Source organism: Erysipelothrix sp. strain 2 (EsS2-7-Brazil), from assembly GCF_016617655.1.
In the GTDB taxonomy this organism is placed as follows: domain Bacteria; phylum Bacillota_I; class Bacilli_A; order Erysipelotrichales; family Erysipelotrichaceae; genus Erysipelothrix; species Erysipelothrix piscisicarius.
The window spans coordinates 1-57671 of record NZ_SCFT01000002.1 but is presented as its reverse complement, the minus strand read 5'-3'; the positions used below and the strand labels follow the sequence as shown (position 1 = coordinate 57671).

Below are 57671 nucleotides of genomic sequence, written 5' to 3'. Positions count from 1 at the left end.
ATGATTGGAGTCGTGAGATTTCCACAACAGATCCAGGTTACTACAAATGGACTCAATGGATCTTTACAAAGCTTTATGACATGGGATTGGCTTACGTTGATGAGAAACCCGTAAACTTCTGTCCTGAATTGGGAACCGTTCTTGCGAATGAAGAAGTCATTGACGGTAAGAGTGAAGTGGGTGGTTTTGATGTAATTCGTATGCCAATGCGTCAATGGGTCTTAAAAATTACGGAATACGCAGATCGTTTATTGGAAGATTTGGATTTAGTCGAATGGCCAGATTCAACAAAAGAAATGCAAATTAACTGGATCGGTCGCTCTGAAGGGTCGAATGTTATCTTTAAAATTGCAGATCATGATAAAGAATTTACAGTATTTACAACGCGTGCAGATACGTTATTTGGAAATACATATTGTGTTCTTGCTCCAGAACATCCTTTTGTTAAGGAAATTACAACGCCAGATAATATCGATGAAGTAAATGCTTATGTTGAGAAAGTGTTGCATAAGTCTGATTTAGAACGTACTGAACTCAATAAAGAAAAATCAGGTGTATTTACAGGAGCATATGCCATTAATCCTGTAAATGGAAAAAAGGTTCCAATTTACATCGCAGATTATGTTCTCGCAGCATACGGTACAGGTGCAATTATGGCAGTACCTGCACACGATACACGTGATTTTGAGTTTGCTAAGAAATACAATCTTGAGATTATTCCAGTGATTGAAGGTGGCGATACTTCTGTAGAAGCGTACACTGGAGATGGAATTCATATCAATTCTGGATTCTTAGATGGTATGGGTAAGGATGAAGCAATAGAAACAATGCAAGCGTGGTTGGTTGAGAATGGTTACGGAGAAGCGAAAACTACGTACAAACTTCGTGATTGGTTATTCTCAAGACAACGTTATTGGGGAGAGCCAATTCCAATTGTTCATTTAGAAGATGGAACCATGCGTACAGTTGAACTTGATGAACTTCCTCTTGAACTTCCTGAGGTTGAAAATTACAAACCAGCGAGTGATGGTCAATCGCCACTTGCGAATGCCGGTGATTGGTTGGACGTAACGTTTGCGGATGGCACAAAAGGACGCCGAGAAACAAATACAATGCCACAATGGGCAGGATCTTGCTGGTACTACTTACGTTATATTGATCCAGAAAATAATGATGCAATCGGTGATCCAGAACTTCTAAAACATTGGATGCCTGTGGATCTTTATATGGGTGGCTCGGAGCATGCTGTTCTCCACCTTCTTTATGCACGATTCTGGCATAAGGTCCTATATGACCTAGGTGTTGTGGATACCAAAGAACCATTTGGTAAACTTTATCACCAAGGGATGATTCTCGGTGCTAATAATGAGAAGATGAGTAAGTCACGAGGAAATGTTGTGAATCCTGATGATATCGTAGAAAGTCATGGTGCGGATGCTCTTCGTGTTTACGAAATGTTCATGGGCCCCTTAGATGGCGCTATTGCATGGAGTACACGTGGCCTTGATGGAATTCGTAAATGGCTTGATCGTGTCTACCGTTTAATGGTTGAGTCTGATAAGATTACGGAAACTAATGATGGTAGCCTTGATTTTGTATATAATCAAACGGTTCAAAAAGTTACACATGATATTGAAACATTTGGTATGAATACTGCAATTTCACAGTTGATGATTTTTGTGAATGAAGCATATAAAGCAGAGACATTGTATAAAGATTACGCTCTCGGATTTATTAAAATGCTTGCATGTTTTGCACCGCATTTGGGTGAAGAACTTTATGAAATTGTGTCTGGTAATGGCGATATTAGCTATGAACAATGGCCAAAGTTTGATCCAAGTAAATTAGTACTTGATGAATTAGAAATTGTTGTTCAAATTAACGGGAAAGTACGTGCTAAATTTATTGCACCTAATAATTTACCAGAAGATGAATTAAAAGCTCTTGTATATGATCAAGCACAAGTTCAAAAAAATCTTGAAGGTATGACCGTTATCAAAGAAATTGTGATTAAGAATAAGATTGTTAATTTGGTCGTGAAGCCAAACTAAAACAGACGAAAGTCTGTTTTTTTATTTTTAAAAGGGAAATCAATGATTTTGAATTAATTAGAAGTGGGTGATTTATGAAAGGTATTGTTTTAGCGTATGGCTATACTGTTGTGATGATGATGCTCTTGGCCCTGATGGTTTCCTATTCTGTCTTTAAGCGTGAATACCAACAAAAACGATTCCAATATCGCAATGCTTTAGAAACGTTAATGACAGAAATGCAACCCACTGATCATCTCGAGTCGAAGTTTTTAAATCTTATGAAAGATCAACAGGGGGAGGTTCTTGATATTACATACCATTTTTATCCAAAATTAATCCAAGTCATGTATAAAACAAAAATAGCAGGCTGGGAAGTTACCTTTGGAGAATTAATGATTGAGGAGGGATTTTAGTATAAAAAAACGAGTCTTTTTGGCGGTGCTATCTATTATTATGCTGGGGAGTTTGGTTGAAATTATGACGCGAATTCGGTGTCAATTTGAAAAAGTATATCGTCTTAATACGGATTTAGTGCAACGAGAAAAAATTGAAGCGCATCATTTGGAAGAAATATCAATTCCAAAGAAAATTCTTAATGAAACGATGATCCGTACAAAGGAAAATATCGTTGGACGATATGTACGTTTAGGTCATACTCTTTACAAAGGGCAAATTTTGGATCGTCGTGATTTTGAGCATTTTGATGATTCACAAGGTAAGCCGCTATTATTACTTGAACCTGAAGAGGTGCTAATGAGTGCGGAAGCATCAATGGTAAATACGGGTGGTAATCTCTTGAGGGCCGGTGATTACGTGAATCTAAGCGTACGAGTGCGAGAGTTTGATGGCTCAGGGAAGATAATTCCATTATTAAAAGGAGTGCGTATTGTGAATGTACGTGATCGTGATGGACATGAGATTGAAGCCGGAAAACAACCCAATGTACTCAGTTTTGCAATCCCGCAAAAATTAGAGAATATTGTTCATAAAGCATTGGAAATGGGTGACTTGTCAGTCGTTATTTGTAGCGGGATTCCTCACGTTATTAATGATCTACAAAAAGAGGTGGTTGAACATTTTAACATCAATCTTTGATTTTGGACCCTTAACCCCCTTTGTGGAAGATGAAAATATTACAGATATTAATTTTAATGGCGTTGATTTATGGATCGATGATCTTGTGAGAGGTAGACTCGTTCATCGTAATTTTTCCAGTCACGAAGTCATGTGGAGGATTTGTTCACGTCTGTCAAACATCGTTAATTTACCCATTAATCAGCAACACCCTGTCTTAGAAACGGATTTTAATCATTTGCGGATAAGTGTGATTCATCCAAGCATTACCCGATTTTTAAGCGTTTCGATTCGAAAGACAACTTATAAACTACGCTTAAGTGAAGCGTATATTGGGGCTTCCTCATATATGAGCATATCGGCGTTAAAATTTCTGAAATATGCAGTTCGGTCTAAGTGCAATATTTTAGTGAGTGGACTGCCTGGAGCTGGGAAAACAGAACTTATAAAGTTTTTAGCGGGATATATTAGTCGTGATGAACGAATTATTACAATCGAGGATTCTTATGAATTGCATCTTAAGCAAATCTACCCAACGCTCGATACTGTTGAAATTAAGGTTGATGAACGATTTAGCTATTCGCATGCAATTAAAGCGTGTTTGCGACAAAGACCGAATTGGCTATTATTGAGTGAAGTTCGCGGTGCTGAGATTGTTGATTTATTGAGATGTATTTCAACGGGTGCAAGTGTAATGAGTACAGTGCATGCTCGAAGTGCAATGGAAATACCAGATCGGATTCAGCAAATGACACCTGTTACAGAATACATCAATGAACAGAAAATATTTGACGCGATTAATATTGGGATTCATATTGATTTAAAAATATGCGCGAATGGCATTCAACGATTTATTCGTGAAATTGTAGTTTTTACACGAGAAGGTCACTATCGTCTCTATTCTTTTAAAGGAAAACGGCTTCAGGCCAAAATACCAGAGTTGATTAAAGAAAAAGCAGAATTGTATGGTGTCAAATGGTGATACTTATAGGAATCTTACTAATTTATATCTACAAAAATCGTAGTGATTTTAGTCAAGCAATAAAACGCATCACAAAACCACATCTTTATACCGGCATGGATAAAATGTGCACATTGTATCTTATGGGAGCGATTTTATTATTGTTGATTATTTATCTAGGGACGATATTCAAACTAAAAGCCACTCTCATTCTACTCCTAAGTGGATTCGCATTATGCTGTGGTGTGTTTCAACTTCACATTCTTTGCTGTTATCAAAATCAAAAAATTGCCTTTGAGTCGCTGTATCTATTTTTAAGTTCGAATGCATCTTTTTTTCGAAACTGGGAGAAAGCCTTGCCATGCTTAGAACACCTTGCAAGCATCGAACCTGAATTTCACTGCTATACCGAAGTTATTCTAGAGGCGATAAATTCGGGAGAATCATTGATACAAGCTTATAAACGCGTCTCTCCACATTACTTAGTTGTGACCCTTGCGGTGATCATGGAGATGGCTGAAACATATGGAAATGCGGGTCTTGATCACGCACTTCTTAGTTATGAGGAAGATCTCGATCAATGGAAGGTATACACTGAGAAGTTAAATCAAGAACTTTTGGGAATGCGATTAAAAGTTTTGCTTCTTATAGTAATGAGTGTAGGGATTGCTTATCTTTCAATTGGAATGCTACGTGAGACCGTACCCATTAATCATTCTTTGTTTTACCAATACACAGTGACTGGATTTCTTATCGTAATTTTAATTGTATTGATGGAAGCCATGAAAGGGATGAAGGCATCATGGATTTGTGAGGAAGAATGTATTGATTAGAACGTGTGTGAGTTTCGTTTATATTTTCTTTATTCATGCCGTCAAAGATCCTTTATTTGATGCGCTGTTGCTTCGTAGATATCATCGATTTAAACGGATAACACAAGAAAATCCATCAACGTACATGAAACTTCATAAGAACCTCATGTTTATACTTGTTCCATTTATTTTAGTTGGTGGAAAAGTTCTTTTGAGTGGTATCATAATGCTTCTGCTTTTAGAGGGAATGATTTACTTGAACGTCTATCGTCAGTATAAAAAACAACTTGAGCTGTTACTCTATGAGTTTCCAATGTGGTTAAGAGAACTGCAGTGCCTTTTAGCGTACAATACGGTTTATCAAGCAATTAAGTTGAGTTATCCCATTGCCCCAAAATCATTGCGCGGCTCGATTAAAGAACTTGTAAGAGGTATTGAGGTACAGCCATCTTCGATTGGTCCATATCATAATTTCCTAAAAGACTATGATAGTTTAGAGGTGAGAAAGGTTATGAAGGTGCTTCATCGCGTCAGCGTTTCAGGAACCAATGATGCAACCATACGGCTCAATGCCATGATTGTCGAGTCGCATCATTGGTTAATGTTTTCTCGAAATCAAAAAAAAGAAGTAAGAATAACCCATGTGAGTGCGCTGGGATTAATTCCACTAATTTGTGTAGGCTTATTGTTTTTACTTTTAATGGGACTTGTGGTTGTCTCACTTATGGAAGGGGGGTGAGTTGTATAAAAGCATTTTTTGAGGAATATGGTTTAGTCCTTGTGGTAACAGTCATTGCTACGGGGATGATCGTCTTTTCGAATGAATTTAAAGACGTGCTCAAAACCACACTACTTAACCAGTGGCAAACAATGACAACACGTAATTAATGAAACAAGCCCTTGAAGGATACCTACAAATCTTAATACTGATGCTTTCGATGTGTTTTTTTCTTTGTATTGTTGATTTGAATCGAAACCAAAATAACTTGGCGCTGTGTAAGGAACACGTGATTTCGAGAATGAACCATTTTCACAGTATAAAAATCAACACATCGGATTTAGAGATGTGCAAAGGCACCTCAATTCAAGTAGCACAAGAAGGTGAGCGATACCGGATCATACTGATGAAAAACATTTCTTTGTTCTTCATAGACTTACCGATGAAATTGGAAGATTTCGGGCTTACGTACATGATACAGACATGATTTTCTGTATCATGAATTATAGAATAATATGATGAAATGGTGTATGGTAATTATGAAAAGAGGTAAGGCTATGATCTTAACAATCGATGTTGGTAACTCAAATACTGTTCTAATTGGTTATGTTGATAACGAAAGCGTTTATAAAAAAAGAGTAATCACAGAAAAAAAAGATGTACTTAAATACTATACTTCAGTTTTTGAAACGATTGAAACGAAGGTTGATGCTGTAGTCCTTTCAAGTGTTGTACCAAGTATCACTCAAGCAATTATGGATGTTTTGGTAAAACAGTTTCAATGTGATATTCATTGTGTGTCAATCGAAAACACCAAAAACTTTAGGGTTAAATTAGATAAACCTCATGAGATAGGTGCGGATTTCATTGCGACGGCTGTTGGTGCTTATGCACAATATCAAGCGCCGATGATAATTGCAGATATTGGAAGTGCATCAAAATTAAGTGTGATTGACGCGGATGGTTCCTTTATGGGTGGTGCAATTATTCCAGGTTTACAAACATCACTGGATGCGTTAATACAATATATTCCCCACCTTCCGGAGGTGGCGTTGGACATCCCAGTCCATGTAATTGGAACCAATACAGAGCATTGTATTCAATCGGGGATTACATATGGATTAATAGCTCAAATAAGTGGACTTGCAATGATGATGGAGAAAGAATTGGGCATGGAATGCACCAAAATCATTACGGGCGGGTATGCTCAACTTATCCATAGCCAAATGAAAGAATTTATTTATAATCCTGATTTACTGAATGACGGATTGAGAATTCTGTATCAACGAAGGGATTTGAAATCAACAAGTATCATTAATGACAATGAATAGTGAACATGATATAGTTTGTTTCCGAACTTTCGATAAGTTTATGAATGGAGTAACGTATGGTATTTAAACTAATATTATTTATTTTAATCCTAGTCATAGTATTGATCGTTTATGGAATGATTGAGTACTATTGGCTTAAAACGAAACAGATTAATGTAAAAGACTTTAAAATTAAAAAAGAAATTCCCGAACAATTGCGTGGAAAGCGAATTATCTTCCTGTCTGATTTTCAATTCGATCATCGCGCCCGTAATTTTCTGGACCACGCAGCCCAAAACGTAGTCGATAAAACAAATCAGCTTGAACCAGACTTAGTCATTCTTGGTGGGGATTATATTCATCAAAAACATCGTAGAAACACACGAATTTTTGATTACTTAAAAGAAATTGAAGCACCTAAAATTGGAGTTCTTGGTAATCATGATTATCGTGATCTTGAAACATCGCTTGAAGGTTTGAAATACGCTGACGTTCAGGTGATTAAGAACGAAACAGTTCGATTTCATGGTATGAATATCATTGGTGTGGATGACTATAAACGCGGTAAAATAAAACTTCCTGAGTATGATAACAGTCTGAATCTTCTTGTTACACATAACCCTGATTATGCACCCAAACTCAGTAAGGGTGCTGATATTGACATCGCATTAGCGGGTCATCTCCATGGTGGACAACTAACATTCTTTGGTCTCTATGCTCCAGCTGCGAATCATAGTGAGTATGGACAGCGCTATCGCTACGGAATGGTCCATGATGATCATATGAGTATCTATATAACTTCAGGTGTTGGAGGAACGGTGGATGTCCTTCCGATGCGTCTCTTTGCTCGACCTGAAATTGTTGTCATCGATTTTTAAACAAGACCAATTGCATTCGCAGTTGGTTTTTTTTGTGGAGAATGGACAAAAATCACAAAACTACTTTACCTGTCGTAGTAGATGTGTTATATTTACTACGACAGATGAAGTAGAGGTGGTTTAATGTTAAGTAGTGATGTAATGCGTGGATACAACGATACGATTGTTCTTTATATCTTACGCACAAATGATTCCTATGGATATGAAATTGGTCAAAAAATCCAAGAGCTATCCAATCGAAAGTACATAATAAAAGAAACAACGCTCTATTCCACATTTGCGCGTCTCGAGAAAAATGGGTATATCAAATCTTACAGCGGTGGTGACGAAACCAAAGGACGCCAACGAACGTACTATCATATTACAGATTTAGGAAATCAATACTATCTAGAGAAGTGTGTTGAGTGGAATCTCGTAAAAGAAATTATTGATATTTTTACACAAAATCAGGAGGACACCTTATGAATCAAATATTAGATTATATCGAAGTGATGTTTAAATCACTGCCACAAACAGATGAAGTTGTAAAACTAAAAATGAACATAACCGACTCAATGGAATTAAAATTCAATCAGTATATTGAAGAAGGAAAAGGAGAGTCGGAAGCAATTGGTTTGGTAATTGGAGAGTTTGGCAGTATTGATGAACTGAAAGAGGCCTTAGATTTAAACATGGCTGATGATGAAGTGAATGTTTATCTGGAAGCTACACGAGTTGAAGCATATCTCAACTTTATTAAGCGATTCGCGATGATGATTTCATTAGGGGTTGCGGTCATTATGGTTGGTATAGGCGCAACAGCGTCTTTCAATAATTTAATAATTTTCTTTTTATCTCTGATTGTGGGCGTAACCCTCTTTGTATACTATGGCATGATCTATGCAACCTATGACGATATTACGAATAAAGGGATTGTGGACTCAGTTCAATATCAACGAATTGATCAAATCAAAAAAGACAATCAACCTACATTTATTCGTTCAATTGTTTTGGGTGTTGCCCTCTGTATCATCGCAGTGTTTTCAGTTGTGTATTTGGAAGAATATTTGTTTGTTAGCGAGTACGCCCCTTTAGTGTTTATGAGTATTACCGCAGTTGCGGTCGTATTATTTATTAATGCGGGTGTTAATAAAACTCATATTGATGCACTGACAACACGTTATGAGTGGGCTAAAAGTAAGGCGCAGTCTTCAAGTTTAAAAGAAACATTAGAACGGGAAGAGCGACTTGAAAACATAACGGGAATTCTAATGGGGTTAGCGTCAATGGTTTACCTTATTCTTGGCTTCACCATGAACTTATGGCATCCCGGTTGGATTATCTTTCCAATAATTGCCTTAGTTGGAGAATTAATTAAAAGCATAAAAAAAGAATAAACAAAAGTTTATTCTTTTTTACTAAGATATTGATCCCAAGCGTGTGAACCTCGTAAAACAAGAGCCTTAGTCTCTTCGAAATCTCCGGTATAATAAGGATCTGGAACCTCATGTCCTTTTAAGTCATCAACTTGATCCAAAAACAAATGAATCTTGTGTTCAGTACCTTTGGGTGCGATTTTTAAAAGATTTTGGATATTGCTTTTGTCCATTCCGATGATATAGTCATAATGATAGAAATCTTCAATTGTGATTTGTGAAGAGGTCATACCCTTACAGGAAATTCCCATCGCTTCTAAAATCGATGCAGTTCCGGGGTGGACCGGATTTCCATGCTCCCAAGAACTCGTTGCTGCTGATTTCACGACATACTTATCACCATATAAATCTTTAAAAATTCCTTCTGCCATCGGAGAACGGCAAATATTACCTAGACATACAAATAAAATATGTTTCATAATTCACCTCTACTATATTATAGCAGTTATAATTTTCAATGTTAGTGGACTCAACGCTACGGTAACAAGTCCTGTAAGAATGAGAGATAAAGTCGCCATTGTTCCTTGTAACTCACCCATCTCAATTGCTTTAGAAGTTCCTACTGCATGTGCGGCAGTTCCTAAAGCAAGACCTTGCGCTAAGGGATTATCGATGTGAAAGACCTTATTAAGAATTGGAGCAAGTGCGGCACCAAGGATTCCAGTCACAATCACAATGCATATTGTAAGCGTCTTAAGACCACCTAAACTCAGCGCAACATCTGCGGCGATTGCGGTCGTTACAGATTTTGGAATAACAGTTGCAATCATTTGAGAATCAAGATTTAAAACTAGAGATAAAATCAGAATACACACTGCGTGTACAATGACACCGGTTAGCGTACTTATCAAGACTAATTTTTTATATTTTTTGAGGAGATCAAGATTATTATAAAGGGGAATTGCGAGGGCTACAGTTGCGGGCCCAATTAACGCTGTTAAAAATTTTCCACCTTGGTTATAATTTTCGTAGTCAATACCAAATACCGTGAGCATTACAATAATTGCTAGGGAAGTGATAAGAAGTGGATTTAATAGCGGGGATTTAAACTTTTTTTGGAGTTTTTGAGAACCTAAATAAACACCGAAAGTGAGTACAAGACCAAATAAAGGATTGTTAAAGAGTGAATTCATCATTAATGCACTCCCTTCTTATTTAAAAACTCTGCGACGAGACCTGTAACGATATAGGTAATCAAGGTCGAACAAATTAAGATGATCGTAATATTTATCCATGATTTTTGAATAATATCAAAGTAAGGCATAATTCCAACCGTTGCAGGTACAAAGAGAAATGCCATATTATTTTTAAGCCACGAACCAGATTCCTCAACGTGCTTGACTTTAATAAGTTTAAATTGAAGTGCACCGAATAAAAGAAAAAGCCCAACGATACTTCCTGGAACTGGAAGATGAAGGAGGGTTGTAAGTGTTTCGCCAGCATAAGAAAATGCAAGGATTAAAAATAATTGACTAAGTATGTTCATAAGAAATCTCCTTAATAAAACTGCATACATTTTATCACTTTTCCGAAGTATTGTGTAAAAAAACATGATGTTATCGCTTTCTGTAGAAATTATTTGTATGGAGAAAGATGTGAGCACAAAAAAAACATCGAAAACGATGCTTATATTTTTAAATTAAATGGTGTCTCGTGTAGGACTCGAACCTACGACCCACTGATTAAAAGTCAGTTGCTCTACCACCTGAGCTAACGAGACATTATGGTGCCGACTAGAGGACTTGAACCCCCAACCTACTGATTACAAATCAGTTGCTCTACCAATTGAGCTAAGTCGGCAGTTTGAGCAAAAAAAAATGGTGGAGGTTAACGGGCTCGAACCGCTGACCCTCTGCTTGTAAGGCAGATGCTCTCCCAACTGAGCTAAACCTCCGAATTACTTCCTTAATGCTTTACTATATTAACAAACAAACTGAACAATGTAAAGCAAAAAAAGTGAAAAAATGAAATATTATGGTTAAATATTCAAAACGTGATTTATTCTCCACATATTGAGGATTAAAATAACCTTAACCTACAAATACTCACATAAGAACAGAACTAGAATGGTATAATAAAATCATGTAAGGAGATAATCATGAAGGACTATATTATTACACTAGATCAAGGAACAACAAGTTCGCGTGCCATCATTTTCGATAAAGAATACAATATTATTGCGAAAGCACAGACAGAGACCACACAGATCTATCCCAAACAAGGGTGGGTCGAACAAGACCCCATGGAAATTTGGGCGACACAAAGTGGTGTTTTAAATGAAGTTTTAGCACGTGCGGGTATTGGACCCGAGCATATTGAAACGATTGGAATTACAAATCAACGTGAAACAACGGTTGTGTGGAATAAAAATACGGGGCGCCCCATCTATAATGCGATAGTATGGCAATGTCGTCGTACCGCTCCAATTTGTGAAGACCTCAAAGATCTCGGATTATCAGATTATATTAAAAAACATACGGGTCTAATTGTTGATGCCTATTTTTCAGGAACTAAAGTGAAATGGATTCTTGATCATGTTGAAGGGGCGCGGGAACAAGCAGATCGAGGAGAATTGTTATTTGGAACTGTTGATTCATGGCTGCTTTATAATCTCACGGGAGGCAAAATTCATGCTACAGATTATACAAATGCCTCAAGAACAATGCTCTATAATATAAGGGATTTAGAGTGGGATGACACCATCTTAAGTGCATTGGATATTCCAAGGTCCATGCTGCCCCACGTGTTTGACAGCAGTCATTTATATGGCTATACAAACATTCAAGGGTATCAAATTCCAATTTCCAGTGTTGTAGGGGACCAACAAGCGGCTTTATTTGGACAGACGTGTTTCAATTCGGGAGATGTGAAAAATACATATGGAACGGGTTGCTTCTTACTTATGAACACAAAAGAACGATTTGTAGAGAGTGAGAATGGCTTGCTTACAACCATTGCGATTGGGCTAAATGGGAAGATAGAATATGCCTTAGAAGGGTCGGTGTTTATTGCGGGCGCTGTGATTCAATGGTTGCGTGACGAATTGGGGATTATTGATGATGCCTCTGATGTGGAATACTTCGCCCAAAAAGTCCGTGATTGCGGGGGTGTTTACTTTGTTCCTGCACTCACTGGTTTGGGTGCACCTTATTGGGATATGGATGCAACAGGGACCATATTTGGATTGACCCGAGGTACAAACAAAAATCACATCATTCGAGCGGCGTTAGAATCAATTGCTTTTCAAAGCTATGATATTATGAAGGCGATGGAAGAAGACTCAAACATTAACATCACATCCCTTAAAGTTGACGGCGGTGCATCAAACAATAATTTCTTGATGCAATTTCAAGCTGACCTTTTAAATGTGAATGTACAACGATCCTTTACGTCGGAGTCTACATCCCTTGGTGCTTGTTTCTTAGCGGGCTTACAGACAGGTTTTTTTAAAGATAAAGCGGCATTTATTGATGTGCGCACAAAAAATACTTCGTGGGACTCAAGAATTGATGATGAGAAACGACAACTTAAATTATCAGAGTGGCATCGTGCTATCGGAAAAACATTAACAAAAAAACACACGCAATAAATGCGTGTGTTTTTATTTGTTCTTAAAAATCACCCAGGAAATATTTTAAAGGGAAATCTTAAAACTAAAATAATGGTCTTGTTCTCTAAAACCATTCGCTGTAGCGGCAGCAAGGGCGATAGCGTTTTCGGTATCTACGAAGAAGAGTATTTCTTCGATTCCTTGATCTGCGCAATACCTTACAGAACGGTTCAAGAATTCATATGCGGACTCCATGCTTGAATAAAACGAAAATACCTCTGCATAGATATGGTTGTATTTTTTTAATGTGATGGAACCTACCACGGATTGATTACTCATTTCTAGAAAAACAAACCATGGTTTCTTATTTCTAAATATTTTATCTGCAGACCAAAAAATATCGGGGTTTACCTGGTCGTGATGGTGCTTAAATCGCTGTTCGTTCGATTCAAGTAAAGGTTCCATATGCAAAGTAGCGTGCTTCAATTTTGGAATGCGTTCGACATCTAAGGTCATTACAGTACAATCATCGATTAGATTCGCATCGAAATCATCGTAAGCCTCTAAAGCGGTTTGATTTGAGATTGGAAAACCGCAAAGTAATTGATAGCTTGGGAACGCAGCTTTTAAATAATCAATAAATGCCCTTAACACTGCTTGGTAATCATTCGAAGCATAGATACCTGCTACGGTTTGCATAATGCAATCGTCTTCTGCAATTGCGAATGCACCAAATCCAACAATTTCCTGATGATCGTTGAATTTAGCAAGGCAAAGCGATTTCTTAATGATTTTTGAGAGTTCTGATTTTGTCTTATATTTTGGAAATGATTGAGTTAAAGGATTTGATTGATGAGACCATGCATAGTCTATTGCGTCGTCCAAATCCATTGCATCACATATACGTATCATATAAATCTCCTTTCGACTATTATAACTTGGATATGAAGTAAGTTAAAGGTAAAAAAAGCAGAACATGAATTCTGCTTTTGCTTTCGATCACATATCTTGAGCACTTTTATCATAACGAGTGAAAAATATGAAGTCAATCAGTTCTGGAATCTGAGCAATACTATGAGGATATTGGATCAGAATATATATAAAACGAATAAAAAACAGCAAAAAAAAACCGTACATACGGTTGTTATAAATATAATTGGAGCGGGTGAGGAGAATCGAACTCCCGTAGCCAGCTTGGAAGGCTGGAGTTTTACCATTAAACTACACCCGCAAGGATTGCTTGCTTAGTTATTCTAACAAATATCATCAAAATTGTAAATATGAGATGAATAAAAAATATGTTTTTTATTAAAAAAATTTAGAAATCTGATGAGACAAATAAAAAAATCGTCATAAACGATTTAGGTTTTATATAATTGGAGCGGGTGAGGAGAATCGAACTCCCGTAGCCAGCTTGGAAGGCTGGAGTTTTACCATTAAACTACACCCGCATTTTGAATGGTGTCTCGTGTAGGACTCGAACCTACGACCCACTGATTAAAAGTCAGTTGCTCTACCACCTGAGCTAACGAGACAAAAGAATGGTGGGGAGAGACGGATTCGAACCGCCGAACCCTAAGGAGATGATTTACAGTCACCCGCGTTTAGCCACTTCGCTATCTCCCCATTCTTATTCAAAATGGTGCCGACTAGAGGACTTGAACCCCCAACCTACTGATTACAAATCAGTTGCTCTACCAATTGAGCTAAGTCGGCAAATATGGTGGAGGTTAACGGGCTCGAACCGCTGACCCTCTGCTTGTAAGGCAGATGCTCTCCCAACTGAGCTAAACCTCCAGGTCTGTTGCGTTTGTTTGTATTCCTTAACGCCTTAATAATATACCATACGCTTCTTGATATAGTCAACACTAAAAGTCGATTTATTTCAAATATTTGAATAAAGTTTTTATTAAATGTGAAAAGGTTCTTTAAAAGGTACAATAAGCCCTTTTTAAAGCATTATTATGCATATTTATAGTGTATTTCTTATCTTAATCTGAGTCCACAAAAATAAAAGAACACTCCGAAGAGTGTCCGATATTATTTAATTAATGTTTGAGCTGCAGTAATAATTGCAAGTTTATAAACATCTTCTTCAACACATCCACGTGATAAGTCAGATACTGGTTTGTTTAGACCTTGAAGAATTGGTCCAATTGCTTCATATCCACCAAGACGTTGTGCAATCTTATATCCAATATTTCCGGATTGAAGATCTGGGAAGATAAATACACGGGCATTACCTGCTACACTTGATTCAGGAGCTTTTAATTGAGCAACTGTAGGCACAAATGATGCATCAAATTGCAATTCTCCATCAATTTGATATTCAGGCGCAAGCTCTTGAGCGATACGTGTTGCTTCCACAACTTTATCAACTTCTTCACTCTTTGCAGAACCTTTAGTTGAGAAACTTAAGAGTGATACAATTGGGTCGATATCAAAGAGTTCAGCTGTTTTTGCACTTTCAACAGCAATTTCTGCTAATTCTTGTGAACTAGGGTTGATGTTGATGGCACAGTCTGAGAATAAGTATGATTCATGACGTTTGAAAATAATAAATGCACCACTTGTACGACTCACACCAGGTTTTGTCTTAATAATTTGTAATGCTGGACGCACTGTATCACCTGTTGAGTGAATTGCACCACTCACCATAGCATCAGCATCTCCCATATACGTTAACATTGTTCCAAAGTAGTTTACATTTTTAATCCATTCGTAAGCATCTTCTTTAGCTAATTTACCTTTACGACGTTCCACAAGGGCATCAACCATTGCTTCTTTTTTGTCTTCAGGGTAAGTTTCTGGATCGATAATCTCTACTTTATCCATCAAGAAACCTAAATCTTGTGCTGACGATAAAATTACTTCTTTATTACCTAAGATGATTGGATGACAAAGTCCATCAGCTGCTAAACGTACTGCAGCACCGATAATTCGTGCATCAACACCTTCTGGAAAAACAACTTTAATGTCTTTTCCGGAAATCTTTTCTTTTAAACCTTCAAATAAATCCATTTGTAAGTTTACCTCCTATATACATTTACTTATTATACACCAAATGTTCACGAGTAAAAGAAAATGGCTTAAAAAGAAACCAAAAAGAACAATTTATAGAACAAGAAGATATGCTAAAAGCAGATCATCCAAATGACGTAATGATAATCCGGTCAATTCATGAAATTTATCAATACGGTAGTTAAGCGTATTTCTGTGTATAAATAGTGCTTGCGCTGAAGAGGTTACATTACCTTCGTGTTCCCACATGCAAATAATTGTTTCAACCATATCATCTTGTGACAAAATGAGTTGTCGCATGGAGGAACCAATTGAGCTGGAACGTATATGTGGCGTTACATATGCTTGAAGGTAAGTATTTGAAAAGTTATTAATACGTGCCGGGTAGCCTGACTTATGAAATAACAACGTTTCTTCTTTAAATAAAGCAATCAAGTCATCATTCATCATTCGATCGGAACCTATATATAAGGATGTGTTTGTAGAGAAATCATCATCCAAGGCAGCGATAAACCCTTTAAGCGATTCTAAGTCATAAAGTCGTGAATCTAAAACCACAAGACCTGAATGATTATTAATATAGAAAGCATCTAATGGGTTTTCAAAGAAGTGCTTAAACGTTTTCAACCACAAGTCATGATTTTGATTGAGATACTTCACATGAAAATGGATAAAATGATAAGACTTGGTAGATGCAAGCGTCAAGGCCTCACCGTTGATAAGATGCTGATACCACATTGATTTTTGATCTTTTTCTTTAAACATTAAGGATAATAAGTCTTTCTCTGTTTTGTTGAGAACAGAAACATTAATCATCAAATATTGATATCCGTCATAAAGCACAAACTCTGATTCGGAAGCATTATTAATTTGGCTTACCCGAGCACTGGGATAGAGTTTTTGTAGGTCGTTAAATGTCATATGGTCTCCTTGCACAATTTCTTTGTTCAACAATACTATATCATATTTGTAACCGCTTTATTATAATGTATTTAAGAAAGTAAAAGGGGATAATTATATGGCAAATATTAGCTTAAAGAGTATTTATAAACGATATGACAAAAATGATCACGATACCGTTGTTGATTTTAATCTCGAAATTCAAGATCAAGAATTTATTGTGTTTGTTGGGCCATCTGGATGTGGTAAATCAACGACATTAAGAATGATTGCAGGTTTAGAAGATATTACTTCTGGTGAATTATGGATTGGAGATCGTCTGGTAAATGATGTCGAACCTAAAGATCGTGATATTGCGATGGTTTTCCAAAACTACGCTTTATATCCGCATATGACAGTGTATGACAATATGGCTTTTGGTCTTAAGATTCGTAAGACACCAAAAGATGAAATCGATAAGGCGGTTAAAAATGCAGCTGAGATTTTAGGCTTGGATACTTATTTAGATCGTAAACCAGCAGCGCTATCAGGTGGTGAACGCCAACGTGTTGCACTTGGACGTGCGATTGTTCGTGATGCAGAAGTATTCTTAATGGATGAGCCATTAAGTAACCTTGATGCGAAATTACGTGTAGCAATGCGTGCGGAAATTACGAAATTACACCAACGTCTTAAAACAACAACAATCTATGTTACTCATGACCAAACCGAAGCGATGACAATGGCAGACCGAATTGTTATTATGAAAAAGGGAATTGTACAACAAATCGGAACGCCAAAAGAAGTTTACAATTCACCAAATAATGTATTCGTAGCTGGATTCATCGGATCACCGGCCATGAACTTCTTTAAAGGACGCGTTGAAAATGGACACTTCATCGCAAGTGAAAATCTAAATGTACCAATTCCAGAAGGAAAATACAAAGTCCTTCAAGATAATGGTTATGAAGGAAAAGATGTTATTTTTGGAATCCGCCCAGAAGATATTCATGATGAACCACTGGTTCTTGACTCACAACCGGAATCAATTGTTAAGGCATTGATTTCTGTATCAGAGTTATTAGGAGCTGAAACAATGGTTCATGCTTCAATCGACGGACAAGACTTTATTTCTCGTCTTGGGGTTAATGAAGCGTATAGCTCAGGTCAAGAAGTTGAACTCTCAATGAACTTAAGTAAAGGTCACTTCTTCGACATTGATTCAGAAAATATTATTAAGTAGGTTTTATTCAAGGAGACTCAGTCTCCTTTTTCCCTTATATATATATATATATAAGGAGAAACTATGAAAGAATATAAGAATATGATTTATATAGCATTAGGTTTGATTCTTTCCGCAATTACTTATGGATTAAGTTTTGTTCTACCGTTTCAATTTTATTCCATGTTAGAGTTCTTAGCGTCTTTAGTTTTATTGGGGATAGTCTTGGTTGGACTTGGAAATGTGATTCTAGGTCGTAAAGAGAAAAAACATCCTAAAAGTAATCATAAGAAACAACGTTCGGAGCTGATAAGCGTTTCTACAGATATGTTTTTTATTGTCTTACCGATGTTGATACTTATTGTATATCACTATGTGGTGCGATGATTATGCTGTTATTTGGCTTGTTAATCGTGAACGAAAATCACATTTAGAAGGTAATGTTTAAAAGTTTAAGAATTATATAAAAAAATGTGTTTTACCCCTTGCATTGCCTACGTGTTATGCTATAATAAACAAGCAAACACGGAAAGATATTGGGCCATAGCCAAGCGGTAAGGCATCACACTTTGACTGTGACATTCCCTGGTTCGATCCCAGGTGGCCCAGCCAATATGATAATCAAACAAACAATTTCATTGTTTGTTTTTTTTGTCTCATGGGTGAAGGATATTGTATTAGTTAGTAAATACAGCTTCTTCTCAAGCGCATTGTATGGATTCAAGGTCTTCATAATAGCCTTTATTAAAAATTTTACTTACGATGCCTCCTTGCAGGAAGGGTTGTAAGGATCAATCGCGTGTCATTAAAATCAAGAAGATTGAAGGGTAAGGCCAAAGATTTCATTAAAAAAAGATGAAAGTATTAAAACTAAAATGTTAAGTTTATGAATTAATTGAGAATTACGAAGAATGCGGTCAAACATTAAATGCGTTTGTATGAACACGTTTTCAAATCATAATTAGATTCGATTCGGTAAAGCGTAATCTAGGAATGCGACGCATTTGTAATAATATTTTATGAAAAAAAGCCAAAAAATGTCCGTTTATTACAAATTCTGACAGGATTGTGTCATATTAATCTTAATTTTCTTAACAGATGTTAAATTGAGAATACATCTAATAAAGGAGAATTAAGATGAAAAATTTAAGAAAACATATTTTAAGTTTTGTCTTAGTAACGATGTTAATGGTAAACGTCGTGAATATCAGCAGTGGTGTGAAAGCAGACTACAGTCCAGCGGATCTTTTGGGAAATCATAGTTCAAATATTTTATCACCATCATACCAGGTAGGATTTATCCCTGAGGTTACCAATCCATCAGCCTTATCCTATCCAATCGAATACGAACTCTATTTTGAATACAATACGGGTGTTCTTGAATTGATTGATACGGTAATTTGCGAAGATGAAGCTGATGTTATGGAGAAAGTTTATTTTAAATTAGTCGATAATGTTAATCTTGGCGTGGTCAAATCACATATCTTAATGGTTAACAAACAAGCAGGTGTTATAGCGAAGAGTACATTTGACACGGCAAATAGCTTCGTTGCAACATTTTCCGCAGAGGGCGGAACATTTCAAGACGGTACAGACACTTACACGATTACAACTTATTTGGATCAACTTTTAACATATGACCAAGGTTACCAAGAACCAGTTCGGCCAGGATTTACGTTTGAAGGATGGGAACTGGATAACGCGGGAAGTGGTTATATATGGGGTTTGGATAATCAATTAGTGGATTGGCATGAGAACCTATTTGCTATTTGGTCTGAGGATCCTGTGATTGTGGACTATTCCGTATCATATGATGGAAATGGGGCTTTAAGTGGTGATGTTCCAAATGGAACACGCGTTGAGGAGAACACGGTATATACCGTGCTCGATACGCTTCCAAATCTAGCAAATCCAGGCTATACATTTGATGGATGGAATACTGCACAAGATGGAACGGGTCAAGCGGTTCAACCCAATGCGCTATTTACTGTAACTGAAGATACAGTATTCTATGCACAATGGAAAAAAGCGATCGTTCCAGTCGTTGATTATTCAATTACATATAATGCGAATGGCGCTTTAAGTGGCGATGTTCCAAATGGAACACGCGTTGAGGAGAACACAGTATATACCGTGCTCGATACGCTTCCAAATCTAGCAAACCCAGGCTATACATTTGATGGATGGAATACTGCACAAGATGGAACGGGTCAAGCGGTTCAACCCAATGCGCTATTTACTGTAACTGAAGATACAGTATTCTATGCACAATGGAAAAAAGCAATCGTTCCAGTCGTTGATTATTCAATTACATACAATGCGAACGGTGCGACACAAGGGTCAGTTCCAAATGGATCAACGGTTACGGAGAACACGGTCTATGAAATCCTTGGAAACACAAATAATCTGACTCTTAAAAACCATAAATTTATGGGGTGGAATGATAAAGCAGATGGTACGGGAAACCATTTTGATGCGAAAGATAAATTGACAGTTACTTCGGATAAAGTACTCTATGCTCAATGGGAATTAGAACAAAAACCAATACCTACTGATCCAGAAATAACAAAACCAGAAGTAACGAAGCCTAATTTGAACATCGATGAAATACAGAATGACCATCAAGTGGCTGTTGGAAATGTACAAAGTGATGCAGTACTTCCAAGTACGGGTGTGAATGAGAACCTTCTTGTTCCAATTGTAGGATCAGGAATAATCATTATTGGTATTACGCTTGTTATTCTAAAGAAAAAAGAATCATAATGCAGTGTTAAGGATGAGGAAACCTCATCCTTTTTTTTATTTATTATTAATAAATAAATCATAGAAATTGTTGCTTGATTCATAAACTATATTTTCTTTATAACATAGATTTATCGATTAATGACATTTGAATAAATTTTTATTTGATAGAAAATATAATGATTGCATGGAGGTAAGGGTATGAAAAAACAAAGTACTTATGCTAAGAAATCATTGGTAATTATGTTATGTCTAATGCTCGGCGTGGGAACCGCTCAAGTTGCATTCGCAAATGAAGACCCGGAATTTATTTCGGAAGATTCCGTTGTCACAACAGAAGCAATAGATCAAGAACAAGAAGAATCTACAGAAGTTGTGGATGAGAATGAAACAGAGTCAACAGATGAGGAAGCAACAGAATCTGCAGAAGTTGACGATAAAGAAATAGACGAAACAGTTGAAGAAGAAGCGACTTTAACGGAAACTGTTGAACCATCTACTGATGCAGTTGAAGAAGAAACGACTTTAACGGAAACTGTTGAACCATCTACTGATGCAGTTGAAGAAGAAACAACAGATGAAACTGTAAAAGAAGAAGTTAAAGAAGAAACTAAGAAGGTTAAAGCAGTCAAATATAATCTTGGCGCAATTAAAAACAAAACAGAGCTTGAAGCAGCATTTGCAGGCGCTCTTGAAGGTGACGTCATCACTTTAGCATCTGATTTTGTAGCAGAAGATGTTTCAATAACAGTTCCAAATGCAAACATTACATTTGATGCGAATCATGTTATCTGGACAAATTCAACCCTTGAAGTTACGGTTGCTCACAACGTAACACTTAATATTAAGAATCTTGTTATGGATGGGGTAGGACATACATCAAATCTACTTCGTATTTCAAATCCAACAGGTGTTATTAATTTAAGTAACAGTAAATTTATCAATAACGGTGCAACACCAATTACTGCAAATATTCAGTCAGGAGCTGAGTTCACGATTGATACAACTCTTATTAACAATAATAAGGGTGTGACAGGTGGATCTGCTGTACAACTTTCTGAAAACAGCCGAGGTACCTTTAACGTTACAAATAGTACAATTTCAAATAATACGGGTACTAGTGGCGGATATACCTCAGGAGCCATCGGTGGTAAAAACATCTACAGTGATATTAATATTGCAAATACAATTTTAAGTAATAATCACAACGATTCCATTAATACCGGCGTATTTGGTGGTGGTGGTGGTGCAATCGCATTACACTACTATCGTGGAAATATGACGATTAAACAAAGTTATTTCAAAGGAAATAAAGCAGGTGGTGATGGCCATTCTGAAACTTATGATGGAGGCGCAATTTATATCTTTGATGGTCGTGATGGCGCAACCGTCGATATTGATCAAACAACCTTTGCATACAATGAAGCAAAAGATGATGGTGGTGCAATCTTATTCCAAGGTTCAGGTACTCCCGCAGGATTAACTACAAACATCCACAACAGTACATTCTATGGCAATAAAGCCGGCGGTACTGATGGAGCGAATCTACCCGGTGGAGCAATTATGTACTTTAAAAATGGTGGATCTTCGAAAATGTCGAACACTATTTCGGGCTCTACATTTATGGATAATGTCGCAGGGAATGCAGATGTTGATACTGAGTTTAAAGGTGGAGCGATCTCTTTAAGTGGTGCGGGAATGCTCGCTACTGCTACGATTAATTATAAGGGATCACTATTCTTCGGCAATCAAGTTTACAATAATGGCGTGATTGACCCAACGGCTAAATTTAAAGACATTTCGAATAGTTCATCTTCGGTAATGAGAAATGGTAATATTATTAATATCGATCAAAGCACACCAGAAGTAGCAACTCAAGCTAAAAAAGAAATTTTTGGATTTAAAAATGTTGGCTTAAGTCGTGATCAATCGGAGTTAGTGGCAGGGATTGAAGGGGAAGTCATTCCTACAATCGCAATTAAACCTGAAGGACCAGCAGATGATGGCTTCATCGGTGGAAATACTGATGGATACGATCAACGTGGGAAGAAACGTTTAGGTGATATTGGTGCTGTAGAAATCCTTTGGATTAACTATGATGCTAATGGCGGGAATTTTGACTTAGAGGAAATGAATGACTACGAAGGTGAAACTTACTATGAAAAAGATGCGTCTTCAAAAGTTGTTTCCTATTATGATATAACTTCAGCTGAGTCTATTAAAGAAGAACAGACAGAAGATAGCATTCATCCAGAACGTACAGGATACAAGTTTATGGGTTGGTCAAAAGATAAGGATGCAACAACACCAGATGCAGACTTTAACACACGTAAACCTGTGAAAGTTGCTGATGACAGTCTACGTCTATACGCTGTATGGCGTGTAGGGGATGCGTTCACGGTTACCTATCATGGTAATGGAAATACAGCGGGTGTTGAACCAACAGATTCAAATACCTATGATACAAATGAAAATGCAGTTGTTCTAGGTGAATCGACTTTAGTTAAAGATGGTTGGAGTTTTATTGGCTGGAATACTCTTGCTGATGGAACAGGAACGGACTATGCGAAAGATGCCAACATTACGATGACACAAAATGTAGATCTTTATGCACAATGGGAAGAAGATGTTACACCTCCAGTTACAGAAAAATTCACAGTTACTTATAAAGGTAATGAGAATACAGCTGGAACAGCACCTGTTGATACTAAAGAATATGAAAAAGGTGAATCAGCAACCATTCTTGGTGCTGGAGACCTCTCAAAAGACGGATATGAATTTATAGGTTGGAACACCCAAGCTGATGGAAAAGGTGACACAGTAAGTGGCTCAGTGACTGTTAATGCGGATGTTACACTCTATGCACAGTGGAAAAAAGTAATTGTTGTTGTAGATACATATACGGTTGAGTATGATGGAAATGGAAACACTTCCGGAAATGCACCGATTGATTCACATCCTTACGAAAAGGGTGAAAACATTATCGTAATGAGTTCAAATAATTTAGTTAAAGAAGGTTATAACTTTATTGGCTGGAATACTCAAGCGGATGGAAAAGGTGATAGTTATGCACCTGGCGACTCAATTGATGTAGTAGGAAATGTTAAACTCTACGCACAATGGATTAAAGCAGCAAAACCTGTTGACCCTACAAAACCAGTAGATCCAACAAAACCAGTAGATCCAACAAAACCTGGCGAAAACAATCAGACGGATTTACCTCAAACTGGGGTATCTGATAGTAGTGTTGCAGTGATTGCAAGTATTACTTTAATCGGATTAGGCTTGGTACTTGTTAAAAAACGTAAACAAGAAGAAGCATAGTTAGGACGGATATTTAAAAAGCTTAGCATTGAGAGATGCTAAGCTTTTTTTGAGAGTGGGATCATTTTATGTCATTTGGGTATGAAATAGGTCGATTTAGAACCGCATCACCTTTATTACAAATTCCCATGATAAAATATTTTTAAAGTGAGAAGGAGAAATGTTATGAAATTAGAATTTAATCAGATTAACAAGTATTTTGACGAACATCATGTGCTCAAAGATATTTCATTTGAAGTGAACAGTGGTCAAATCTTTGGCTATCTTGGTCGTAATGGAGCGGGAAAAACAACGTCAATTCGAATCTTAATGGATGTTTTTAAACCCAATTCGGGGAATATTACCATAGATGGGAAACCATTTAGTCCCGAAGATTATCGCATTGGTTACCTTCCCGAAGAACGTGGTATGTATTCTAAAACACGTGTTATTGATCAACTTGTCTATTTTGCAATGCTTCGCGGTGCTACCCGCGAAGAAGCGATGGATTCTGTAAACTATTGGGCTAAACAATTTAAGATAGAAGAATATCTCGACCGTAAATTGGAAACCTTGTCGAAAGGAAACCAGCAAAAAGTACAAATTACGCAAGCTTTTTTAAATAATCCAGATATCTTAATCCTTGATGAACCATTTAGTGGTTTAGACCCTGTGAATTCTCAAGTATTTCAAGATGCCTTAACGAATTATATTGCGGATGATAAGATTATTATTTTTTCAAGTCACCAAATGAGTTATGTCGAAACATTTTGTGATGACATTGCCATTATTAATCAAGGATCAATTGTTTTAAATGGATCCCTTAATACAATTAAAAAAGAGCTTGGAAAGGATAAAATTCGTATTCAAGCCCATAATTATGATTCGAATCAACTCATGGCATTGTTGAGCAGTGATCAAGTGCATGTTGAGGCGGATGAGAAATCGGTGATTGTTTCTTTATCAAAAGAATTGTCAAAGAAGGCATGGATGGCATCCGTGATTGAATCCGATATTGATTTAAAACTCTTGTCAGATTATGAACCAAGTCTTCAAGATATTTTTGTAGCAAAGGTAGGAGATCATCATGAATAAACTGAGTACTGTATTTAAATTTGAATTTTTAGAAATGTTACGAAAACGCAGTGTAAAAGTAACAACGTTAATTTTATGCATGGCGGTTTTGTTCATCACATCAATTCCGACAATCCAAACATTCTTTAAGGAAGATCCATCAAGTGAACCTCAAACAGGTGAAGTGGTAACTGAAATCCGAAATGAGTGGGGATTTATCTTCGAGGATGAATCGATTGATAAAGCAATGTTTGCTTCAATGCTTGGTCTCGACCATCTTAAACAATTTGATTCCGAGGCGACAATGAAAACATCATTGCTCAATAAAGAAATAAAAAAAGGATTTATTTTACACAGCAGTACAGCCTATAAAGTACTGACAATTGACAAGGATATGTTTGGTTTTGAAGATGGTATAATTGAAGATACATTAAAAACAATGGCCATTGATGAAAATTTTAAGGCAAATAATATTGATGTAAACGAAGCGCGTAATGCGATGAATGTTTCAATTACATCAGAGGTCGAAACAATCGGGAAGGATTCCTCACAAGGATTCTTTATAGCTTACGTTATTATGTTTGCAATGTATATGTTGATTCTTTTCTTTGGTCAATCCGTAGCAACGTCCGTTGCACGTGAGAAAGACAGTCGAACCATGGAATTGCTTATTACCAGTACGGATCCTAAAGTTCTTATTCTTGGAAAAGTATTTGCAATGGGAGCTGTTGGATTGTTGCAAGTTGGTACAATCTTATTGTCCGTATTTATAGGTTTTATGGTAAATAAGGTGAATTATGATCCAGATATTTTAATGATGGTACAAGGATCGCTTACGTTCTATACAGCAATTGTGTATTTAGTATTCTCAATTGCAGGTTATATTTTATACCTTTATATTTTTGCGGCATTGGGTTCATTGATTTCTAAAGTAGAAGATGTAAGTTCTGCGACTACACCAATTACTGTTTTATTTGTTATCGCATTCTTTATTGCCTCAAGTAGTTTAAGTGCGCCGGATAGCCAACTAACGATTATTAGTTCCTATGTACCGTTTGTCTCGTTATTTACAATGCCAATTCGTTTTATGCTTACATCGGTAAATTGGATTGAAATTGTGGTTTCAATGGCAATTATGATTTTATCAACCTTAGTGATTGCGAAGATTTCGGTCTACATCTATCGTTTTGGTTCGTTAAATTATGGAAATAAATTAAAAATTAAAGACATACTGAAAGCAAAAAAATAACTCTTAAAGAGTTATTTTTTTTGATATCGATCATTGAGTTTTTATTTAAAATACGATTGGAGCTACAATATTCTGTAGGACTGCAACAATACTCCAACCTGCTACACGACTGGTGCGGCTATAGATTTTCAAGTCTGTTTTTATTTCTTCGCCTTCAAGCATTATGCGATGTTCGTCACCCACATAACCCGGTACGGCATTAATGTTTAACGTTGTATTTTCGGGACCGGCACTTGCAAGGGCTATTGCTACAGAAACGTTTACGTGTGTTGGTAATGCAGCAATAGCTTCTTTTGTGGTTCCTGCGAAGACTTCTACAGGTTCTTGAATATCGATGAGTCCTTCTCGATTTAGAGATGTATGAACTAGGGCACGAGGGGATTTCATACCCGTCATTTTTACATTGACAGGGCTCATTAATGTAGCCGTTCGTAGGATATCAAATCCTCCGACTGCGCCACTTGCAATATGAACCTTTTTACCAGTTTCGCGCGCTACATCTTGTATATGGTTATAGAATGATGCATCAGCAAAAGCACCGATTGAAAGTACAACAAGATTTGAACCGGAACGAAGAACTGTTTCAGTATAGTCAACGACTGATTTAACCGAAGCGGCTTCAGATGTATAATCAGGTTCGAGTGCCATTAACTCTTCGATTGTTGCACATGCTTTACAACCATAATGGTTTGCGAATGCTGCTGTACGAAGTGGATTGCGACCTAGAACACCTACAAGTTCGTATTCAGGTAGGTAGCCATCTACCCACGCTTGAGCAACGATGTCATTAAGAAATCCTGGCCCAATTAAAGCTAATTTTAATTTTTTCATATTAATTCCTTTCCTCATTTATATATGTATCTTAACATATATTTAGGTAAGTGAACCGGTTTATAAGGATTTTGTTAATTCAACGTGTGAATTTTGTCTTATTGGTTTTGTGAATTGTTATGTAATCTTCATCAATCAAGGTCTATGAATTCGAATGTGGTCTTTTTTTCAGTAAGTAATGAACCGTAATAGCCTGCACTTAATGGTAACGATGTATAGGTTAAATTTTTCATTTGGTTTTCTAAAATCTCTAAGACAGAGAAGTTTGGGAAATCTTTCTCAATTTTTAAGTCGAAAAATTTAATATAACATTCCTTGAGACACCATAATTTATAGAAACTTTGGATACCGTGCTGTCTCACAAATTCGATTTCGTTGGGATGATAGAAGCGATTCGCGATTTTTTGAAAGTTCACATCTTCCTTGTACTTTTGGATATCAATACTTAATGGATTAAGACTGAACGCATAAGTAGAGAACGCATCGGTTATCGTCTTACTATAATAAAAATCATTGTTTAAGATGACTGGTTTACCATTTTCAGTTTTATAAAGATACCATGTATCATCCAGTTGATTGCGATCTGTAAAGTCATGAATGCAAGTATCAAGTGTATGGCTTGTGGGATTTTTTGATTGATAAATAATGACATGATTTTCCATAAATTTCTCCTTAATAATGCAAGCATATCATTGTTTTGATCTTTGATTCGTAGACTTAAGAATCTATAAGCCGTTCTTAAGATTGTGTTAAGAATACGAATGGTATAATTGGCACGAAATTAAAGGAGTTTAACGATGAATCATATCTTAAAGTATCTTGAATTAAGTGCAGCGCATTATCCCAATAAAACCGCAGTAGTCGAACCGAATCAGTCGATTACGTATCGTGATTTAAAAGAGAAAGCGTGTATAGCAGGAACATTTTTTATTAATCATTTCGAAAAAAATCAACCAATCGTTATTTTCAGAGAAAAGGGAATTGAAACGCTTGCGTTAATGTTTGGGGCAGCCTACGCGTGTTGTCCTTACGTCATTGTGGATCCTTCACAACCCGATGATCGTGTTATTTCGATTCTAAAGACATTAGAGACACATTTCATCGTGTCTGATGAAGCGCAAAAATCTCGAATCGAACAATTGAATGCTCAGATTAATTATATTGAGTCTAAATCCATATTGAACGGAATCAGTCAAGAAGATCAGATTAAACAGCGTATGGGATCGCATATATCAACGCATCCGCTCTATATTCTCTTTACATCAGGCTCGACAGGGAATCCAAAAGGTGTCGTTGTATCCCATTCATCGGTCATTCGATTTATCAATGATTTTACCAAGACGTTTCAATTTTCAAAAGACGATGTAATTGCGAATCAAGCACCTTTTGATTTTGATGTTTCGGTAAAAGATATTTATAGTGCTCTCAGGACAGGTGCTACCTTGGTTTTAATACCGAAATTGTATTTTACAAATCCAGTTATGTTATTAGACTATATCTGTGAATCAAATGCAACGGTACTGACATGGGCGGTCTCTGCGTTATGTTTAGTAAGTCAGCTAAAAGGATTATCGTATCGACAACCAAATCAGTTACGACAAATAATGTTCAGTGGGGAGCGCATGCCAATCAAGCATTTGGAAACGTGGCGTGAAGCGTGTCCGAATACGACATTTGTAAACTTATATGGCCCAACTGAAATTACATGCAATTGTACATATTATGTTTTGGAATCGGAATTAAAATACGATGAAGACCTTCCAATAGGAATTCCATTTTATGATGACGAAGTATTTTTATTAGATGATTCTAATTCTAAAGTGGTCTCATCAAATGTCCTGGGTGAAATTTGCGTCGGCGGATTGAGTTTAGCACTGGGATATTTTAATAATAAAGAACAAACGGACCGGGTATTTATTCAAAATCCGTTGAATCCCTATTATCGAGACATCATCTATCGTACGGGTGATTTAGGATTCTATAATCAAAACGGTGAATTATGTATTAGGGGTCGAAAAGATTTTCAAATTAAACACATGGGTCATCGTATCGAACTTGAAGAAATTGAACGGAAAATTGAAGAACATCCATCCGTTTCGAGAGCCTGTTGCGTATACCATGAAAAAAAATATAAGATTTATGGAATCTACCAGGGGAATTTGGATGTTAAGGCGTTAATATCGTATCTGGAAACAAAGCTTCCCCATTACATGATTCCCAATACCTTTATTCAGGTGCACCAGATGCCCTTGACGAAAAACGGTAAGATTGATCGACAACTCTTAAAATCGGAAGTGGGGATCCACGTATGAATCTAAACAAACTATGTACTTCTTATAAGGAACTTAAAACACCAAGTTATGTTTTTGATATTGATCATCTAGAAAATCATGTAAATACAATAAAGTCATTATTACCTCACAATGCAAAGTTGTGTTACGCCATGAAAGCAAACCCATTTCTAGTTGGTATCTTAGATCCTTATGTGGATTCTTTCGAAGTGTGTTCACCCGGAGAATTCCGTATTTGTCAAAGAAACCACATTTCAAACCAAAAAATAATTCTTTCGGGTGTTTACAAAAACGATGAAGACATCAGGAAAATTATTGAAATGGACGAACAACCCATTTATACAATTGAATCCATGAAACATCTTGAAATACTGAATGATTTATCGAAGGCGTATCAAAAAACCATATCGGTTATTTTAAGGCTTACAAGCGGAAACCAATTCGGTATGGATGCCTCAACGATTGATGAAATACTAGATCGAAAGGATGAATATCCATATTTGAAGTGGTATGGAATACAATTGTATTCAGGAACCCAAAAGCACAAGCTTGATAAGGTTCAAAAGGAACTCGAAACTCAGAAAAAATACATTGAAGATTTACGCGATCGCTACAAGATTGCATTACCGTGTTTAGAATTTGGGCCGGGATTGGGTGTTCAATATTTTGAATCCGATAAACCAACGGTCTCCGTTTCAGCGTTTGGTTCAATGCTTCAAAATTTGGATTTTGATGGAACTGTTGTTTTGGAAATGGGACGCATTATTGTTGCATCGTGTGGTACTTATTTAACCAAAGTTGTGGATTTAAAGCTTAACGATCATAAGCATTACGCAATACTTGATGGCGGTATTCACCACGTTAGTTACCACGGTCAGTTTCTAGGGATGAAGTGTCCCAATATTGAGCGTATCGCTTTAGGAGAATCTATGGAAACGCAAGCAACTTGGAATTTATGCGGCTCTCTATGTACTGTGGCGGATGTCTTGGTAAAAGACTTTGAGACTGCTCTTGCTTACAATGACGTGATTGCATTTAAAAATGTTGGTGCGTATAGCATCACAGAAGGGATAAGCCTTTTTCTCAGTAGAGATCTGCCACAAGTAAATGTATTTAGTAAAGACCAAGGACTCGTAACACTTAGAGACATCGTACACATTGATACGCTAAATTCAGCGAAGGAGAAATCAGAATGAATAAATTATTAGAAATATTAGAAGATATAAAACCAAATATTGATTATGAGAATGAGTGTGAATTGGTTGATAAACGAATTCTTGATTCGTTTTCAATTCTTACATTGGTTGCTGAACTGGAAGATTCCTTTGATATTGAAATTCCATTTGATGAGATTAAACCAAATAATTTTAATACACTCAAGAATATGTGGGAAATGGTAAGTCGTCTTAGCGGTGAAAATTAATGGCATATCACAATTATATTTACCTTTTCTTGTTTTTACCGATTGTGATGATTGCATATCAAATATGCAGTCAAAAATATCGCTATCTTGTAATGCTTCTTGGAAGCATTACTTTTTATCTCTTGATGAGTTCAACACTAATCACTTACCTACTCATCATAAGTTTATCAACATATGCTATTGGATTGGGTCTAGCCCAATCCAAACATAAAAAGTTACTCTTATTTCTTGGGATTTTAATACCACTTACGATATTAACCGTTTTTAAATATTACAATTTTATCGGTGAAAACCTTAATTCAGTTCTAAAAGGTTTTGAAGTGACTCTTCCATATCGGAAATTCATACAACCCATTGGAATTTCATTCTTCTCTTTACAAGCAATGAGTTACCTTGTAGATGTGAAAATGGGAAACATTCAAGCAGAACGAAATCCACTAAAAATCATATTGTTCTTATCCTTTTTCCCGACAATCATTGAAGGTCCTATAGCGCGATACAATCAAGTGATTCCACAATTGAATACCGGGGAATCAATTACGTATGCATCATTAACTTTTGGTCTACAAAGAATGCTTTGGGGTCTTATTAAGAAAATTGTGATTGCTGACCGATTAGACCCCTTTGTAGGATCTGTATTCAAAAATGTTGATACAAATGGTGGTGTTGTAATTCTAATTGCCATCCTTGCGTACACGCTTCAACTTTATTCCGAATTCTCTGGAACGATGGATATCGTGTTGGGTACCGCTGAAATTTTTGGGATAAAGCTCCCGGAGAATTTTAATCAACCCTTTTTCTCCAAAAGTGCTTCAGAATTTTGGCGACGTTGGCATATGACTTTGGGAGGTTTTTTTAAAGATTATATTTTTTATCCCATTTCTTTATCGAAATTTAATCGTAAACTCACAAAATGGTTAAAAACAAAAATAGGAAAACGCTACAGTCGATTAGTCCCAACCTTAGGAGCGTTATTGGTCGTTTGGATTTGCAATGGTTTATGGCACGGAGCCCAATGGCAATATCTCGCATATGGAATGTACTATTTTGTCATTATTGCAGTCGGAATGCTTTTAGAACCGCTGTTTTCGCTCTTTTTTAAGAAAACAAAAATCAATCGCGAAAGCAAAGGTTTAAATGCAATGAGATGGATCAGAACCATGGCGATTGTGAATGTTGGAATGATGTTGTTTCGGTCACACGGTATCTCAAAAGCAATTTTCATGTTTACGCGGATGCTTGGTGATTTTAATATGACACAAATCACCGATGGCTCACTGCTGAATAAGGGGATGGATATTCATGACTTTGGTGTTGTTATTGTGGGTTTTGTGATTATGGTTGTTGTGGGCTTTCTTAAAGAAAAGGGTGTTCACATTAGAAATCGTATTTCGCAGTGGAAGTGGTATGTGCGCACTCCGTTTTACTATGCTGCGATGTTATTCTTAGTTATTTTTGGAGCCTATGGTTACGGCTATGCGATCGTAGAGCTTATCTATGCAAATTTTTAGGAGGTATTATGAAAATAATTAGATCAATTGTGTTTACCCTCGGTTTTATTGCTATATTATTTACAATAACACCTCTTTTTGCGCCATATGAAATCGATCAATTTGCGAAAGGGAATAGTACTGCATTTAATGGTATTTTTGCCGAAGATACGAATCGTTTGGATATGTTATTTAGTGGAGACAGTGAATCCTTCACCTCTTTTATGCCCATGCGATTTTGGGAGAAATTAGGGATAAAGTCTTACAACATTGCGGTTGCTTCTCAAAATTTAGCGGATGGACATAAGACCATAAGCCATATCATTCAAAAACAAAATCCGAAAGTGATAGTGTTAGAGACGAATCAAATTTATACCAGTATTGGTGGTATCGCGAATCTAGTGGATAAATCCATGACCAATACTTTGGCGAATGTGTTCCCCATCTTAAACCATCACGATAATTGGAAACAAATACTTTCGCTACAAAAAGCAAAAAGCGTAGAAATCAAGCGGAATCCTCTAAAAGGCTGGCGAATTAATCGTAAAGAAAATGCGTATGAGCGTGGACCGTATATGCACCAGACGTTAGAATCAAAAGAAATTCCTTCCTTGAATCGACACTATCTCGATCAAATCGTAGCACTGTGCAAAGAAGAAAACATTCAATTAATTTTAGTGAGCGTACCGTCTCCAAGAAATTGGACCTACGAAAAACATAATGGTGTGAGTGCCTACGCTAACGAAAATAACATTCCATTTCTAGATTTAAATTTGGAAGCAGATTCTATTGGCATGAATTGGCAGGAAGACACATATGACAAAGGGGACCACTTGAATTTAAAAGGTGCTGAAAAAGTAACGAAGCGTCTAATTGAATACATCGCTCAAAACTACAACATTAAAAGTGATACCGACGAAGCGGAACGTGCTTTATGGCAAAAAGATTTTGATGCATTTATTCAGCAAATTAACCCCTAATTTAACAAAAAATTAAAGGTGTTAAATCTTAAAATTTCTTAAATAACTCACAATGTATTGTAAAAGAAACATATAATAGAAGAAAGGAGGTGCTTATGAAAAAGATACTAATTGTTGACGACGACAAAGAGATTAGAGATTTGATGAAACGCTATTTAGAAATTGATGGTTATGAGGTTGTTGTTGCCTCTGATGGAAATGACGCAATGCGTTATCTCGATGAAAGCATCAAACTCGTGATTTTAGATGTTATGATGCCTGAGGTTACGGGATTTGAGGTAAGCGAGGCCATAAGAAGAAAGTATAATGTTCCAATCTTATTTGTTTCTGCAAAAGCTACAGAGCAAGATAAATTTGTAGGTTTTTCTGTTGGTGGGGATGACTACCTAAGCAAACCATTTTCTTTTTCTGAGCTCAGCCTCCGTGTAAAATCATTACTAAGACGATACATTCAATACGATCGTGCTACGGAGCATCGGGCAGAACAAAACATAATAAACACCATTGACTCCATCACCATCGATCTTGAAAAAGGAATCACTTTAAAAGATGGGTTACCCCTCGATTTAACAGAACGAGAATTTCGTATTTTAAAATTATTGGCGACTAATCGTGGGAAGATATTCTCAATTCAAAGTATTTATGAAAATGTTTGGCAAGATGAGTATCTCTACTCCTCTGCAAATACAGTCATGGTTCATATTCGTAATTTAAGAAAGAAAATTGAACATTGTCCTGAAAACCCAAATATTATCAAAAACATATGGGGTCGAGGATATAAAATTGATTAAACATCAGAAGCAGTCACTCACACTTGGCTTAAAAATATTTCTTATAACGGTGGGATCAATTTTTGTATCGTTATTCGTATTTGTTGTTACGATATCGGTTTCGATTGACCCGATTGCAACATATGTAAAGGGTGAAGAGCGGATTCACTCGCGAATGCTTCGTGACAAGCAAGATCTCCAGCATTACATTATTGATAACGACATTACCGAAATGAACATTGAAGATCTAAGTCCATGGTTGGAAAATCATAAGTATATGATTATCTATATCGTAGATGTTGATAATAATAACATCGTCTATACAAACGACGATCTCTTTATAAGTAAAGAACTCGAGATTGCCGGAAATACGTCACTTGAATCGACAATGCTTTATATTGGTGGTAAATACTTCTATATTGATATGTTGTATTCAGTGCGGGCGGAAGTGGAAAACTACGCTACCTATCTTGGACTCACGCTTTCATCCATTACATTTTTACTTGTTTTTTATTATGGTATCCGAAATATCACCAAAAGGGTTAAGCAGCTTACCAATGAAATTGAAATTATTGGGGCAGGAACCCCCAACAGTTACATTAGTGACAAAGGGAACGATGAGCTCGGACGTTTAAGTTTTGAAATTAATGCACTGATTACTGAGTTATCTCAAAAGAACCAAGAACTGGTTATTTCTGAAAATGCACTTAAAGAACTTGTGACAAGTCTTGCTCATGATTTAAGAACGCCACTTACTTCATTGATCGGTTATATTACCCTTATTAAATTGGAGTCTCAATCTGAAGATATCGAAGAACTTGCGAATCGATGTGAGCAGAAGGCACTTCAAATGAAAACCATTTCGGATGAACTGTTTTCACTTTTTTCAACGCTCTCGTTAAATGAAGACAGCGAATTACCCCTCGAACGAGTTTATGTTCAAGATTTTATTGAGGGTGCTGTAGACCGTCTAAAATCTGATTTAAAGTTAAATGAATTTGAAGTTGAAGCTCGTCAAACGATAACAGATGATGACTATTATGTAAATTTGAATCTATACTATATGGATCGCTTGTTTGAAAATATTATTTCGAATCTCTTAAAGTATGCAGAACCCATGTCAGAGATTCAAATTCAAATTACGCTTGAAAATTTATGGTGTACCCTCGAGATTTCCAATATCACGCGGATAGATCAGGTGACAGAAAATGCTTCAGGTTTTGGATTGCTCTCATGTCGAAAAATTGTAGATACGCATAAAGGCCATTTTTCCACATCCCAAAATGAAGGTGTATTTATAACGAAAGTAGAATTACCCATAAACCCATAAAAAAACAGCGAGTGTAACACGCTGTTTTTTTATTAACTTACGAAAGTGAAGCCTTAATTAATACTCATAACGTCCTAACATTTCAGTGTTCTCAACGCGCCACGAAATAAGTTTAACGCGGACAATGATGCCATAAAGACCAAATGTGATGAGGGTTAAAAACCACCATAAAACCCAATGACCAAAAAGACTTACAGAATCACCGTTAAAGCGGAAGCGCTCACCATTAATGACAGTATGTTCGGATTCCCAACGGTATGTTCGAACGAGAATCCAAGGTGTCCCTAAACCGAGTGTAAAGATTGCAATAATAATATTAACCAATTGTAATGTAATATAGGACCAGATTGATCCGTCAAAGTATGATGATTTCATATAAATCCTCTTTTCTATTTTTTAGTTCGATGCTTTAAAAAGTAAAATACGATGGAACCAATTCCAAGTGTCAGAATGGTTGCGAATATCATTGTTTGCCAGGAGCCAAAGACTACGATCGCGATATAATTAATCATTGCAATGATAATTCCTAATAATGTAATTAGACCATAGAAGCTCTTCATCGCAATCCCAAATTGGTGACTAATTATATGCTTCTTTTTTTCGGCATAAAATCCTGCCAAAAGAATCGCGATGGTTACGACAATAACGAGCCAATTAAGTTTGAAAAATGTACTCATAATATCTTCCCCCTATATTTTAATGAACTCAGATTGATTAAGATTATAATCATGAAGGCAATAGCTGTACGTGTTGAAACTATCATAAGTCCTATAGGCATAGGTTTGTGATGAAGGAATCATAAACGACATATATTGTGTATAGTCAATGGTTTTTCGCTGTGTTATAACGTTACCTTTAGCAATATCAACACCGTTAAGGATGTGTTGAGCGGTAATAATGAGTTCATGATCTGACTCGGGTTTTTGGGCGCTTAGTTTGGAATAGAGCGCTTTAATAAATCGAGAAGGCGGTGTTAAATCCCCAGGAATTCCAAAAGTCCCACTGCCTTGTCCGAATGGCTTGAACTCTTGACCGTAGAGCGTTCTTGCTTCTACATGTCCCGGATCAAGGCCGATATAATTTCGAATGTTGGTTAGATGCCAAGGATAATCGGGACTATTTGTGAGGACGCCAATTTGATTTGTATAAATTTGGATTCCTTGTGGTGTCGGTTCTACAATAATCGAGGCACCGGTTGCATCTTGAAATACCCAATGCAGGGGTGGTACAATTCCTAAAAATTCAATAACATGATGTGTGATCGGATGTCGTGCAAACATTAGCCGAACATCTTCAACAGTCTTGCAGTGTGCAAGAGCCCACATCACGACTTCATGCGGTGCAAGTGATTGATTGACTATCGCATCGTGCTCATAATGCGCAAAACCTTCAAAGTATAATGCAGCAGCGGCGAGACCGTATTCATTGACGCCATCTGCCAACGCGTAAGAACCAATGTTTTTAGCGAGGCCAAAATAAGCAAAATGATTTGTAACTTCATTATCTAAAAAAGCAAAATGAAGCGGAACATGGCGTGGAATGAGAATCATTTCTGGATCAAGTTCGAAAGAAAAATCCATCGTGCGAGCCATTAAAAAATGATCCTGAGTACTTTTTAATGTGATGTTTGTACACATAAAAACACCTCCCAAGTTTACCTTGCATGACCATTATAGGGGAATTCTTAATAGAATACATAAAACGAGGACGATTTCGAAAGAATATCATGATTCCATCACAAAGCATAATGACGCGACATTCCTTTCATCCATAATTTATTAACAAAATATCACACGAGCACTGGCATTGGATGATACGATAAATATAAGAAAAAAGCCGGGAGGTGTATGATGATATTACTTGGAGAAGTTGCACAGTTTTCAGATATTGCATTTAATGTCATACTAGGTGGTTTTGGTATGTTTTTACTGGGAATCAAGTTGCTTGGGGATGGTTTTAAAGATGCAGCGGGATCAAAAATACGGGATTATATTGAGCGCTATACGGGTAATTTACTTTCTGCGATTCTTGTAGGTACTGTTATTACAGCATTAATGCAGTCCAGCACCGCTGCGACCGTTATTTCCATCAGTCTAGTGCGTGCAGGCCTTATGAGTCTTGAAGCCGCGATTGGAATCTCTGTGGGAGCGAATTTAGGGACGACGGTAACGGCATTAATGATTGGTTTGAATATTGAAGCGATGGGTTATTATTTTGTCTTTATTGGGGCCTTAATCCTGCTCACAAAGAAACGATATAAAAGTGTCGGGCAAATATTCTTTGGACTTGGAATTACGTTTGTAGGGCTTGAGTTGATGAGTGATCAATTGATCATCTTACAAGATGTTCCACAGTTTGAAGCATATTTGGTTAAGATGTCTGATAATCCATGGCTTGCACTTTTAGCGGGAACGATTGGTACTGCAGTTATCAACTCTTCGATGGCTGTGATTGCCCTTGTACAAAAAATATATGCAGGGGGCGGTATGACAATGGTTGCGGCTTCCGCATTTGTTTATGGATCCAATGTCGGCACAACTTTAACGGCAATTCTTGCTTCTGCGGGAGGATCTGTATCGACGAAACGAGCCGGTTGGTTCCATGCACTTTATAACGTGATTGGTGCCTTGATAACCATGTTATTTATCTATCCGTACTCGAATTTTATTCTCTATATTAATGGGAAGATGGGTGGTTCACCAGAAATGGCTGTAGGAATTAATCATTTTGTCTTCAATTTAATTTGGGTTGTGGGGATTATTCCCTTTATTCCCGCATGTATTCGTCTTTTAAAAGTTCTAATACCAGGGGAAGATCGCATTAAAGAACGAGAAAAAATTGAAGCGTTGGATTATGAATTAATTAAGACGTTCCCGGACGGTGCGTTTCAATTAGCACAAAAACAAACACTTCAGATGGCTGATTTGGTTGTTGAATCTTTGGAAACAACGCATGACTACCTAACAACGCAAGACGAAGAAGATTTAGATGTCATCGGACAGTTGGAGGAGATGGTTAATGATTTGGACTATAATTTAACGCGCTATCTTCTTGCGATTGCGAAGGATACGCAACTTGATGGCCGTATGGCAGAACAGTACTCAACCAGTGTTGATATCGTGAAAAATATTGAGAGAATGGGAGATATAACGACAAATATTGCGGAGTTTTATGAACGCATCTTTGAAAATCGAGGTACGTTCTCAGAAGAAGCACTGTTTGATTTGGAAACAATGTATAAACTCGTTTTGGATATGATTCAACGAAGTTTTAAAATGCTTAAATCGGATTCACTTCAAGGATATGAAAAACTTGTACAGGATGAAGACTACCTCGATTTAATTGATGAGAAGTACCGTGAACGTCATTTCCATCGTATCTCGGATGGTATTTGTGACGATCCGATTGCAAGTAGTTTGTATGTAGATATTCTTGCGTCTTTAGAACGCTTAGGGGATCACTGCATAAATATTGTGGAGAAGGTAAAAGAACGTAATCCCGAGGAAGGGGTTGAGAAGATTCGTATGGATTCCATAAATTAAGAAGTGTGAAAAGGAGTAGGTAATGGAAATTACAATAACGGAACTACAAGAATATTTAAAGGATCATTACCAAGATGGTGGTGTCGATCAAAGTTTGTTTATGAAACTGGTCGAGGAAATGGGGGAAGTGGCTGAGGTTCTAAATAAAAAAGCTGGTCGTAAATCATCAAGTGATGAAGATTTAGACTTGCAATTAGGTCATGAATTGGCAGATCTAATGCACTATGCCATGGCCATTGCGGCACTCAATGACATTGATATGAATGCAATGATCCTCTCAAAAGATAAAGAAGCTTCAAAAAAATATCATCATACAACAGATTTAGAATCTTTTGTCTCAGCACAAAGAGTCATCAAATCACGCGCAAAATCATCAAATAATATCCCGAAATAGGATGTGAAATGCATTTATGGATACAAAAAAGAGCCAGCTTCTTAAAGTAGGCTCTTTTTATTCGCAAAGTAAGGTTTCACTAATGGCCAGTGCGCATGCTGCGCGGGCTCCATTTGCCTTGGAATAGGGTTTAATCTTTTTCTGAATTGTTTGTCGAGAGATGAATTCGGAATCGTGCTCGCGTATCTTATTGAGCAGTAATGTCGAAAGTTGATCATCATCAAACAATTGACCGTGTAAATAAATAATATCCGTATCGAGGGTAACGATGATGTTATTAAGGGCAATGGCTAAAAAATTAATTGCATTTTCTAATAACTGTATGACTGCAGAATCGCCAAGATGATAGGCTTGCAGCAGGATATCCATCGATAACTCATGTTCTTCGGTTACCAGTTGTTTGAGATAGGTGTTCGCAGAACTATTAAATAATAAACTTGCTTTGTGAAGCAACCATGTTTGACTCGCATAGGTTTGAAGGCAACCAATTTTACCACACTCACATTGTTCGCCAAATGGATTCACAACAAGATGTCCAATTTCTCCAACAAAGTAATTATTTCGTGCATACAGATTCCCTTGGTATATATATGAACAGAAGATTCCTCGTCTAAAATGTAAGAATAAGAAATTCGCATCCGTTTTATCATGTCCGAATAAACGTTCACGTATAGCCATCGCATTTACATTATTCTCAAAATAGACGGGATACTTTAAATGTTTCTTTAAATAATCCAGTGAGAAATTTGACCATGAATGGTTATTGGTTAAAATGTGGGATGATGATTTATCATAATGTCCTGGTATGGCAATGCCAATACTTGTGATGGGGGTATCGCGATGTTTATCCATAAAATCATGGATCGTCTTTACCAATAAGTCGTGACGAACATGGTCTGATTTAGAGAGTGTGTATGCCTCTTCAAAGAGAATTTCATTAAGGTTATCGGATAACGCTAAGGTGAAAGAGTGTTCAAATAACTCCACACCGAGATAATAGGAGTGATGGGGAAGAAGACCTAATAAAATTTTGCGTCTTCCTACACGTGTATTATCGGTATCCTCTCCGATTTCACAAATAATGTTATCGTTAATTAGGTGTTGGGTTAAATCACTAACAGTCGCGGGGGTAATGTGAAGCGACTTTGAAATATCAATGCGTGAAAGCGGTCCCTTTGAATATAATAAATCAAGGATTAAAGCCGTTTGCTTTGTTTTTGCTTTACTGAGTTGCATATTTCACCTCCATTAAGAACATTGTAACCTATTAATTATAATTTGTAATCATTAATGGGGGAAATTTAACAAAACCAACACAATTATCAAATGTAAGGCTTTACATTTAAGGTGAAGTGTTCTATAGTGTAGGTAGTTGGTAATATAAAATAATTAATTACTGAGATATTGCGCACATTTTCATTCTAATTGTTCTATATTATAACCAAAAGAGGAGGATATTATGAATAAAGTAGGAGATTTTTTAGAAGAAAAAGTTCTGCCTGTAGCAGCGAAACTTTCAAGTAATAAATTTTTAATTGCAATTCGTGATGGTATTACACTTTCAATGCCATTAATTATTATCGGTTCTATTTTTATGGTTATAGCAAGTTTTCCAGTACCAGGTTGGGAAGCATGGTTGGGAGATATTGGTGTTGCCGGCTATCTTTGGAAGGGTGTCGACAGTAGTTTTGGATTAGTTGGATTAATTTCAGCATTTGGTATTGCTTACAGTATTGCAGATCAGCACAACACAGATGGAATTTCAGCAGGGATTATTGCTTTATCAGCATTTATCGTTGTAACGCCATTTGTTAAGGGGGAAACAGGTGCTGGTATTGCGGTTGGACTTGTGGGTGCTCGTGGGCTCTTTGTAGCGATCATCTTAGCAATTATTAGTGGTCTTATCTACCAATGGTTTATCAATAATAATATTGAAATCAAAATGCCAGATACAGTACCACCTGCAGTTGCGAAAAGTTTTAGTGCAATTATTCCGGGCGCAGTGATTATTACAATGTGGTTAACCATCTTTGGTTTACTTGATAAATTTGGTTTACCAAACTTACATGATATTGCAGCTGTTGTGTTAGGAAAACCGTTTGGATTACTTGGAAATAACATTATTGGTACAATGATTGTTGTTGCATTTAACAGTATTTTCTGGTTCTTAGGAATTCACGGGGGCCATGTTGTAAACTCAATTATGAAACCAATTTGGATTGCAAACTTAGATGCGAACCGTGTTGCTTATCAAGCAGGCGAGGCATTACAACACATTATTACAGAACCATTTATGGATAACTTTGTATACATCGGTGGTGGTGGAGCCACAATCGGTCTTGTACTCGCAATTGCATACTATGCACGTAAGAAAAAAACAAGTTTACGTACTAAAGCTCTTGCGCCAATTACAGTTGTACCAGGACTCTTTAATATTAATGAGCCAACAATGTTTGGACTTCCAGTAGTACTTAACTTATTATTAATTGTTCCATTCATCTTAGCACCAATGCTTAATGCACTTATTACTTATTTCGCAATGGCATCGGGACTTGTTCCTTTAACACGTACTGTAGCAACATGGACGATGCCTCCAGTAATCAGTGGATTCTTAACAACAGGTAGTATTCGTGGATCAATCTTACAAATTATCTTAATTGCACTTGATATTCTCTTATACTTACCATTCTTTGCAATGGTTGAAAAAGGATTTAAGGCAGAAGAAACAGCAGAATAGTAATTATTATATAGAAAGTGTGAAATGATGAAACGATTAATTAGTGCAAATACGAGTGATATTTTAAACATGACCGCTGAAGAACTTAAACAAAGTATTAAAGCGAGTGAGGGACGCGTAGTTTTATCGGAAAACTACGCCGCTCGCGAAAGCTTTGTGGGAGATATTAGTAACTCTGAGATTGCACGTGCATGTGGTGCAGACTTAATTTTACTCAATGGCGTCGATGTATTTAATCCGGATTTATTTGCAATTGAATGTATTGAAAAGAATTTTGTGGATGAGCTTCATCGTTTAGTTGGAGCGCCCATTGGTGTCAATTTAGAACCCATTGATCAAAATGCGGAAATGACGGAGTCACGTTTTGAGATTGCTTTAGGAAGACAGGCAACTGTAGAGACAATTGAAGAAATTGAACGTCGTAATTTTGATTTTGTTTGTTTTACGGGAAATCCAGGGACAGGGGTAACCAACGAAGCCATTATTTCTACCATTAAGATTGCGAAGGAGAAGTTCTCCGGGCTCATTATCGCAGGTAAAATGCATGGTGCTGGTGTTGTGGGACCAATTATTGATTTAGAAACGGTGGAAGCGTTTATTAATGCAGGCGCGGATGTGATTTTAGTCCCTGCTGTTGGAACGGTTCCAGGATTTGATGCGGATGAACTTAAAGAAATTGTGCAATTTGCACATGCCCGCGATACGTTAGTTATGAGTGCAATTGGAACGAGCCAAGAAGGTTCAACTCCAGAAATTATTGCGCAAATGTCAATTCAAAATAAGATTTGTGGCGTGGATATTCATCACATTGGTGACGCTGGATATGCAGGATTAGCTCCGGTTGAAAACATTTTTGCAATCGGTCAAGCAATTCGAGGTATTCGACACACATTGTCATCATGTGCCCGTTCAATAAATCGATAAACATTAATAAAGGAGCATGAAATGCGTAAAGGTTTAAAAAATATCGTTACAGTATTTATGGTTTTAGCTTTATCAATGACATCAATCTCAGCACTTGAGGGTGATGCTAAGAATTTAATTCAAGATGGTGATTTTGAACAAGGTGGAACTTCATGGACGCAACGCAATAAAGGCGAAGTTCAAGACAAAGTTTCATATGATGGAAAATATGCAGGGGTTGTTCCAAATACAGCAATTTCAGGCAACTTTGCAAATGGATTTATTGGTCAAGTTATTCGACTTGAACCGAATACAACGTATCACGTAAGTGCTTATGCGAAAGTAGATGTTAAAGGGGCGGATGCCATCTTTACAGCACGCTTTTGGAATGGCCAACAAGGTGATGTTATTAAGGGAGAAAACGGTCAAACCGTAGATCAACTTGTATCATCTACAGAATGGCAAAAAGTCAGTTATACATTTAATTCAGGTACGGAACAAGGAGCACTAATTCAACTTGTTAAGTGGTCTGAAAAAGAAGAAACAAAGCAATCCAATGCTTATATTGATAACGTTGTGGTAACGAAAGAATCAAATGTTTCAGAAGAAAAAGAAGATGACGTCTTTACAGAAGTGTGGCGTGATGATTTTGATCAAGAATCCCTAAATATGGAAGATTGGGGTTATGAACTGGGTTCGATTCGTGGTATTGAACAACAACATTATGTAAACAATCCAGAGAACGTATTTTTACGCGATGGTAGCCTTGTGTTACGTGCAACCGATCGTGATGTTGCGGATCAATATTTACATCCACGTGATGCATCCCGGAAGGTAATTTATAATTCAGGAAGCATTCGTACGCATGGTCAACGCGAATTTTTATACGGAAAATTAGAAATTCGTGCAAAACTTCCAAAAGGAAGAGGTGCATTCCCTGCGTTTTGGACATTAGGTGCTGACTTTACACTTGATGGCAAGATTAAAGCGGAACAAGGTCGTGGATGGCCAAGCACGGGTGAAATTGATATTATGGAATTAATTGGTGAGGATCGCGATGGTGCTCATGGTAACCGTACTGTTTACCAAACCGTTCATTATGGCCCTGCTGAGGATAATGTAGGACGTTTTTCTGGAAACGGAACTGCGCATACCATTCCTCAAGGTAATTTTAATGACGAATTTCATACCTTTGCATTAAATTGGACCGAAGATACCCTTGAATGGTATGTTGATGATCAAAAAGTTCGTACTGTACCGTATGGACAAGATCCAATGGCTAAAGATATTTTCAACAAGCCGCAATACATTCAGCTAAACTTAGCGATGGGTGGCGCATGGCCTGGACCTGTAGGGGAAAACCTGGCCGGCACTGAATTTGTGATTGATTCGGTATCGTATCAACAAACTGCTGCGCAAGCGAAAGCGGCTCAAGCATATTATGATCGTGCTCCCAAACTAGAGGGGGTTAAACCACTCACAGTTATGCAAGGAGGAACAATCAATCCACTTGAAGGCATTAATACTCTTGAAGGTTATGATTTAGATTTCTCAATAGAAGATACACCGATGTTTAATCCACGCGGTGGAAATTCAAATGTGAAACTTCTTGTAAAGGGTATGGATGAGATGGATCTTATTTCAAATCTTCCAGAAGGTACCTATAATCTTCATTATAGCGCAACACCTCAAGGGGTGGACTTAACACAAGATATTAAAACACCGGTTGCACGTCAAGCAACCACCTTGGTTGTTTCAAAGCAAGCCTTTCCTCAATCGTTTGAACTTGAAATAACCAAAGGCGATGCTTTATCAACGCTCACATTACCACAAGGATGGACATGGAAGAATCCAGATTTTGTTGTTAATGAAGCGGGAATGTTTACGGTTTTATTTGGCGTCAATAAGGACGAGCATTCCGTGCATGTATCACTTCGAACAATGACAGAAACACCCAAAGAAGAGAACAAACCTGCGGAAGTGCTTGGCGAGAAAAAAGACAAGGACGTCACATCAACGGAATCGACCCTACCGAATACGGGTCAATACACGTCAAGTTTCGCAATTGTGGTTGCGTTATCACTCACATGTATTGGTTATGTGATGTTGAAGTTAAACAAAGCGTCGAAAGAAAACGAGTAGTGTAATGTTTAGGAAGCCGAAAGACTGTTGATTCAATCAACAGTCTTTTTATGTGCTTATAAGGGGATAATACGCCTTAAATCAAACACTTATTTGGTGTTATCTTAATTTATCATTTTTTATCAAAACCATCTTGAAATCCCTTACTTTTTTCGGTAAAGTATAAACACTTGAGGAGGTAAAGTATGAAAAAGAAGGTTTTTGATTTTCTACAGCAATTAGGACGTACCTTTATGTTACCAATTGCTTTATTACCCTTTGCGGGACTTCTACTGGGGTTGGGTGCAACCTTTACCAATCCATCATTAATTGAAATGTATCATTTAGAAGGGATTTTAGCGCAAACGGGAGTGTTGTATAAAATTCTAGTAATTATGAAGTCTTGTGGTGAGATAGTCTTTGTGAACTTACCGCTTTTATTTGCAATCGGGGTTGCTTTTGGTATGGCACGAGAATCTAAGGAGGTTGCTGCACTTGCAGCTGCTATTGCTTATTTGATGATGAATGTAGCCATGGCATCCACGATTGAACAATTCGGTAATCTTGAACATTTAATGCAAACCTCGGGTTTGATTACCCATGTTTTAGGGATTGAAAATACATTAAATACAGGGGTGTTTGGTGGAATTATTGTGGGGGTTATGGTTTCGGTGCTCCATAATAAATTTTATCAAATTGAATTTAATGATGCATTTTCGTTTTTTAGTGGGACGCGATTTATTCCCATTATTTCATCCCTATTCGCAATTGGTTTAGGTATTCTTTTTGTTTGGATTTGGCCAAGCATTGCGTTTGGGATTGCTTCTCTAGGTGTCGCAATTTCAAAAATGGGGTATCTTGGAACCTTTATTTATGGATTTATTTATCGTGCGTTAATCCCGTTGGGATTACACCACGTCTTTTACTTACCTTTCTGGCAAACCGCTCTCGGTGGAAGTACGATGGTTGCGGGGACGGTTGTTGAAGGGGCACAAAATATTGTCTTTGCACAACTTGCGGCAGGGGTTCCGGTAGATCCGTCGTACGCACGCTTTTTCTCAGGATTGTTTCCTTTTATGATATTTGGATTTCCAGCAGCTGCACTTGCAATGTATAAAACGGCATATCCTGAAAATAAGGCAAAAGTTAAAGGTTTGTTGGTGTCTGCATCCATTACTTCAATTGTAACGGGAATTACGGAACCAATTGAATTTTCGTTCCTGTTTGCATCCCCATTCCTCTACTTTGGTGTACACGTTGTTCTGGCGGCATTATCATTTATGCTGATGCATATCCTTGCTGTTGGTGTGGGTCTTACCTTTTCGGGAGGGCTTCTTGATTTGATTTTATACGGGATTTTACCTGGAAATCAAATGACCCATTGGATACCAATTTTGCCTGTTGGGTTTCTCTACGGTTTAATTTATTATTTTGTCTTTATATTCGCAATTAAAAAATTTGATCTAAAAACCCCAGGACGGGAGAAAAACGGGAATGTACAACTTTACACTAAAAAAGATTTAAACGATAAAGAGGATGTTTCCGCATTGATTGTGGAAGCGTTAGGTGGTCAAGCGAATATTGTCAGCGTTGATAATTGTGCGACACGACTTCGTATTGAAGTTACCGATGCAAGCCATGTAAACAAAGACCAATTGAGTCAAACGGGTGCTGCTGGATCATTAATCAGCGGGAATACCGTACAGGTTATCTATGGACCCAAAGTTACAAATATCAAGACGAAAATTGATCAATATCTCAATAAGAAATAAAGCACATCAGATCGATGTGCTTTTTTATCTAAGTATTTATTTTAGACATTTCGATACATATTATTGAACATCCTGTTTTGTTGATGACGCAGGTAGAAAAGCATGATATGACTTAGTTGTATAAGGAGGGGCTTATGGAATCTTACTCAAAGCGCACCATCACTCCTGAAGTAAAAGAGTATCAACTTCGTGACGGTGTCGTTCAACTGAAATCTAAAATCTTTATTAAAACTGAGCGTCTTATTTCAAAAGCAATCTACAAGCGCATTCAACAAAATCATAAAACCCTTGTCGATGTGGGTGGGGAGGATGTGACGACCCTTCGGATCTTACCTCTAAATCATGAAAACCTTCGTGGTAGTTATGCCATCACAATTGATGAGACCATTAAAATCTATGCAAACGATGAAGAAGGCACCCTTTATGCAGTTCAAACACTTCTTAAATATGAACAAACCTATGGTGAACTTCAAAAAGGTAAGATTAAGGATGAACCCAGTGTAGAGGAGCGTGGTTTCCATTTGGATTGTGGACGTAAATATTTTACGCCGCAATGGATTCATCAACTGCTGGATACCTTAGCATGGCATAATTTTAATATGCTTCAATTACACTTTAGTGAAAACAAGGGCTTTCGCTTGGAATGTACACAGTACCCTGAAATCGTAAGCCAAAAAGCATTAAGCTTACAAGAACTTAAAGAAATTATGGAACTTGCGGATGAATACTGTATCGAAATTGTTCCGTCATTCGACAGTCCCGGTCATCTTAAACATGTTTTAAAATCATATCCGGATTATGCACTCCCTGGATCTGAGGGTGAAGCATGGGATATTACCAATCCAGACGCATTGAACATGATTTATGAGCTGTACGATTACTATGCCGAGGTCTTTCAAAAATCACGTTATTTCAATATTGGGGGTGATGAATTTATTGACTTTGAGCAGTTTGATGCGTTTCCAAAACTTAAGACCTATGCCCAAGACCAGCTAGACGGTAAAACGGGATACGATACGTATATTCATTACCTCAATACCATTACGTCACGACTGGAGGCAAAAGGATTTACGGTCCGATTATGGAATGACGGTTTATATCGTCTTAATCAAAATCCTGCCATCGACTTAAAGACGTCGATACAAGTCTGTTACTGGACCAAGTATAACCGATATATGGCACCGATAGAGGCGTTTGAAAACCGAGGCATGGCCTTGATTAACTTTCATGCTGAGAACTTCTATTATGTCTTACATCCTGAAGTGGGGGTAAAATGCATTGATCCACAAGGGTGGTTTGAAACATGGACCCCCAATCATTTTCCTTCCAATCAATTCACCCCGAACGTAACAGGTGCTTATTACTCATTATGGTGTGATGAGCCCGAACTTCAAAGCGAGGTTGAAATTATGAAACAAATCCATATGCCACTTTGTGCGATGGGCGCAAAATCATGGCGAAAAGAAAGTACAATGACTTATCAAACATTCATTCAAAAGGAGCAAATACCATGGACGCAAACCGATTAATACAAAAAGCACAAGCACTCTATCCAAACACTGATGTAAACCGAGCAAAAATACAGCTAAACCATCATGTACTTGAGAACTATGCATATGATGGCTATCAAATTCATTATGATGACGACTTAATTATTGTGGCTTCGAATACAGAACGGGGACATTTTTACGGTCTTTTGGATGTTTTTTCGGGCAATCCTTCCACAACACTCAATCAAGCAAAGGTAGCAGAACGTGGGTTGCATGTGGATATGGGTCGTAAATTTTTCAGTGAAGCATGGTTTATGGATACCATTGAGTTGATGGCACGCCTTAAACTCAATACCTTACAGATGCATTTTTCAGAACATTTAGGCTTTCGTATTGAGTCAAAACGTTTTCCACAAATCGTATCAGCCGAGCATCTAAGTCAGGATGCGATAAGACGGATCATTAAGCACGCGAACGATTATTATATCGATGTTATTCCATCGTTTGATTCACCCGGTCATCTTCAAGTTGTATTAGAAGCGTTCCCTGAATATTTAATGGAAAACACAACAATGGGACTTGATATTACCAATCCAGATGCCCGCGCCTTTATTAAAGAAATATACGATGAGATGGATGATTTATTTGAGACATCCACAAGTTTTCATATGGGAGCCGATGAGTTTATCGATTTTGGAAAATATGATGAGTTCCCACAACTTGAAGCATATGCCAAGGAACACTTTGGTCCAAATGCGAAAGGCTTTGATACCTTCGTGGATTATGTTAATGATATCGCGTCTCACATTCAAGGTCGAGGTAAAACTGTTCGAGCTTGGAATGACGGTTTGTATCGCATCGACCAAGAACCCACTATAATCCTTAACAAAGACATCATCATTACCTATTGGACCAGTTGGAATCCTATGATGGCGCCGGTTCAAACCTTTGTGGATCGCGGTCATGATGTGGTGAATTATATGGATAGTCTACTGTATTTTGTTTTGGGGGAAAATGCAGGGTATACATATCCAACCGAAACAACCATCATGACATCCTTTGAACCAGAACGCTTTCCAAATCGTCATGAATCTTGCGAGGGGGACTTAGAACAACGTGCCACAACTCTGGGTGCAATGTTTTCAATTTGGTGTGATAAACCGGAAGCGTTATCGACTGAAGAAGTTGCCTTAAAGATTCAAGATCCACTACGTGCATTTGCTTCAAAATGCTGGCATGAAAACTAAGATTAATAGGTGAATACCTATGATCCGTTTCTTGTGAGCTTCTTAAAATTTTCGTAAACTTTATGTATCAAGAGCCTATAATTCTTGATAATCGAGTACACAAGGTCTTGTAACGGTGTCTCCTGTTTAAGACCTTAAAAGACATGCTTACGCATTGAGATACCTGCTTCCTTCTCGGTTGTGGTATTGATAGGATCAATGCGAAAAGGATGTCTTTTTTATAGGTTTTTTGGATAAAGATAACTATAATTTGTTGATTTATTAGTATATTTTGTCTCTTATATCTCTGAAATGAAAGCGGTACACTTAATATGTAAAACAACAGCAAGACCTTTGAATTTATAGATGTTTGGGGTGAATCAATTGAAAAAAGTATTACGCAATATTAAAAAAAATGCACCGTTTCTTTTAATGGCACTACCTGGGGCAATTTGGATGATCTTCTTTTTCTATATTCCAGTCCTTGGAAACGTAGTCGCATTTAAGGAGTTCAGATTTTCTCCGGATGGATTTTTCGCAAGTCTGTATAACAGTAAGTGGGTAGGATTCCAGAACTTTAAGTTTCTGTTTGCTACCGACAATGCTTATATTATGACGCGCAATACCGTGTTGTATAACTTAGTCTTTATTATCGTCGGAACGTTTCTCGCAGTAGTCTTGGCTGTTATTATGAGTATGTTACGATCGAAGAAAAAAATAAAAGTATTTCAAACGACGATGTTATTTCCATACTTCTTATCCTGGGTTATCATAGGATTCTTTGTATATTCATTCTTAAGTCCTGATAAGGGTGCGTTAAACAGTATTTTAGCCATGATGGGTAAAGAACCTGTTAACTGGTATAATGAGCCAAAATATTGGCCGGTATTTATTGTAATTATCGGAATATGGAAGAATATCGGATATAACAGTATTATCTACTTTGCTTCCATTATGGGAATTGATCCAACGTATTATGAAGCAGCAATTGTGGATGGTGCCAACCGATGGCAACAAATTCGTCACGTTACGATTCCACAAATTATTCCATTAATCAGTATTATGTTGATTTTAGCGATTGGAAATATTATTCGCTCGGACTTTGGATTGTTCTATAACGTAACGCGTAACTCAGGTCCACTAAACCAAGTTACAATGGTTATTGATACGTATGTATATAAAGGCTTATCGGCATCGGGGGATTTAGGGATGTCATCCGCTGCGGGTTTATATCAATCCGTTGTAGGATTTGTGATGTTAGTTTCTGCTAATGCCATCATTCGCCGTGTTGATCCTGAATCAGGATTATTCTAGGAGGATGTATGAAAAAGAAGAAAATTGAAAAAGTAGAAGTAAGAAGTTTTAGTAAAAATACCGACCGCGTCTTTAATGTTATTATTGGATTATTCGCGTTATCTTGTATCTTTCCCTTTATCTTTGTAATTGTTGTTTCGTTTACTACGGAAACAGCATTGATGGTAAATGGTTACTCACTCTTTCCAAAAGAAGTAAGTCTGGATGGATACAAATTCTTATATGACTTTAAAGGACAACTTTTAAATTCATTTGGTATTACGGTATTTATTACGGTTGTTGGGACACTGATTAATACAACCTTTACATCAACGTATGCGTATGCAATCTCACGTCCAAACTTCAAATACCGTCGTTTCTTTACCAAATTCGCATTACTCACAATGTTATTCAGTGCGGGAATGATTCCCAACTACATTGTGATGACTAAATTATTGGGACTTAAGGATACGGTCTGGGCATTAATTCTGCCAATGGCTTTAAGTCCATTTAATATCATCGTCATGAGAACATTCTTTAAACGGACCGTTCCGGACGCAATCATTGAATCAGCCCGTATTGATGGCGCAAGTGAGCTTCGTATTTTTATTCAAATAGTTTTACCACTTGCGGTTCCTGGTATCGCAACCATTAGTTTATTTGCGGCACTAGCTTTCTGGAACGACTGGTTTAATGCACTCTTGTATATCAACTCTGAATCCTTATACCCGCTTCAATACTTATTGATGAAGATTCAATCAAATCTTGATTATATCTCACAAAATGTAGGGTTATCTGGAATTAACAGTGGTATCGGTTTACCGAAAGAATCAGCACGTATGGCGATGGTTGTTCTGTCCACATTGCCGATCGCAGTATCTTATCCATTCTTCCAGAAATACTTTGTCAGTGGATTAACCATTGGGGGCGTAAAGGAATAAGAGCGATATAAACAGCTTTGCCTAATTATGATATTTTATAGAGGAGGAACATCATGAAAAAAGGCGTTTTTAAAACGTTTACAGTTTTAATGGCTGCTTTACTTGTATTAACAGGTTGCGGCAAAAAAACTGATAAACCAGAGGGAGAAGTTGTAACGTTACAACTTTATCAAGTAGGGGATGCACCCAAAAATCTTGATGAATTAACGGATGCAATCAATAAAATTTCTGAAGAAGAAATTGGGGTTAAAGTTAAATTTAACTACATTGGTTGGGGAGACTATGAACAAAAAATGTCTGTAATGGTTACAGCAGGTGATGAGTTTGACTTAGCATTTGCGAATAACTATACCATTAACGCACAAAAAGGTGCTTATGCAGACTTAACCGATTTAGTCAAAGAACACGCGAAAGAGTTCTTTGATTCCGTAGATCCAATTTACTACGATGGTAACGTAATTGACGGTAAACTATACGGTTTCCCAATTAACGGGAACGTGTTTGCACAACAAATGCTTACATTTAACTCCGATTACCTAAACAAATACAATATTGATGTATCAAACATCAACAGCTACGCAGATGCGGAAGCAGCACTTCAAACGGTAAAAGATAATGAACCTGAAGTAGCACCATTCGCAATCGGTAGTGGCTACAAAGCAACTCTTGGAAACTTTGACTATATTTTAGGTGATAAGTTACCATTTGCAATCAACCTTGATGGCGATACAACAAAAATTGTGAATGCTTATGAAACATCACAAGGTATGGAAACCTTAAAACAAATTCACGGACTTTACAAAAAAGGATTAATTCCTCAAGATGCAGCAACGTCCACAACCGGATATGCACTTGAAAGTCCAGTATGGTTTATGCGACAAGAAACACAAGGACCTGCAGACTATGGTGATTCTCTACTATCACAAGTAGCGGGTAAAGAAATTATTTCACGTCCATTAAACAAACCTTTAAAATCTACAGCTCAAGCACAAATGGGTAACTTTATCGTTGCAATCAACTCAAAACATAAAGTTGAAGCGGTAAAATGGTTAAACTTATTAAATACCAATGCACAAATGATGAATACATTGATCTATGGTATTGAAGGCGAAGCATGGAAAAAAATAGATGATAACCACTTAGAATTATTAGATGGTTATAAAGAAGATAATCATATGGCTGCATGGAATACAGGGAACAGTGCCCTTTTACTCCAACAAGCTAAGATTACCGATGAAATGATTGCGAAACGTGCAGAAGATACTAAAAATGCACCTGTTTCACCAATCTTAGGCTTTAACTTCAAGACAGATGAAGTTAAAACAGAGATAAGTGCTTTAATGAACGTTATGGAAGAATACTCAGCAGTTATCAATACAGGAACGGTTGATCCAGAAGTTAAAGTTCCAGAATTTGTGGAAAAACTTAAAGCCGCTGGTTGGGATAAAGTCTTGGATGAAATGCAATCACAATACGATGCATTCCAAGCAAGTAAATAATAAATAAATTGAACAAAGAGCACAAATTGGGGTATCGTTTGATATCCCGATTTTTGCTATGATTATCATGTCAGGGGGTCTATTTCTATGGTTGCTTCAACAATAACAAACGTCTTTGAACGCGTTTATACCGTTATGAAGATGAGTTTAATGTTTTGGGCACTCACCTTAATGGGTGGTGTTATTTTAGGTGTTGGTCCAGCGTTTCTTGTTTTGATGGATTTGTATCATGAACACGGTTGGGAATATCGTGGTTATGCATGGCGTAATCTTGTGTCATGTTTCAAAAATCACTTTAAACGTGGGAATGCGTTACTGTATGCTGTTTTGGTACCGCAAATCTTGATTGGTTATAATGTGTACCTTGCAACGCAAGTGAAACATCCATTATTTTTTGTGTTAGATTTTGTCTTGATTGCAATGTTTATTTTCCTATCAATTGCATATATCTACGGTTTGGTTTTAAATGCCGCATTTGAGATTGAATTCTATAACCTTATTAAACTGAGTGTTATTTCTGTATTCGTAAATTTTTTCAAAATCTTTCGTATCGTTATGTTAATGATGTGTGTACTCGCACTAACATATCGATATAAGGGATTAATTCTTTTTGGTAGTATTGGAATCTATATTGCGCTTATGCATTGGAGTCTAAACGGTTGGATCCATGAAGTTGATGAAAAGATTGAAATCCTTTAACGCGAATACAGAAAACACAAGTTTAATGAAAAAATTGATTAAGTCTTATTCGGTTATCTTAATCATCATCATTACAATTTTCGCGATTACGGTAGGGTATGTCACATCAAAACGAGACTACGATGAGGCGGTACTACAGAATAAAGCAATCAGTCAAAAAATGACGGAAATTATTGAAAGTTATGAGCAGGATCTGCGTAAAATTGTTTTTGATTTGTTTACGGACGCGGATCATGTACAAAGTATGAAAGATTACTTTTATATGGATTTGCCTACGTATTATACGCAACAATTATCACAAGACCCCTTTATCTTCTTTCCTAAAGATATTCAGAAACTCTACGATCGTTATGATGGGATTGAGGGGTTTATGATTACTTTAAATAATTCAAACGATTTGTATTATTCGCATACCTTACAGAAAATGGGTTATAAACCAAAGCGTGTTCCCAATATTGGTGAACAACTTATGTTTCATCGAATCTTAACCAATTATGATTCGTATGATCCTGTAGGGATTATCCATCTCATTGCGGATTCACAAAGCATTAATACACAAATTGATTCCATCAATCATTCCGTGCCACGTTCAATCTATATCTTGACCGATAATGGGAAAATTAAATATGCTTATACTGATCGTGAAGATGAAGGTTTGGGTGTGATGTTGCGTCAAAGCTATGAGACAGGACGTGATTACAGTACGTTAATTGATCAACATTATCTTAAACATGAAGTACCCCTTCAGAATGGAAATCGTGTAGTAGTTGCTGTCAATCGCGCAGATATTGTCGCGAAATCATTTAAAACATATGCTTCAGTTATTTTGGGAAGTATTGTTTTGGATGTGCTTTTATTATGGCTTCTTTTTAGAACCTTTGGTCGATACAGTCACCAAGTTGATGATATCTTGCAGTCCATGGGACGCGTCAAAGATGGTGCCATTGACTACCGCATACCAACCGAAGATAAAGAAGATGAATTACGGGATATTTCTATTGGTATTAATGAAACGTTAGACAGCATCAGTCGGTATGTGGAGGAAATATACCAACTCGAGATTCGTCAACAAGACATCAATCTTCGGGCCCTTCAATCACAAATCAATCCTCATTTTCTCTATAATACACTCGAATTTATACGTATGTATGCAGTTAGTGAAGGGGTCGATGAATTGGCAGATGTCGTTTATACCTTTGCGAGTTTACTTCGAAATAATATATCTTTAGAAAAAACGACGACTTTGGCTAAGGAACTTGAGTTCTGCGAGAAGTATGTTTATTTGCATCAAATGCGTTATCCAAATCGCGTAGCGTATAAATTTGATATTGAACCCGGTTTGGAACAAATCATTATGCCGAAATTCACCATGCAACCCCTGATTGAAAATTATTTTGTTCATGGGATTGATTTTGGCCGGGTGGATAATGCGATCAAGGTTACAGCCTATCGTGAAGCAAGCCAAATTGTATTAGAGGTCTCTGATAATGGTAAAGGCATGGATAACACCCGCTTAGCCCATATTCAGAAACAGATCGACGAGTCTGTCTTTAACATCAACGACCACAATTCAGTGGGGTTATTAAATGTTCATGAACGCCTCAAAACATACTTTAGTGATTCTCATTACAGTATGACAATCAGCATCAATAATCTTAAAGGTTTTACCGTCACCATGCGCTTCGATGAGGAGGGGGATAAAAATGTATAACGTATTACTGGTTGATGATGAGTATATGATTTTAAGTGGTTTACAGAAAATAATAAATTGGGATGAGTTAGGCATTCAATGTATAGGTACTGCTTCCAATGGCCAAGAGGCCTTGGAATTTGTGAGAAGTCACCCTGTGGATATTGTGGTAACGGATGTAAGCATGCCTGAACAGTCTGGGATTGAATTTGTACAAGCTGCCCAAGAAGAAGATATCAACTTCAACTTTGTGGTCTTATCAGGATATCAAGAGTTTGAGTATGTGAAAGAAGGCATACGTCTTGGGGCGGAGAACTTTTTACTTAAACCCATTAATAAAGATGAGTTAAATGAGACGTTACGAAAAACAGTATCCAAGCTTGATAGTGAAAAACGACATGCGCATACGGATACACTGCTGTTTGAGAATACGCTTGAACGATGGGTGAATGATGATATTGATAATGTGGATTTACGTCGTATTCTAAAACAGGTTGATAAACCATTACAAGCCAATGCACTGTATACGTGCATGATTATTACCCAAATTCCAGAACCGGAACAAACAACATGGATTCAACGTCTTATGGACCACAATCAATATTATGCGTTTTATGATGATCACGATCTTGTGATGATTTTAGAAGGCAATCGCATTGCGTTTGATGCAATTCGAAAAGATCTTTCAAGTCATATTGACCACCAAAAACAAATTCTTGCGGTGGGGGAACTGTTGGTGCCCCTTGAAGAAGTACCAAACAGTTATCAACAAGCGGAAACGCTGGTAAGTGTTTCGCGATTCTACGGAGACCATCCGATTACCGAACGCATGATGCTTAAAAATAAACTTGAACAGAATGAATCGATGTATGAAATTTCATTTAAAAAATTTCATCATGCCTTATCGATTGGGGATATCCATTTAATTAAATCTGAAATCGGAGCAATGTTTAAGCTGCTGTTTGAATATGAGGCAGATCCTGAATATGTTCGTTATATTGGATTTGTGATTTTCTCCGATATTTATCGCCAACATGAAAGTGTGGGTTCACAGATGTATCATGACTTGCTTCATGAGTTAAATAAATGTGATAGCATCGCGGAAATTCGCGAAGTCTTGCATCATGCTTTAGAGGCGACACGCAATGATCAGGTCTTAAAACAACATAATCCAAATATTCAAAAAGTCCTTCAAATTGTTTTGAAAGACTACGCTAAGGATATTACCATAAGTTCAATTGCGGATACATTGCATATGAACGCGATGTACCTTGGTCAACTTTTTAAGAAAGAAACAAACAAGAGTTTCTCGCAATACTTAAATCATTTTCGGATTAAGGAGGCCCAAAATCTTCTCTTAAAATCGAATCATAATATTAATGAAATTGCGGAACTTGTGGGTTATACAAGTTCCGGATACTTCTATAAAAACTTTAAAAAGGAATGCGGTATTTCACCGAAAGAATATCGGGAACGTTATTTGAAACAACCAGATCGTATACGATAAAAAAAGCCTCAACATCAATGTGTTGAGGCTTTACTTTTGTCTTTTATCAAATCTCAACCGCACCACTTTTACTTTTATTAAAGTCTATCTCATAGGCCGTTTTGAAGTCAAATATTTTTCGCGGCATTGAGTTAATTTTGAAGCAAATATCATCAAGATATTGTTGCGCTATATCATACATTGATTTTCCTTTTGGTATAAACCTTCTCACGATTGCATTCGCTCGTTCATTGGTTCCACGTTGAAAAGAACAGTATGGATCACACTTATATAGTTTCACACCCAACCGCTTGGCTGTAATTCCTAATGTTTTAAATTCAAGTCCATTATCTACTGTTATCGATTTCGTGGTTATATTATTCTCTTCAATAAATTTTCGAATTAAGTTTGATGTGTAATAGTCATATCGATATTCTGCTTTAATAAGCCAGGTCATTCTTGAGCAGCGGTCTACAATGGATATAATCGCTGCAGATTCATGTTTCTTACCGATTATAGAGT

At 37.0% G+C, this 57671-nt stretch carries 51 protein-coding genes, 10 tRNA genes and 1 pseudogene (1 of these 62 running past the window's edge); 40 read left to right on the top strand and 22 right to left on the bottom strand.

All coding sequences use genetic code 11. The features are described from left to right. From leuS to EPJ90_RS01280, 11 genes are all read left to right on the top strand, one after another. Positions 1–2051, top strand: partial view of a leucine--tRNA ligase gene (gene leuS / locus EPJ90_RS01330; RefSeq protein ID WP_200542469.1) — the 3' portion only. The gene continues 352 nt to the left of window position 1, outside the view; only the last 2051 of its 2403 coding nucleotides appear in the window; the start codon falls outside the window, past its left edge; the stop codon is at positions 2049–2051. A 74-nt stretch (positions 2052–2125) separates the two neighbouring features. Then, complete coding sequence (locus EPJ90_RS01325; RefSeq protein ID WP_200542468.1) at positions 2126–2446, top strand: hypothetical protein; 321 nt, start codon at positions 2126–2128, stop codon at positions 2444–2446. A 64-nt stretch (positions 2447–2510) separates the two neighbouring features. Beyond that, positions 2511–3128: an SAF domain-containing protein gene (locus EPJ90_RS01320; protein WP_237558305.1), complete on the top strand. Its 618-nt coding sequence runs from the start codon at positions 2511–2513 to the stop codon at positions 3126–3128. Continuing rightward, positions 3103–4089, top strand: coding sequence for a CpaF/VirB11 family protein (locus tag EPJ90_RS01315; protein WP_244660362.1), 987 nt, complete (start codon positions 3103–3105; stop codon positions 4087–4089). Before EPJ90_RS01320 ends, EPJ90_RS01315 begins: the two co-directional genes overlap by 26 nt. 95 nt (positions 4090–4184) lie before the next feature. Next, entirely contained in the window at positions 4185–4901 is a 717-nt protein-coding gene (locus EPJ90_RS01310; RefSeq protein ID WP_244660361.1) for a beta-carotene 15,15'-monooxygenase, read from the top strand. Next, positions 4894–5619: a hypothetical protein gene (locus EPJ90_RS01305; RefSeq protein ID WP_200542465.1), complete on the top strand. Its 726-nt coding sequence runs from the start codon at positions 4894–4896 to the stop codon at positions 5617–5619. The genes EPJ90_RS01310 and EPJ90_RS01305 overlap by 8 nt, the downstream gene beginning before the upstream one ends. Next, positions 5616–5768: a hypothetical protein gene (locus EPJ90_RS01300; RefSeq protein WP_003775800.1), complete on the top strand. Its 153-nt coding sequence runs from the start codon at positions 5616–5618 to the stop codon at positions 5766–5768. Before EPJ90_RS01305 ends, EPJ90_RS01300 begins: the two co-directional genes overlap by 4 nt. A gap of 387 nt (positions 5769–6155) precedes the next feature. Further along, positions 6156–6929 carry a type III pantothenate kinase gene (locus EPJ90_RS01295; protein WP_161637130.1) on the top strand — a complete coding sequence of 258 codons (774 nt, stop codon included), beginning with the start codon at positions 6156–6158 and terminating at the stop codon, positions 6927–6929. Between the two features lie 56 nt (positions 6930–6985). Next, a complete protein-coding gene (locus EPJ90_RS01290) occupies positions 6986–7786 on the top strand; it encodes a metallophosphoesterase (RefSeq protein ID WP_161637128.1) in 801 nt (266 codons plus the stop codon). Between the two features lie 123 nt (positions 7787–7909). Then, complete coding sequence (locus tag EPJ90_RS01285) at positions 7910–8251, top strand: PadR family transcriptional regulator (protein ID WP_161637126.1); 342 nt, start codon at positions 7910–7912, stop codon at positions 8249–8251. Beyond that, positions 8248–9162 carry a permease prefix domain 1-containing protein gene (locus tag EPJ90_RS01280; protein ID WP_200542464.1) on the top strand — a complete coding sequence of 305 codons (915 nt, stop codon included), beginning with the start codon at positions 8248–8250 and terminating at the stop codon, positions 9160–9162. Before EPJ90_RS01285 ends, EPJ90_RS01280 begins: the two co-directional genes overlap by 4 nt. Before the next feature lie 8 nt (positions 9163–9170). Here EPJ90_RS01280 and EPJ90_RS01275 read toward each other — a convergent pair whose 3' ends face one another. The 6 genes from EPJ90_RS01275 to EPJ90_RS01250 all read right to left on the bottom strand — a co-directional run bounded on the left by EPJ90_RS01275 (position 9171) and on the right by EPJ90_RS01250 (position 11095). After that, positions 9171–9620, bottom strand: coding sequence for a low molecular weight protein-tyrosine-phosphatase (locus EPJ90_RS01275; protein ID WP_161637123.1), 450 nt, complete (start codon positions 9618–9620; stop codon positions 9171–9173). 12 nt (positions 9621–9632) lie between these two features. Next, positions 9633–10337: an LrgB family protein gene (locus tag EPJ90_RS01270; protein WP_237558303.1), complete on the bottom strand. Its 705-nt coding sequence runs from the start codon at positions 10335–10337 to the stop codon at positions 9633–9635. Continuing rightward, complete coding sequence (locus EPJ90_RS01265) at positions 10337–10687, bottom strand: CidA/LrgA family protein (RefSeq protein ID WP_161637122.1); 351 nt, start codon at positions 10685–10687, stop codon at positions 10337–10339. Before EPJ90_RS01265 ends, EPJ90_RS01270 begins: the two co-directional genes overlap by 1 nt. Before the next feature lie 158 nt (positions 10688–10845). Further along, positions 10846–10921 (bottom strand) — tRNA-Lys (locus EPJ90_RS01260). A 4-nt stretch (positions 10922–10925) separates the two neighbouring features. After that, positions 10926–11001 (bottom strand) — tRNA-Thr (locus tag EPJ90_RS01255). 18 nt (positions 11002–11019) lie between these two features. Next, a tRNA-Val gene (locus EPJ90_RS01250) sits at positions 11020–11095 on the bottom strand. A 204-nt stretch (positions 11096–11299) separates the two neighbouring features. Here EPJ90_RS01250 and glpK point away from each other — a divergent pair. Next, on the top strand, positions 11300–12790 hold the full coding sequence (gene glpK, locus EPJ90_RS01245) for a glycerol kinase GlpK (RefSeq protein WP_200542463.1): 1491 nt from the start codon (positions 11300–11302) through the stop codon (positions 12788–12790). A 45-nt stretch (positions 12791–12835) separates the two neighbouring features. Here the strand turns inward: glpK and EPJ90_RS01240 are convergent, their stop codons facing one another. From EPJ90_RS01240 to EPJ90_RS01200, 9 genes are all read right to left on the bottom strand, one after another. Continuing rightward, positions 12836–13663 carry an acyl-CoA acyltransferase gene (locus EPJ90_RS01240; protein ID WP_161637119.1) on the bottom strand — a complete coding sequence of 276 codons (828 nt, stop codon included), beginning with the start codon at positions 13661–13663 and terminating at the stop codon, positions 12836–12838. A 245-nt stretch (positions 13664–13908) separates the two neighbouring features. Beyond that, positions 13909–13982, bottom strand: a tRNA-Gly gene (locus tag EPJ90_RS01235). 146 nt (positions 13983–14128) lie between these two features. Next, a tRNA-Gly gene (locus EPJ90_RS01230) sits at positions 14129–14202 on the bottom strand. Positions 14203–14210: 8 nt separating this feature from the next. Then, positions 14211–14286: transfer RNA gene (locus EPJ90_RS01225), tRNA-Lys, on the bottom strand. A gap of 7 nt (positions 14287–14293) precedes the next feature. Further along, positions 14294–14377, bottom strand: a tRNA-Tyr gene (locus tag EPJ90_RS01220). Positions 14378–14391: 14 nt separating this feature from the next. Beyond that, a tRNA-Thr gene (locus tag EPJ90_RS01215) sits at positions 14392–14467 on the bottom strand. A gap of 5 nt (positions 14468–14472) precedes the next feature. Continuing rightward, positions 14473–14548, bottom strand: a tRNA-Val gene (locus EPJ90_RS01210). Between the two features lie 243 nt (positions 14549–14791). Further along, complete coding sequence (pta, locus tag EPJ90_RS01205; protein ID WP_125164847.1) at positions 14792–15772, bottom strand: phosphate acetyltransferase; 981 nt, start codon at positions 15770–15772, stop codon at positions 14792–14794. A gap of 93 nt (positions 15773–15865) precedes the next feature. Then, positions 15866–16693 (bottom strand): helix-turn-helix domain-containing protein, encoded by an 828-nt coding sequence (locus EPJ90_RS01200; RefSeq protein ID WP_161637118.1) that lies wholly within the window; start codon positions 16691–16693, stop codon positions 15866–15868. 97 nt (positions 16694–16790) lie between these two features. Between EPJ90_RS01200 and EPJ90_RS01195 the strand changes: the two genes are divergently transcribed. From EPJ90_RS01195 to EPJ90_RS01165, 7 genes are all read left to right on the top strand, one after another. After that, positions 16791–17894, top strand: coding sequence for an ABC transporter ATP-binding protein (locus EPJ90_RS01195; RefSeq protein WP_161637116.1), 1104 nt, complete (start codon positions 16791–16793; stop codon positions 17892–17894). Positions 17895–17957: 63 nt separating this feature from the next. Continuing rightward, positions 17958–18260 (top strand): hypothetical protein, encoded by a 303-nt coding sequence (locus EPJ90_RS01190; RefSeq protein WP_125164844.1) that lies wholly within the window; start codon positions 17958–17960, stop codon positions 18258–18260. 150 nt (positions 18261–18410) lie between these two features. Continuing rightward, positions 18411–18485 (top strand) — tRNA-Gln (locus EPJ90_RS01185). A gap of 525 nt (positions 18486–19010) precedes the next feature. Then, positions 19011–20636 (top strand): InlB B-repeat-containing protein, encoded by a 1626-nt coding sequence (locus EPJ90_RS01180; protein WP_200542462.1) that lies wholly within the window; start codon positions 19011–19013, stop codon positions 20634–20636. Positions 20637–20816: 180 nt separating this feature from the next. Continuing rightward, positions 20817–23939, top strand: coding sequence for an InlB B-repeat-containing protein (locus tag EPJ90_RS01175; RefSeq protein ID WP_200542461.1), 3123 nt, complete (start codon positions 20817–20819; stop codon positions 23937–23939). A gap of 165 nt (positions 23940–24104) precedes the next feature. Next, positions 24105–25013 carry an ABC transporter ATP-binding protein gene (locus EPJ90_RS01170; RefSeq protein ID WP_200542460.1) on the top strand — a complete coding sequence of 303 codons (909 nt, stop codon included), beginning with the start codon at positions 24105–24107 and terminating at the stop codon, positions 25011–25013. Further along, on the top strand, positions 25006–26241 hold the full coding sequence (locus EPJ90_RS01165) for an ABC transporter permease (RefSeq protein ID WP_200542459.1): 1236 nt from the start codon (positions 25006–25008) through the stop codon (positions 26239–26241). The genes EPJ90_RS01170 and EPJ90_RS01165 overlap by 8 nt, the downstream gene beginning before the upstream one ends. Positions 26242–26286: 45 nt before the next feature. Here the strand turns inward: EPJ90_RS01165 and EPJ90_RS01160 are convergent, their stop codons facing one another. After that, entirely contained in the window at positions 26287–27072 is a 786-nt protein-coding gene (locus tag EPJ90_RS01160; RefSeq protein WP_161637108.1) for an aspartate dehydrogenase domain-containing protein, read from the bottom strand. Between the two features lie 131 nt (positions 27073–27203). Continuing rightward, positions 27204–27734, bottom strand: coding sequence for a 4'-phosphopantetheinyl transferase family protein (locus EPJ90_RS01155; RefSeq protein ID WP_200542458.1), 531 nt, complete (start codon positions 27732–27734; stop codon positions 27204–27206). Between the two features lie 135 nt (positions 27735–27869). Between EPJ90_RS01155 and EPJ90_RS01150 the strand changes: the two genes are divergently transcribed. From EPJ90_RS01150 to EPJ90_RS01120, 7 genes are all read left to right on the top strand, one after another. After that, positions 27870–29384 carry an amino acid adenylation domain-containing protein gene (locus tag EPJ90_RS01150; protein WP_200542457.1) on the top strand — a complete coding sequence of 505 codons (1515 nt, stop codon included), beginning with the start codon at positions 27870–27872 and terminating at the stop codon, positions 29382–29384. Further along, a complete protein-coding gene (locus EPJ90_RS01145) occupies positions 29381–30559 on the top strand; it encodes an alanine racemase (RefSeq protein WP_200542456.1) in 1179 nt (392 codons plus the stop codon). The genes EPJ90_RS01150 and EPJ90_RS01145 overlap by 4 nt, the downstream gene beginning before the upstream one ends. After that, on the top strand, positions 30556–30786 hold the full coding sequence (locus EPJ90_RS01140; RefSeq protein WP_125164836.1) for a phosphopantetheine-binding protein: 231 nt from the start codon (positions 30556–30558) through the stop codon (positions 30784–30786). Before EPJ90_RS01145 ends, EPJ90_RS01140 begins: the two co-directional genes overlap by 4 nt. Continuing rightward, positions 30786–32297, top strand: coding sequence for an MBOAT family O-acyltransferase (locus tag EPJ90_RS01135; RefSeq protein ID WP_200542455.1), 1512 nt, complete (start codon positions 30786–30788; stop codon positions 32295–32297). Before EPJ90_RS01140 ends, EPJ90_RS01135 begins: the two co-directional genes overlap by 1 nt. A gap of 8 nt (positions 32298–32305) precedes the next feature. Next, positions 32306–33256: an SGNH/GDSL hydrolase family protein gene (locus tag EPJ90_RS01130; RefSeq protein WP_161637099.1), complete on the top strand. Its 951-nt coding sequence runs from the start codon at positions 32306–32308 to the stop codon at positions 33254–33256. 95 nt (positions 33257–33351) lie between these two features. Beyond that, positions 33352–34047, top strand: a complete 696-nt coding sequence (locus EPJ90_RS01125; RefSeq protein WP_161637094.1) for a response regulator transcription factor — start codon at positions 33352–33354, stop codon at positions 34045–34047. Continuing rightward, positions 34040–35356 carry a sensor histidine kinase gene (locus EPJ90_RS01120; protein ID WP_200542454.1) on the top strand — a complete coding sequence of 439 codons (1317 nt, stop codon included), beginning with the start codon at positions 34040–34042 and terminating at the stop codon, positions 35354–35356. The genes EPJ90_RS01125 and EPJ90_RS01120 overlap by 8 nt, the downstream gene beginning before the upstream one ends. A 57-nt stretch (positions 35357–35413) precedes the next feature. Here EPJ90_RS01120 and EPJ90_RS01115 read toward each other — a convergent pair whose 3' ends face one another. The 3 genes from EPJ90_RS01115 to EPJ90_RS01105 are packed head-to-tail and all read right to left on the bottom strand — an operon-like array spanning position 35414 to position 36993. Beyond that, positions 35414–35731: a DUF898 family protein gene (locus EPJ90_RS01115; protein ID WP_125164098.1), complete on the bottom strand. Its 318-nt coding sequence runs from the start codon at positions 35729–35731 to the stop codon at positions 35414–35416. A 14-nt stretch (positions 35732–35745) separates the two neighbouring features. After that, a complete protein-coding gene (locus EPJ90_RS01110; RefSeq protein WP_161637092.1) occupies positions 35746–36033 on the bottom strand; it encodes an MFS transporter in 288 nt (95 codons plus the stop codon). 12 nt (positions 36034–36045) lie between these two features. Continuing rightward, on the bottom strand, positions 36046–36993 hold the full coding sequence (locus tag EPJ90_RS01105) for a linear amide C-N hydrolase (RefSeq protein ID WP_161637091.1): 948 nt from the start codon (positions 36991–36993) through the stop codon (positions 36046–36048). A 213-nt stretch (positions 36994–37206) separates the two neighbouring features. Between EPJ90_RS01105 and EPJ90_RS01100 the strand changes: the two genes are divergently transcribed. Both EPJ90_RS01100 and EPJ90_RS01095 read left to right on the top strand, forming a co-directional pair. Then, positions 37207–38898: a Na/Pi cotransporter family protein gene (locus EPJ90_RS01100; protein ID WP_161637090.1), complete on the top strand. Its 1692-nt coding sequence runs from the start codon at positions 37207–37209 to the stop codon at positions 38896–38898. A gap of 22 nt (positions 38899–38920) precedes the next feature. Further along, positions 38921–39292: a MazG nucleotide pyrophosphohydrolase domain-containing protein gene (locus EPJ90_RS01095; RefSeq protein WP_200542453.1), complete on the top strand. Its 372-nt coding sequence runs from the start codon at positions 38921–38923 to the stop codon at positions 39290–39292. A 57-nt stretch (positions 39293–39349) separates the two neighbouring features. Here EPJ90_RS01095 and EPJ90_RS01090 read toward each other — a convergent pair whose 3' ends face one another. Beyond that, a complete protein-coding gene (locus EPJ90_RS01090) occupies positions 39350–40528 on the bottom strand; it encodes an ROK family transcriptional regulator (RefSeq protein ID WP_161637088.1) in 1179 nt (392 codons plus the stop codon). Between the two features lie 223 nt (positions 40529–40751). Between EPJ90_RS01090 and EPJ90_RS01085 the strand changes: the two genes are divergently transcribed. The 12 genes from EPJ90_RS01085 (at position 40752) to EPJ90_RS01030 (ending at position 57170) form a co-directional block, all read left to right on the top strand. Beyond that, positions 40752–42029 carry a PTS sugar transporter subunit IIC gene (locus EPJ90_RS01085; protein WP_161637087.1) on the top strand — a complete coding sequence of 426 codons (1278 nt, stop codon included), beginning with the start codon at positions 40752–40754 and terminating at the stop codon, positions 42027–42029. A gap of 24 nt (positions 42030–42053) precedes the next feature. Next, complete coding sequence (locus EPJ90_RS01080; protein ID WP_161637086.1) at positions 42054–42953, top strand: haloacid dehalogenase-like hydrolase; 900 nt, start codon at positions 42054–42056, stop codon at positions 42951–42953. Between the two features lie 21 nt (positions 42954–42974). Beyond that, complete coding sequence (locus EPJ90_RS01075) at positions 42975–45074, top strand: family 16 glycosylhydrolase (protein ID WP_161637085.1); 2100 nt, start codon at positions 42975–42977, stop codon at positions 45072–45074. Positions 45075–45259: 185 nt separating this feature from the next. Continuing rightward, the gene (locus EPJ90_RS01070; protein WP_200542452.1) at positions 45260–46825 is read left to right on the top strand and encodes a PTS transporter subunit EIIC; all 1566 of its coding nucleotides are present in this window, start codon (positions 45260–45262) and stop codon (positions 46823–46825) included. 134 nt (positions 46826–46959) lie between these two features. After that, entirely contained in the window at positions 46960–48354 is a 1395-nt protein-coding gene (locus EPJ90_RS01065; RefSeq protein ID WP_200542451.1) for a family 20 glycosylhydrolase, read from the top strand. Beyond that, the gene (locus EPJ90_RS01060) at positions 48336–49562 is read left to right on the top strand and encodes a family 20 glycosylhydrolase (RefSeq protein ID WP_200542450.1); all 1227 of its coding nucleotides are present in this window, start codon (positions 48336–48338) and stop codon (positions 49560–49562) included. The genes EPJ90_RS01065 and EPJ90_RS01060 overlap by 19 nt, the downstream gene beginning before the upstream one ends. Positions 49563–49916: 354 nt before the next feature. After that, complete coding sequence (locus tag EPJ90_RS01055; protein WP_254007208.1) at positions 49917–50855, top strand: ABC transporter permease; 939 nt, start codon at positions 49917–49919, stop codon at positions 50853–50855. Between the two features lie 8 nt (positions 50856–50863). Then, positions 50864–51775, top strand: coding sequence for a carbohydrate ABC transporter permease (locus tag EPJ90_RS01050; RefSeq protein WP_200542449.1), 912 nt, complete (start codon positions 50864–50866; stop codon positions 51773–51775). Between the two features lie 53 nt (positions 51776–51828). Continuing rightward, complete coding sequence (locus EPJ90_RS01045; RefSeq protein ID WP_161637080.1) at positions 51829–53274, top strand: ABC transporter substrate-binding protein; 1446 nt, start codon at positions 51829–51831, stop codon at positions 53272–53274. Positions 53275–53361: 87 nt separating this feature from the next. Then, positions 53362–53973 carry a YesL family protein gene (locus EPJ90_RS01040; RefSeq protein ID WP_200542448.1) on the top strand — a complete coding sequence of 204 codons (612 nt, stop codon included), beginning with the start codon at positions 53362–53364 and terminating at the stop codon, positions 53971–53973. 25 nt (positions 53974–53998) lie between these two features. Continuing rightward, positions 53999–55684, top strand: a complete 1686-nt coding sequence (locus EPJ90_RS01035) for a sensor histidine kinase (protein WP_244660360.1) — start codon at positions 53999–54001, stop codon at positions 55682–55684. Then, the gene (locus EPJ90_RS01030) at positions 55677–57170 is read left to right on the top strand and encodes a response regulator transcription factor (protein WP_200542446.1); all 1494 of its coding nucleotides are present in this window, start codon (positions 55677–55679) and stop codon (positions 57168–57170) included. Before EPJ90_RS01035 ends, EPJ90_RS01030 begins: the two co-directional genes overlap by 8 nt. Positions 57171–57216: 46 nt before the next feature. Here the strand turns inward: EPJ90_RS01030 and EPJ90_RS01025 are convergent. After that, positions 57217–57671: pseudogene (locus tag EPJ90_RS01025) on the bottom strand (IS30-like element ISErh2 family transposase); the annotation flags it as partial.

Coding starts and splice junctions, on each gene's coding strand:
- EPJ90_RS01050 (WP_200542449.1), top strand. CDS start 50,864: ATGAAAAAGAAGAAAATTGAAAAAGTAGAAGTAAGAAGTTTTAGTAAA.
- EPJ90_RS01310 (WP_244660361.1), top strand. CDS start 4,185: ATGGATAAAATGTGCACATTGTATCTTATGGGAGCGATTTTATTATTG.
- EPJ90_RS01075 (WP_161637085.1), top strand. CDS start 42,975: ATGCGTAAAGGTTTAAAAAATATCGTTACAGTATTTATGGTTTTAGCT.
- EPJ90_RS01135 (WP_200542455.1), top strand. CDS start 30,786: ATGGCATATCACAATTATATTTACCTTTTCTTGTTTTTACCGATTGTG.
- EPJ90_RS01195 (WP_161637116.1), top strand. CDS start 16,791: ATGGCAAATATTAGCTTAAAGAGTATTTATAAACGATATGACAAAAAT.
- EPJ90_RS01100 (WP_161637090.1), top strand. CDS start 37,207: ATGATATTACTTGGAGAAGTTGCACAGTTTTCAGATATTGCATTTAAT.
- EPJ90_RS01085 (WP_161637087.1), top strand. CDS start 40,752: ATGAATAAAGTAGGAGATTTTTTAGAAGAAAAAGTTCTGCCTGTAGCA.
- EPJ90_RS01320 (WP_237558305.1), top strand. CDS start 2,511: ATGACGCGAATTCGGTGTCAATTTGAAAAAGTATATCGTCTTAATACG.
- EPJ90_RS01125 (WP_161637094.1), top strand. CDS start 33,352: ATGAAAAAGATACTAATTGTTGACGACGACAAAGAGATTAGAGATTTG.
- EPJ90_RS01280 (WP_200542464.1), top strand. CDS start 8,248: ATGAATCAAATATTAGATTATATCGAAGTGATGTTTAAATCACTGCCA.
- EPJ90_RS01060 (WP_200542450.1), top strand. CDS start 48,336: ATGGACGCAAACCGATTAATACAAAAAGCACAAGCACTCTATCCAAAC.
- EPJ90_RS01070 (WP_200542452.1), top strand. CDS start 45,260: ATGAAAAAGAAGGTTTTTGATTTTCTACAGCAATTAGGACGTACCTTT.
- EPJ90_RS01145 (WP_200542456.1), top strand. CDS start 29,381: ATGAATCTAAACAAACTATGTACTTCTTATAAGGAACTTAAAACACCA.
- EPJ90_RS01270 (WP_237558303.1), bottom strand. CDS start 10,337: ATGATGAATTCACTCTTTAACAATCCTTTATTTGGTCTTGTACTCACT.
- EPJ90_RS01265 (WP_161637122.1), bottom strand. CDS start 10,687: ATGAACATACTTAGTCAATTATTTTTAATCCTTGCATTTTCTTATGCT.
- glpK (WP_200542463.1), top strand. CDS start 11,300: ATGAAGGACTATATTATTACACTAGATCAAGGAACAACAAGTTCGCGT.
- EPJ90_RS01110 (WP_161637092.1), bottom strand. CDS start 36,033: ATGAGTACATTTTTCAAACTTAATTGGCTCGTTATTGTCGTAACCATC.
- pta (WP_125164847.1), bottom strand. CDS start 15,772: ATGGATTTATTTGAAGGTTTAAAAGAAAAGATTTCCGGAAAAGACATT.
- EPJ90_RS01190 (WP_125164844.1), top strand. CDS start 17,958: ATGAAAGAATATAAGAATATGATTTATATAGCATTAGGTTTGATTCTT.
- EPJ90_RS01200 (WP_161637118.1), bottom strand. CDS start 16,693: ATGACATTTAACGACCTACAAAAACTCTATCCCAGTGCTCGGGTAAGC.
- EPJ90_RS01115 (WP_125164098.1), bottom strand. CDS start 35,731: ATGAAATCATCATACTTTGACGGATCAATCTGGTCCTATATTACATTA.
- EPJ90_RS01130 (WP_161637099.1), top strand. CDS start 32,306: ATGAAAATAATTAGATCAATTGTGTTTACCCTCGGTTTTATTGCTATA.
- EPJ90_RS01150 (WP_200542457.1), top strand. CDS start 27,870: ATGAATCATATCTTAAAGTATCTTGAATTAAGTGCAGCGCATTATCCC.
- EPJ90_RS01140 (WP_125164836.1), top strand. CDS start 30,556: ATGAATAAATTATTAGAAATATTAGAAGATATAAAACCAAATATTGAT.
- EPJ90_RS01080 (WP_161637086.1), top strand. CDS start 42,054: ATGATGAAACGATTAATTAGTGCAAATACGAGTGATATTTTAAACATG.
- EPJ90_RS01045 (WP_161637080.1), top strand. CDS start 51,829: ATGAAAAAAGGCGTTTTTAAAACGTTTACAGTTTTAATGGCTGCTTTA.
- EPJ90_RS01285 (WP_161637126.1), top strand. CDS start 7,910: ATGTTAAGTAGTGATGTAATGCGTGGATACAACGATACGATTGTTCTT.
- EPJ90_RS01170 (WP_200542460.1), top strand. CDS start 24,105: ATGAAATTAGAATTTAATCAGATTAACAAGTATTTTGACGAACATCAT.
- EPJ90_RS01180 (WP_200542462.1), top strand. CDS start 19,011: ATGAAAAATTTAAGAAAACATATTTTAAGTTTTGTCTTAGTAACGATG.
- EPJ90_RS01290 (WP_161637128.1), top strand. CDS start 6,986: ATGGTATTTAAACTAATATTATTTATTTTAATCCTAGTCATAGTATTG.
- EPJ90_RS01160 (WP_161637108.1), bottom strand. CDS start 27,072: ATGAAAAAATTAAAATTAGCTTTAATTGGGCCAGGATTTCTTAATGAC.
- EPJ90_RS01325 (WP_200542468.1), top strand. CDS start 2,126: ATGAAAGGTATTGTTTTAGCGTATGGCTATACTGTTGTGATGATGATG.
- EPJ90_RS01040 (WP_200542448.1), top strand. CDS start 53,362: ATGGTTGCTTCAACAATAACAAACGTCTTTGAACGCGTTTATACCGTT.
- EPJ90_RS01105 (WP_161637091.1), bottom strand. CDS start 36,993: ATGTGTACAAACATCACATTAAAAAGTACTCAGGATCATTTTTTAATG.
- EPJ90_RS01065 (WP_200542451.1), top strand. CDS start 46,960: ATGGAATCTTACTCAAAGCGCACCATCACTCCTGAAGTAAAAGAGTAT.
- EPJ90_RS01175 (WP_200542461.1), top strand. CDS start 20,817: ATGAAAAAACAAAGTACTTATGCTAAGAAATCATTGGTAATTATGTTA.
- EPJ90_RS01030 (WP_200542446.1), top strand. CDS start 55,677: ATGTATAACGTATTACTGGTTGATGATGAGTATATGATTTTAAGTGGT.
- EPJ90_RS01035 (WP_244660360.1), top strand. CDS start 53,999: ATGAAAAAATTGATTAAGTCTTATTCGGTTATCTTAATCATCATCATT.
- EPJ90_RS01295 (WP_161637130.1), top strand. CDS start 6,156: ATGATCTTAACAATCGATGTTGGTAACTCAAATACTGTTCTAATTGGT.
- EPJ90_RS01155 (WP_200542458.1), bottom strand. CDS start 27,734: ATGGAAAATCATGTCATTATTTATCAATCAAAAAATCCCACAAGCCAT.
- EPJ90_RS01240 (WP_161637119.1), bottom strand. CDS start 13,663: ATGATACGTATATGTGATGCAATGGATTTGGACGACGCAATAGACTAT.
- EPJ90_RS01165 (WP_200542459.1), top strand. CDS start 25,006: ATGAATAAACTGAGTACTGTATTTAAATTTGAATTTTTAGAAATGTTA.
- EPJ90_RS01095 (WP_200542453.1), top strand. CDS start 38,921: ATGGAAATTACAATAACGGAACTACAAGAATATTTAAAGGATCATTAC.
- EPJ90_RS01275 (WP_161637123.1), bottom strand. CDS start 9,620: ATGAAACATATTTTATTTGTATGTCTAGGTAATATTTGCCGTTCTCCG.
- EPJ90_RS01090 (WP_161637088.1), bottom strand. CDS start 40,528: ATGCAACTCAGTAAAGCAAAAACAAAGCAAACGGCTTTAATCCTTGAT.